Source organism: Dyella sedimenti, assembly GCF_022760995.1.
In the GTDB taxonomy this organism is placed as follows: domain Bacteria; phylum Pseudomonadota; class Gammaproteobacteria; order Xanthomonadales; family Rhodanobacteraceae; genus Dyella; species Dyella sedimenti.
In genome coordinates, this window is the sequence record NZ_JAKWJO010000011.1 from 55,883 (window position 1) to 100,789 (window position 44,907).

General features: G+C 68.0%; 35 protein-coding genes (1 of these 35 running past the window's edge). 22 read left to right on the plus strand and 13 right to left on the minus strand.

The genetic code is table 11. The annotated features are described in order from the left end of the window. Together MJ605_RS18165 and MJ605_RS18170 are read right to left on the minus strand one after the other, a co-directional pair. A protein-coding gene (locus MJ605_RS18165; RefSeq protein WP_243042992.1) for an NAD-dependent protein deacetylase crosses the window boundary here: on the minus strand, positions 1 to 175 show its beginning. The gene continues 668 nt to the left of window position 1, outside the view; only the first 175 of its 843 coding nucleotides appear in the window; the start codon lies at positions 173 to 175; the stop codon falls past the left edge of the window. Between the two features lie 22 nt (positions 176 to 197). Continuing rightward, entirely contained in the window at positions 198 to 914 is a 717-nt protein-coding gene (locus MJ605_RS18170; RefSeq protein ID WP_243042958.1) for an HAD family hydrolase, read from the minus strand. Between the two features lie 254 nt (positions 915 to 1,168). Between MJ605_RS18170 and MJ605_RS18175 the strand changes: the two genes are divergently transcribed. From MJ605_RS18175 to fdxA, 5 genes are all read left to right on the plus strand, one after another. Beyond that, on the plus strand, positions 1,169 to 2,200 hold the full coding sequence (locus MJ605_RS18175; protein ID WP_243042959.1) for a LacI family DNA-binding transcriptional regulator: 1,032 nt from the start codon (positions 1,169 to 1,171) through the stop codon (positions 2,198 to 2,200). Positions 2,201 to 2,383: 183 nt separating this feature from the next. After that, entirely contained in the window at positions 2,384 to 4,822 is a 2,439-nt protein-coding gene (locus MJ605_RS18180; protein WP_243042960.1) for a glycoside hydrolase family 3 protein, read from the plus strand. Positions 4,823 to 5,152: 330 nt separating this feature from the next. Beyond that, positions 5,153 to 7,585 carry a TonB-dependent receptor gene (locus tag MJ605_RS18185; protein WP_243042961.1) on the plus strand — a complete coding sequence of 811 codons (2,433 nt, stop codon included), beginning with the start codon at positions 5,153 to 5,155 and terminating at the stop codon, positions 7,583 to 7,585. Between the two features lie 183 nt (positions 7,586 to 7,768). Beyond that, complete coding sequence (locus tag MJ605_RS18190) at positions 7,769 to 9,358, plus strand: tryptophan halogenase family protein (RefSeq protein WP_243042962.1); 1,590 nt, start codon at positions 7,769 to 7,771, stop codon at positions 9,356 to 9,358. 450 nt (positions 9,359 to 9,808) lie between these two features. Then, positions 9,809 to 10,132 (plus strand): ferredoxin FdxA, encoded by a 324-nt coding sequence (fdxA, locus tag MJ605_RS18195; protein WP_243042963.1) that lies wholly within the window; start codon positions 9,809 to 9,811, stop codon positions 10,130 to 10,132. A 70-nt stretch (positions 10,133 to 10,202) separates the two neighbouring features. On the opposite strand, the gene MJ605_RS18200 is transcribed toward fdxA, so the two are convergent. Beyond that, on the minus strand, positions 10,203 to 10,622 hold the full coding sequence (locus MJ605_RS18200) for a group III truncated hemoglobin (RefSeq protein ID WP_243042964.1): 420 nt from the start codon (positions 10,620 to 10,622) through the stop codon (positions 10,203 to 10,205). 25 nt (positions 10,623 to 10,647) lie between these two features. Beyond that, on the minus strand, positions 10,648 to 11,880 hold the full coding sequence (locus MJ605_RS18205; RefSeq protein WP_243042965.1) for an NnrS family protein: 1,233 nt from the start codon (positions 11,878 to 11,880) through the stop codon (positions 10,648 to 10,650). A gap of 358 nt (positions 11,881 to 12,238) precedes the next feature. Between MJ605_RS18205 and MJ605_RS18210 the strand changes: the two genes are divergently transcribed. Next, on the plus strand, positions 12,239 to 13,033 hold the full coding sequence (locus MJ605_RS18210; protein WP_243042966.1) for a hypothetical protein: 795 nt from the start codon (positions 12,239 to 12,241) through the stop codon (positions 13,031 to 13,033). 74 nt (positions 13,034 to 13,107) lie between these two features. Here the strand turns inward: MJ605_RS18210 and MJ605_RS18215 are convergent, their stop codons facing one another. Continuing rightward, entirely contained in the window at positions 13,108 to 14,841 is a 1,734-nt protein-coding gene (locus tag MJ605_RS18215; RefSeq protein ID WP_243042967.1) for an amidohydrolase, read from the minus strand. Positions 14,842 to 15,126: 285 nt separating this feature from the next. Between MJ605_RS18215 and MJ605_RS18220 the strand changes: the two genes are divergently transcribed. Further along, positions 15,127 to 16,359, plus strand: a complete 1,233-nt coding sequence (locus tag MJ605_RS18220; protein ID WP_425601031.1) for an OprO/OprP family phosphate-selective porin — start codon at positions 15,127 to 15,129, stop codon at positions 16,357 to 16,359. 43 nt (positions 16,360 to 16,402) lie between these two features. Here MJ605_RS18220 and MJ605_RS18225 read toward each other — a convergent pair whose 3' ends face one another. The 4 genes from MJ605_RS18225 to MJ605_RS18240 form a co-directional block, all read right to left on the minus strand. After that, a complete protein-coding gene (locus MJ605_RS18225; RefSeq protein WP_243042969.1) occupies positions 16,403 to 17,833 on the minus strand; it encodes an amidohydrolase family protein in 1,431 nt (476 codons plus the stop codon). 124 nt (positions 17,834 to 17,957) lie between these two features. Next, a complete protein-coding gene (gene msrB, locus MJ605_RS18230) occupies positions 17,958 to 18,446 on the minus strand; it encodes a peptide-methionine (R)-S-oxide reductase MsrB (protein ID WP_243042970.1) in 489 nt (162 codons plus the stop codon). Positions 18,447 to 18,522: 76 nt separating this feature from the next. Then, on the minus strand, positions 18,523 to 18,903 hold the full coding sequence (locus tag MJ605_RS18235) for a TraR/DksA family transcriptional regulator (protein ID WP_243042971.1): 381 nt from the start codon (positions 18,901 to 18,903) through the stop codon (positions 18,523 to 18,525). Positions 18,904 to 18,999: 96 nt separating this feature from the next. Then, positions 19,000 to 21,435 carry a TonB-dependent receptor plug domain-containing protein gene (locus MJ605_RS18240; RefSeq protein ID WP_243042972.1) on the minus strand — a complete coding sequence of 812 codons (2,436 nt, stop codon included), beginning with the start codon at positions 21,433 to 21,435 and terminating at the stop codon, positions 19,000 to 19,002. Between the two features lie 343 nt (positions 21,436 to 21,778). On the opposite strand from MJ605_RS18240, the gene fusA reads away from it, so the two are divergent. Further along, on the plus strand, positions 21,779 to 23,908 hold the full coding sequence (gene fusA / locus MJ605_RS18245) for an elongation factor G (protein ID WP_243042973.1): 2,130 nt from the start codon (positions 21,779 to 21,781) through the stop codon (positions 23,906 to 23,908). A gap of 13 nt (positions 23,909 to 23,921) precedes the next feature. Here the strand turns inward: fusA and MJ605_RS18250 are convergent, their stop codons facing one another. Further along, positions 23,922 to 26,954: a sensor histidine kinase gene (locus tag MJ605_RS18250; protein ID WP_243042974.1), complete on the minus strand. Its 3,033-nt coding sequence runs from the start codon at positions 26,952 to 26,954 to the stop codon at positions 23,922 to 23,924. Between the two features lie 256 nt (positions 26,955 to 27,210). Here MJ605_RS18250 and MJ605_RS18255 point away from each other — a divergent pair, with 256 nt between their 5' ends. From MJ605_RS18255 to MJ605_RS18310, 12 genes are all read left to right on the plus strand, one after another. Further along, positions 27,211 to 27,816 (plus strand): response regulator transcription factor, encoded by a 606-nt coding sequence (locus tag MJ605_RS18255; RefSeq protein WP_345779548.1) that lies wholly within the window; start codon positions 27,211 to 27,213, stop codon positions 27,814 to 27,816. A 530-nt stretch (positions 27,817 to 28,346) separates the two neighbouring features. Beyond that, a complete protein-coding gene (locus MJ605_RS18260; protein WP_243042975.1) occupies positions 28,347 to 29,168 on the plus strand; it encodes an alpha/beta fold hydrolase in 822 nt (273 codons plus the stop codon). Between the two features lie 58 nt (positions 29,169 to 29,226). Continuing rightward, positions 29,227 to 29,880 carry a hydrolase gene (locus MJ605_RS18265; protein WP_243042976.1) on the plus strand — a complete coding sequence of 218 codons (654 nt, stop codon included), beginning with the start codon at positions 29,227 to 29,229 and terminating at the stop codon, positions 29,878 to 29,880. Positions 29,881 to 29,915: 35 nt separating this feature from the next. Continuing rightward, entirely contained in the window at positions 29,916 to 30,194 is a 279-nt protein-coding gene (locus MJ605_RS18270; protein ID WP_243042977.1) for a XapX domain-containing protein, read from the plus strand. Further along, positions 30,191 to 32,056 (plus strand): amidohydrolase, encoded by a 1,866-nt coding sequence (locus tag MJ605_RS18275; RefSeq protein WP_243042978.1) that lies wholly within the window; start codon positions 30,191 to 30,193, stop codon positions 32,054 to 32,056. Before MJ605_RS18270 ends, MJ605_RS18275 begins: the two co-directional genes overlap by 4 nt. Before the next feature lie 10 nt (positions 32,057 to 32,066). Beyond that, positions 32,067 to 32,492 (plus strand): DoxX family protein, encoded by a 426-nt coding sequence (locus MJ605_RS18280; protein WP_243042979.1) that lies wholly within the window; start codon positions 32,067 to 32,069, stop codon positions 32,490 to 32,492. 73 nt (positions 32,493 to 32,565) lie between these two features. Continuing rightward, positions 32,566 to 33,489 (plus strand): glyoxalase, encoded by a 924-nt coding sequence (locus MJ605_RS18285; protein ID WP_243042980.1) that lies wholly within the window; start codon positions 32,566 to 32,568, stop codon positions 33,487 to 33,489. Positions 33,490 to 33,492: 3 nt separating this feature from the next. Continuing rightward, a complete protein-coding gene (locus MJ605_RS18290; RefSeq protein ID WP_243042981.1) occupies positions 33,493 to 34,935 on the plus strand; it encodes an alginate export family protein in 1,443 nt (480 codons plus the stop codon). Positions 34,936 to 34,962: 27 nt separating this feature from the next. Beyond that, positions 34,963 to 35,655 carry a YoaK family protein gene (locus MJ605_RS18295; protein ID WP_243042982.1) on the plus strand — a complete coding sequence of 231 codons (693 nt, stop codon included), beginning with the start codon at positions 34,963 to 34,965 and terminating at the stop codon, positions 35,653 to 35,655. A 33-nt stretch (positions 35,656 to 35,688) separates the two neighbouring features. Beyond that, the gene (locus tag MJ605_RS18300) at positions 35,689 to 36,207 is read left to right on the plus strand and encodes a Dps family protein (RefSeq protein WP_243042983.1); all 519 of its coding nucleotides are present in this window, start codon (positions 35,689 to 35,691) and stop codon (positions 36,205 to 36,207) included. Between the two features lie 215 nt (positions 36,208 to 36,422). Then, a complete protein-coding gene (locus MJ605_RS18305) occupies positions 36,423 to 36,611 on the plus strand; it encodes a hypothetical protein (RefSeq protein ID WP_243042984.1) in 189 nt (62 codons plus the stop codon). A 51-nt stretch (positions 36,612 to 36,662) separates the two neighbouring features. Continuing rightward, positions 36,663 to 37,796: a mechanosensitive ion channel family protein gene (locus MJ605_RS18310; protein WP_243042985.1), complete on the plus strand. Its 1,134-nt coding sequence runs from the start codon at positions 36,663 to 36,665 to the stop codon at positions 37,794 to 37,796. On the opposite strand, the gene MJ605_RS18315 is transcribed toward MJ605_RS18310, so the two are convergent. Further along, a complete protein-coding gene (locus MJ605_RS18315) occupies positions 37,740 to 38,423 on the minus strand; it encodes an aspartyl/asparaginyl beta-hydroxylase domain-containing protein (protein WP_243042986.1) in 684 nt (227 codons plus the stop codon). The genes MJ605_RS18310 and MJ605_RS18315 overlap by 57 nt on opposite strands. Positions 38,424 to 38,677: 254 nt before the next feature. Here MJ605_RS18315 and MJ605_RS18320 point away from each other — a divergent pair, with 254 nt between their 5' ends. Together MJ605_RS18320 and MJ605_RS18325 are read left to right on the plus strand one after the other, a co-directional pair. Then, positions 38,678 to 38,932, plus strand: coding sequence for a hypothetical protein (locus MJ605_RS18320; protein ID WP_243042987.1), 255 nt, complete (start codon positions 38,678 to 38,680; stop codon positions 38,930 to 38,932). 226 nt (positions 38,933 to 39,158) lie between these two features. Then, the gene (locus tag MJ605_RS18325) at positions 39,159 to 40,577 is read left to right on the plus strand and encodes a hypothetical protein (RefSeq protein ID WP_243042988.1); all 1,419 of its coding nucleotides are present in this window, start codon (positions 39,159 to 39,161) and stop codon (positions 40,575 to 40,577) included. 54 nt (positions 40,578 to 40,631) lie between these two features. On the opposite strand, the gene MJ605_RS18330 is transcribed toward MJ605_RS18325, so the two are convergent. Continuing rightward, entirely contained in the window at positions 40,632 to 41,954 is a 1,323-nt protein-coding gene (locus MJ605_RS18330; RefSeq protein ID WP_243042989.1) for a thioredoxin family protein, read from the minus strand. A 115-nt stretch (positions 41,955 to 42,069) separates the two neighbouring features. Further along, the coding region (locus MJ605_RS18335) for an outer membrane beta-barrel protein (protein ID WP_243042990.1) at positions 42,070 to 44,907 on the minus strand (2,838 nt) is incomplete at its 5' end.

Below are 44,907 nucleotides of genomic sequence, written 5' to 3' on the forward strand. Positions count from 1 at the left end.
TGACCGGCTGCGGCCGCTTCCAGCCGCCCTTGCTGTCGCGGTAGTCGGGAATGCCCGAATCCGTGCTGCAGCCCGCGCCGGTGAGCACGAACAGCCGCCGATGGGCCTCGATGAAATCGCGCAGGCGCTGCTGGTCGTCGCGCAGCGCCGTTGCCACCGCGATGCCGGCCGTCATGCCGCCGTCGCGCATCTCGTCCTCACGCGGCAGCACGGGCCTGCAATGCCTCGATGGCGGCGGGGATGCCATGGGGATTCTTCACTTCGGCGACGCGCGCGGCGAGCCCGGCAAGATCGGAATCGGCCTCGTGCGCCCAGGTCACGTGGTAGGGCATGTACACGCCCCAGCCGCCCAGCTCCACCACCGGGGCAATGTCCGAACGCGGGGAGTTGCCGACCATGGCGAATTGCCCGGGCGCGAGGCCGAACTCGGACAGCACGCGCCGATAGGCGGCATGGTCCTTCTCGGAAACGATCTCGATGCGATGGAACAGGTCGGCGAGGCCGCTGTTGGCGACCTTCTGCTCCTGGTGGAACAGGTCGCCCTTGGTGATCAGCACCACGCGATGGCGCTCCGCCACGGCGGCCACGGCGTCACGGATGCCCGGCAGCAGTTCCACCGGATGCGCGAGCACCCGCTTGCCGATCTCGATGATGCGATGCAGGTCGGCGGCGCTGATGCGCGACTGGGTGATCTCGATGGCCGCTTCCAGCATCGACAGCGTCATGCCCTTGGCGCCGTAGCCGAACAGCCGGATGTTGCGCCGTTCCGTGGACAGCAGCCGGTCGCGCAGGCCGAGGTTGGCCAGGTCGACGTAGTGGCCGATGACCTGCTCGAAGGCATCGTGCGCCGTCTGGTAATAACCCTCGCTATGCCACAGCGTATCGTCGCCGTCGAAACCCACTAGCTCTATCACCTGGTCTGCCCGTGTCTGTGCTGGGATGCGCGGCCCGCTGGCCGCGAGATACGGCTATCTTCCCAGAAAACAAGGGTTCGCGTGGCATCCACACCACCTAGGTTCGCGCGCGTGCGCGTACGCGCGAGCACGACGCCATGCGTCTTCCGGGCGGTCGTGGTCTGCGGCTAGGATGGCCGCGCCCATCCCGCGCGGTTGCCGCGCGTCAACGGGACAGGCCAGGGTTTCCTCCATCGCAGTGACTGCAGGTGACTATGCGCGCACGCATCGAAGACGTGGCCCGGGTCGCGGGCGTTTCCCCCAAGACCGTCTCGCGGGTACTCAACGACGAACCCAATGTGAGCGAGGAAACCAGGCAACGCATCCTCGGCGCGATCAAGTCGCTCGGCTACCGGCCGCATCCCTCGGCGCGCAGCCTGGCGGCGAACCGCTCGTTCCTGGTGGCGCTGCTGTACGACAATCCTTCGCCCAGCTACATGATGGAAGTACAGGACGGCGTGCTCGAAGCCTGCGATGCGCAGCGCTACAGCATGATGCTGCAGCCGCTGGACGCTTCCAGCCCGCGCCTGCTGGAGCGGGTGGAGACGCTGATCCGCGAGCGCCTGCTGGATGGGCTGATCCTCACGCCGCCGATCAGCGACCATGCCGGCCTGCTGGCCCGGCTGCGTGCGATGGGCGTGCCGTTCTCCTGCGTGTCCCCGCGCGACCGCGATTGCGCCGGCGTGGTGCTGGACGAACGACTAGCCGCCTGCGAGATGGTGGTGCACCTGGCCTCGCTGGGACACCAGCGGATCGCCCACATCGTCGGGCATCCGGACCACGGCGCCTCCATCTGGCGCCGGGACGGCTACCGGGACGGGCTCGGGCAGTGCGGCCTGGATTACGACGACAGGCTGGTGGCGCAGGGGCGGTTCACGTTCGATTCGGGCGTGGTCGCCGCGCGAGTCCTGCTCGGCCTGCCGTCGCCGCCGACGGCGATCTTCGCCGCCAACGACGACATGGCCGCCGGCGTGATCTGGGCCGCCAGCGAAGCGGGGCTGTCGGTGCCGCGCGACCTGTCGGTATGCGGTTTCGACGACACGCCCCTGTCGCAGCAGATCTGGCCCTCGCTCACCACCATCCACCAGCCTTGCCGCGACATGGGGCGCATCGCCGCCAACGAGCTGCTCCGCACGGTGCGGGGCGGCGAGGGCGACATGGTGTTCGCGAAGTTCTCCATGCGCCTGCGCGGCTCGACCGGCCGCGCCCCGGACAGGCCGCGCCCGGCGCTGGCCGTGGCGCCCTAGCTCTGTCTTGTTGCATTGCAAATTGACAGCGCTGTCATTCCTGGCAGGCTGGCGCGACCATGGCCCCCGAGGGGAGCCGATCGCTTGCCAGGGGAGAATGCCGTGCCGTTGTCCAACCATCGCCTGCGTGGCGTACCCGTTGTCATGGCCGCTGCCGCGGTTGCCCTGTCCGGAGGGCATGCCATGGCCGCCGCGGATGCGACGGTGCATCCCGGGCAATGGCCCGGCGCCACCTGGCCGCTGCCGAGGGACGAGGCGCTGGAACAGCGCGTGGCCGCGCTGATGGCGAAGATGACGCTCGAGGAAAAAGTGGGCCAGCTGGTCCAGGCCGACATCCTCAGCGTAACGCCCGAGGATGTGCGCAAGTACCGGCTCGGTTCGATCCTGGCGGGCGGCAATTCCAAGCCCGGCGGCAAGCTGCTGGCCACCGCCGGGCAGTGGAAGGCGCTGGCCGATGCGTTCTACCGGGCCTCGATGGATACCAGCGGCGGCCACGTGGCGATTCCGCTGCTGTTCGGCATCGACGCGGTGCACGGCCACAACAACACCGTCGGGGCCACCCTGTTTCCGCAGAATTCGGCGCTCGGCAACGCGCACGATCCGGAGCTGATGCGCGAGATCGGCACGGCCACGGCGGAGGAAGTGCGCGCCACCGGCATCAACTGGACCTTCGCGCCCACCGTGGCGGTGCCGCAGGATGTGCGCTGGGGACGGTCGTACGAGGGCTATTCGCAGGATCCCGGGCTGGTGGCGCAGTACGCCGTGGCGATGGTCGAGGGCCTGCAGGGCAAGGTGGGTACGCCGCAGTTCCTGGACAGCTCGCACGCGGTGGCCACCGCCAAGCACTTCCTTGCCGATGGCGGTACCAAAAACGGCAAGGACCAAGGCGACGCCGAGATTGGCGAGGCGGAACTGCGCACCGTGCATGCGGCCGGCTATCCACCGGCGATCGATGCCGGCGTGCAGACGGTGATGGCCTCGTTCTCCAGCTGGAACGGCCAGAAGATGCATGGCAACAAGACGCTGCTGACCGACGTGCTCAAGCAGCGGATGGATTTCCAGGGCTTCGTGGTGGGCGACTGGAATGCCCATGGCCAGATTCCTGGCTGCACTAACGAGGATTGCCCGGCCTCGATCAACGCCGGCGTGGATATGCTGATGGCGCCCGACAGCTGGCGAGGCCTGTACGAGCACACGCTGGCCGAGGCGAAGTCGGGGGTGATCCCGATGAGCCGGGTGGACGATGCGGTGGCGCGCATCCTGCGCGTGAAGTTCCGTGCCGGACTGTTCGAGGCGGGTGCGCCATCGGCGCAGCCGCTGGCGGTCCGTTCGGCGGAAGTGCTCGGCAGTCCCGCGCATCGCGCGATCGCGCGGCGCGCCGTGCGCGAATCGCTGGTGCTGCTGAAGAACGATGGCGGACTGCTGCCGCTCGATCCGCGCAGGCATATCCTGGTAGCTGGCGATGGTGCGGACAGCATTTCCCGGCAGAGCGGCGGATGGACCCTGACCTGGCAGGGCGTCGGCCTGAAGAACGAGGACTTTCCCGGCGCCCAGTCGATCGGCGCGGGCATCGCCGAGCAGGTGAAGGCGGCAGGCGGTTCGGTCGAGATCGCTCCCGATGGCCGCTACGCCAGCAAGCCCGACGCGGCCGTGGTGGTGTTCGGCGAGGATCCCTATGCCGAATTCCAGGGCGATATTCCCAATTTGCTGTATCGGCCCGGTGACGACCACGACCTGCAGCTGATCCGACGCCTGCGCGGCGAGGGCGTGCCGGTGGCCGCGGTGTTCCTGAGCGGCCGTCCGCTGTGGGTCAATCGCGAGATCAATGCCGCCAATGCCTTCGTCGCGGCCTGGCTGCCCGGCAGCGAGGGCGGCGGCGTGGCCGATGTATTGCTGCGCACGCGTGACGGTCGCGTGGCCCACGACTTCCAGGGCAGGCTGGCCTTCGCCTGGCCGCGCAGCGCGGTGCAAGGGCAGGGCACGCCGCAGTTCCCGCTCGGCTATGGCCTGAGCTATGCCGGCCATGGAGACTTACCGGCGTTGCCGGAGGCGTCGGGCATCAGCGGCGAGCAGATCCCTGTCGGCAATTATTTCGAGCGGGGTAAGGCCGTGCACGGCTATGCCTTCGCCCTAGTGGGCGCCGATGGTGCCATCACGAACGGCGACGTGTCGCCGGCGCGGACCGGTGACGGCAGCCTCGGCATGGCCGCGCTGGACTACAAGGCGCAGGAGGATGCACGGCGTTTCACCTGGGAGCGCGGCGGTGCGCAACTGAGCATCAGTGCGCGCGCTCCCCTGGACCTGGATCGGGAGACCAACGGCGACGTGCTGCTGGTGACCACGCTGCGCGTGGATGCGCTGCCGGGGCGGGATGCCTCGGTGGCCATGGGTTGCGGCACGGGCTGCGCTGGGCGCGTCGCGCTTGGGTCGCAGCTGTCGCGGCTGGCGCCGGGGCAGTGGGTGCGCATCGGCGTGCCGCTGAAATGCTTCCGCGCCGCGGGCGCCGATATGCACCGCATCGAACAGCCTTTCGTATGGGATGCCGGAAAGGGCAGCCAGCTGGCGATATTCCGCGTGGCGCTGGGCACCGATGTGGACCACGTGATCGATTGCGCCAGGTGATGCGCGCGATCGCCATGGCGACGCCGTCTCGGGCCGGTGGAGACGGTGATCGGACTGGCGGACGTTAAGACGTCTATTTGCTTTGCATCATTCCGGGGTGGGGAAAATGCCTGCGGGATGGCGGCAAGGACGATGCGGCAAGGGTTTCGAGCGGTGATCGCGGCTTGTTGCTGTGCGACAAGCTTCTGCCGGGGAACCGGCATATGATCGCTTCATGACAGCGCTGTCATTAATTGACGACAGCGCTGTCAAAGGGGAAGCCATAAAACGGGTTGCCGCGAGTGCTCGAAAGCGGCCAACGATACTCAAGACAATCGAGAGGGGAAGCTAATGAAGCTGCGCTACACGGCGTTGTATGTCGCGATGGCATGGGTGCTCGCTCCGGGCACGCTGCTGGCGGCGGACCAGCAGGATGCATCACCGCAGAACCCGCCGTCCCAGAATCCCGCACAGGCCGGCAAGAAGGTCAAGGATCTCGATGCCGTGCAGGTGAGCGCCACCAAGCGTGAGACGCCCCTGCAGAAGACGCCGGTGGCGGTCAGTGCCATCACGCCCGATACGCTCGACAAGGAGCGCGTGATGACGGTGCAGGACCTCACCAAGCTGGTGCCGGGCCTGCAGGGTACCAGCGAGGGCGACCACGGCGTGGTGACGCTGACCTTGCGCGGCATCGGCAACGACAGCGCCAAGACCGAGTACGCCGATCCCGAGGTGGCCACCTTCGTCGACGGCGTGTACACGCCGCGCGCCGAAGCCGCGGCCGGCCTGCTGCTGGACATGGACGGCGTGGAAGTGCTGCGCGGCCCGCAGGGCACGCTGTGGGGCCGCAACTCCACGGCGGGCGCGATCAGCTTCCAGACCGCCAAGCCCGACCTCAATGCCGGCTTCTATGGCAACGCGCAGGTGGAGGCGGGCAACTACAACGAGGTGGGCGCGCGCGCCGCGTTCAACCTGCCGATCAGCAGCACGTTCGCGATGCGCGTGGCGGTAGTGCACCAGCAGCACGACGGCTACGTGGACTACCAGAACCCGGAAAGCGAGCTGCCCAGCGTGGCCCAGCAGCAGGCCACCTACCTGGCCTCGGGCGGCGATCCTGCGAAGTTCCAGCCGATCAATGCCGACCAGTTCATCCATGGCGGCCAGAAGTACAGTGCCCAGGACCAGTCGGCCGCCCGCGTGAGCGCGCTGTGGCAGCCCAGCGATGCGTTCAAGTGGAACATCTCCTACGAGTATTTCATCGATCGCGGCACGCCGAGCCTCAGCCTGATGCAGACGCCGCGCCAGGGGCAGGATTTCTGGTCCGCGCTGGTGGACGTGGCGCCGTACCTGGACCGCACCAGCAAGACGGTGCGCAGTCGCATGGACTGGAACATCAACGACGACATGCAGCTGAGCTACATCGCCGGCTACAACCGCTACTCCGGCAAGAGCGACTACGACCAGGACGTCGGCGTGGCCGTGCCGACCAGCTTCACCACCGGCGGCATCTACCAGGACGACCGCACCAACTATTCCAACTACGAAAGCTACAGCCAGGAAATCGACCTGAAGTCGCGCGGCCAGCAGGCCGTGGACTGGATCGTGGGCGCGTACTACGCGTACGAGGACAACAACATCCGTTTCGACATCCCGCAGATGAACGGTACCCAGAACGGCACCGTGGCATGGCAGGGTTCCTTCATCCAGCCGAAGGAGACGGTGGAGTCCGAGGCGATCTTCGGCCAGGCCACCTGGCACGTCTCCGACCATTGGCGCCTGACCGGTGGCGCGCGCTGGTCGCATGACGACAAGGAGAACGACGGTGGCATCAACTGGGGCTGGGACTACGATCCCACCGTGCCGCAGGTGCCGATCTCGCCGGGCACCATCCCCGGGCCGGCCAACGGCTTCACCGTGTCGACCTACAACAGCGCCAAGTACAGCAAGGGCAAGGTCACCTGGCTGGCCCGCGTGGATACCGACGTCAGCGACAACGGGCTGCTGTATGCCAGCGTATCCACCGGCTACAAGTCGGGCGGTACCCAGGACGGCGGCGCGCTGTACAAGCCCGAGTCGCTGACCAACTACGAGATCGGTACCAAGTTCACCTTCCTCGACGGTCACATGACCTGGAACTCGGACGTCTACTACGAGGACTTCAAGAACTTCCAGCTGTCCGCGCCCATCACCTATCCGAACGGCAACCTGGGCCTGGGCTTCTCCAACGTGGGCGGCAGCACCAAGGTGATCGGCATCGAGTCGGAGCTGGCCTACCAACAGAAGGACGACCGCTTCGACCTGATCTTCTCAGCCATCCCGAAGAAGAAGCTGGGCACGCTGGTCTACGCGGGAAGCAACGACTACCAGGGCCTGCCGGTCTGTCCGCCGCAGTCGGGCCTGGCCAACTGCACGGACGTCAGCGGCAACGACCTGCCGCACGCGCCGAACGTGTCGTTGACCGGCATCTACGAGCACGACTTCCACCTGGACAACGGCGGCCGCCTGACGCCACGCCTGAGCGCGCAGTACCAGAGCAGCCAGTGGTTGAGCTATTTCAACCTCGGCGAAGGCGACAAGCAGAAGGCTTACGTGCGCGGCGACCTGTCGCTGCGCTACACCGAGCCGGGCGACCGCTGGTGGGTCAACGCGTACGTGCAGAACGTGGCCAACGGCAAGGTGCGCACCAGCGCGGGTCGCTTCCTGATGGCGGACGGTTCGCTGCAGTACATCTCGCAGTACCTGGCGCCGCGCACGTACGGCGTCCAGCTCGGCGTTTGGTTCTAGCGCCATGGACGGGCGGCGCCCCACCTCGATGGCGCCGCCGATGGTTTGCCGTTCACCAGGCGACGTGCCGGGGCATGTCGCCGACCCTCCCCATGAATGGCACATTGGCCGGGCCCCGTGGGGCGGTCCGGCCTTTCTTTCATCGATGCCCGCGCACGGGCTGCCGGCTGGATGGGGGCGATCATGGCTCGCTTGAGGAAAGTGTTGGTAGTGGGCGGCGGCACGGCGGGATGGCTTGCCGCCTGTTATCTCGCCAAGGCGCTGAACGCGGCCGATCCACGCAGCGTGCAGGTGCACCTGGTGGAATCGCCCGACATCGGCCTGCTCGGCGTGGGCGAGGCGACCTTTCCCTCGATCCGCGGCACGCTCTCGGCCATCGGCCTGGACGAGCGCCGCTTCCTGGTGGGCGCCACGGCGACCTACAAGCAGGGCATCCACTATCGCCATTGGGTGCGGCCACCCGGCACGCCGGGCCGCGAGCATTTCTTCCATCCGTTCAGCCTGCCCAGCCAGCGCCCGGGCGGGCCCGAGCTGCTGCCTTACTGGCTGCTGGGCGCAGCGCCCGCGGGCATGCCGTTCGCGGAGGCGGTGACCATGCAGAGCGCGCTGGTCGAGCAGAACCGCGCGCCCAAGCGGCCGAGGGATCCCGATTACCAGGGGCCGCTGAACCATGCGTTCCATTTCGATGCCGCCTGCTTCGCCAAGGTGCTGGCCGAGCATGGCCAGCAGGCGCTGGGCGTGAAGCGCCACGAGGCGACGGTCGAGCGCGCGGAGCTGGACGCCGCCGGCGCCATCGCCCGCGTGGTCACGCGCGAGCTGGGCGAGCTGACCGCGGACCTGTACGTGGATTGCACCGGGCTGCGCGGGCGCCTGATCGGCGATGTCATGCAGTCGCCGTTCCGCAGCCAGCGCGACGTGCTGTTCGCCGACCGCGCGGTGGCGATGCAGGTGCCGTACGAGCGGCCGGACACGCCGATTCCCTCGTACACCATCTCCACCGCGCAGGAAGCCGGCTGGATCTGGGACATCGGCCTGCAGAAGCGGCGCGGGGTCGGCTACGTGTATTCCTCGCGCCATACCGGCGACGATCGCGCCGAGGCGGTGTTCCGGCGCTACCTGGGGACCGCCACCGATGGCCTGAAGGCCATGCACATCCAGTTCGAGACCGGCTACCGGCCCGAGCACTGGCGCAAGAACTGCGTGGCGGTGGGCCTGGCGGGCGGCTTCGTGGAGCCGCTGGAATCGACCGGCATCGCGCTGATCGAGCTGGCGACCTACCTGCTGACCCACCTGCTGCCGTCCGACACCGGGGACATGGAACGCGTGGCCCGTCACTACAACGAGATGATGGTGGCGCGCTACGACCGCATCATCGATTTCATCAAGATGCACTACTGCCTGAGCCAGCGGCGCGATTCGGCGTTCTGGACCGACAACACCGATCCGGCCAGCATCCCGCGGACGCTCCAGGACAAGCTGGCCCTGTGGCGGCATCGCCCGCCGCATCGGCTGGATTTCATCGGCGACCTGGAGATGTTCCTGGTGGCGAGCTGGCAGTACATCCTCTACGGCATGGAGTTCGCCACCGACCTGGAGCCCATGCGCAGCGCATATCCGCGGATCGAGGAAGCGAAGCGGGAATTCGCCATGATCCGGCAGGTGGCCGCGCATGCCGCCAGCGACTTGCCCGATCACCGCGCGCTGGTGGAACAGCTGTGCCGGGAATACGGGCAGCGCACGGACATGGCGGATCGGGCGGACGCGACGGCCTAGCCTGGACCATCGCACGGCACGCACCTGTACCCCGTCGCCGCCATGCTCATGCCCTTGTCGCTCGTGTCCAACGATACGTCCCTTTGCACGGATGCCCTGCCCGCGGGGCAGGGCATCTACTGCCATGCCTGCGTGAGCTGGCGGCGCAGGCCTGATCCGCTTCAGCGCTTGCGAGCGGCGTTGTCGCGTGGTGCGCATCCGCCTTCCGGCATCTCGTCCATCAGCGGCAGTTCGCCGGGGCTGTCGAGGTCGTCGACCTGCTGGTGCACTGATCAATTTCGCCGCGCCCCCTCTCCCGGACACGTGGCGTACTGTCGCGGCTTGAATGTCCCCGGCGTGGATGATGCGGCTTTCCTCTTCCGGCTGCCGTTGGGCGAACCGGAATGACCTGGATCAGGGTGGTGGGCAGCGGGTACCGCCATGCTGGGCTGTCAGCCCGGGGCCCACCGCATGACCCACGTCGTCACCGAGAACTGCATCAACTGCAAGCACACCGATTGCGTGGAGGTCTGTCCCGTGGATTGCTTCCACGAGGGGCCCAACTTCCTGGTAATCGCCCCCGACGAATGCATCGACTGTACGCTGTGCGTGGAGGAATGCCCGGTGGACGCCATCTTCGCCGAGGCAGACGTGCCGGCCGGGCAGGAGCCGTTCGTCGCGCTCAATGCCGAACTGGCCCGGCGGTGGCCGGTCATCGCGGCCCAAGTCCCGGCGCTGCCGGACGCGGCACGCTGGAACGGCGTGCCCGACAAGCGGCGGTTGCTGGAGCGTTGAGCCGCGCGGTGCCCGTGAGCGTACGCTTCGGACTCCACCCCCTGCGTGCAGGGGAGGTTGGGAGAAGGGTTCAGGACACGATATGCAGGGGACCGATCACCCGCGATGGGGTGTGCAGCGGTAGCCGCCCCATGCCAAGGCCCATGCTCAGGCCCTGGGCGACCCGCTCGGCGGTGCCGATGAACAGGTCGGCTACGGGAGGCTCGAACACCTCGCGCGCCGTTTCGCGCCACAACGCCAGCCAGCGATGGAACAGCGCCTGCGGGAAGGCCGGCAAGGTCCGGTGCACGCCCATGGGGTTGCCGCGGTAACGGCCCGTGCGCAGCACGGCCGAGGACCAGAAGTCGCGCAGCACCACCTTGTGCGCGCTCCAGTCCTCGATGGCCGCGTTGAACACCGGTCCAAGCTCGGCATCGCCACGTACCTTGTCGTAGAAGCGGTCGATCAGCGTGGCGATGCCCACCTCGTTGGCCTGGCCGAATAGCGCCATGAAACGCCGTCTCCCGTCCCGCGCTTCAGCCGGGCTTGCCGTCGCGGCGGGGCGTCAGGTAGATCCAGGCCGAGCGCGCGGCCCACGGCGCCAGCGCCAGCAACCAAAGCCCGGCCGCGGCCACGTAGAGCGGCCAGGGACGCGCGCTGGCATTGGCCAGCACGCGCACCACGGCGGCCAGCTGGATGCCGGCGAAGGCGAACCACGGCACCGGCCCCATGACCAGCGGCCGGCCGGAATGCCCATGGGTGACGCGCGTGACCATGGCCACCAGCATGGAAGCGAAGAAACCGATGGTCAGCGCGTGCAGCGGGGCACGGCCCCAGCCGCTGCCGCCGGTACGAAACAGGGCGAGGCTGTCGGCGGCGAGCATCGCGAAAGACAGCGGCAGCCAGGCCAGGGCGATGTACAGCACCGCGAGCAGGCCTGGCCGGCGTGCCTTCCAGGGTTGCCAGGCGAGCCATTGCCAGCCCAGCAACACAGCCATGGGCAGGTCCACCGTCCAGCGCCAGCGCTCCAGGCCGGCCAGGTCGCAGGCCAGGTGCGCCAGGCTCAGGGCCAGCGTGACGAGCAGCGACCAGGCCGGACGCACGACGCGATACCCGGGCACGGCGTTGTTGGAGAAGAACGGCACCATCCGGTGCGCCACCGTGAGGTAGACGGGAGCCAGCAGGCCATAGGTGCCGATGGTGTTGGCGGCGGGCATCAGCCAGGCCGGCGCGCCGCAGGCGTAGGCCAGGGCCAGGGTGAGGCCCAGCGCACCCAACACCAGCGCGGCGTAGGCCGCATTGGCCCACAGGTCGCGATAGCGGCTCTGGCGCAGGCGAATGCCCAGCGCGCCCAGGGCCCACAGCCAGCCAAGCAGCATCGCGGCCACGCCCACCGGCAGACATGCCGGCACGCCGCTTTGCGCGGCCAGCACCAGCGCTGCGCCGCCGGACATGCCGGCGAACACGCTGGCATAGAGGGGGCGCCGAATCCCGGCCAGGTTCAGCCAGCGCGGGAACACCGTCAGCAGGAAGCCCAGTACGAAGGGCGCCAGTGTGGCGTACTGCATCAGGAAGCCGTGGGCCCAGGCCACCGGCATGGCCTGGCGGGGAAAGGGCAGGCCTTGCCATGCTGCCACCAGCACCCAGGTCCACCAGCCCATGCTGCCGAGCAGGGCCAGCGCGCCGATCAGGAACATGGCGCGGTGCGGCGCCGCCAGCAGGATGGCGAAGGGCGCGCTCGGAGAGGGGGATGCGGTGGTGACGGCCATGGTCGAGATGAAAGAAAGCAGGCGGAGTCTGACAATGGCTGCCAGGACCACGCCCTGATCTGAGTCAGAATGCGCCGCGTTCCCTCACCGGTGGGCCCGATGGGACAACGTGTCGGTCCTCAACCGTGGATCCGTAACGCATCATGCGTGCCAGGCCTGCGCCATCCATGTGCGCAGAACGTCGAGAGCATGCGTAAGGCGCGATGAAGTAACTGAGTGTAGGCAGCTCCTCTATGCGCAATGGTCACGCCATGAGGACCGCTCGTCGACATTGGCGCTCCTACGGTGCGGCTTGCGCCCAGGGAGAACAATGATGATTCGATATGCCAAACCGCTACGTTTTGCTTGCTTACGCGCCGTGTTGCTCGGTGCCGCCTGTCTCGGCACCGCCAGTGCATGGGCCGATACCTCGCCAGCGCTCGATCGTGCCAGCCTGTGGGTCGGCGCGTTCTATTCGGACACGCAGACCCGTATCGGCGCCAGCGATCGCAGCGGCCAGTACAACGGCAGCTTCGGCCTGGAGGACGACCTGGGCTTCCGCCAGCACAAGACCGTGCCGCGCGCGCGGCTGGATTTCCTGATCGGCGACCACCAGGGTTTCTCGTTCGATTTCTACGGCCTCGACCGCACGCACAGCCGTTCGATCGGGCGCGACCTCAGTTTCGACGGCAACGACTACCCGGCGTCGGCACGGGTGGATGGCAAGCTCAACTTCAATTTCGGCAGCGCGGCCTACCGCTGGTGGTTCGGCACCGGCAGCGACGTGTTCGGGCTGGGGCTGGGTGCCGCCTACTACGGCGTGAAGGCGCGTATCGCCGGACAGGTGTCGCTGGACGACGAAACCGCGCAGGCTTCCGCCAGCACCCACGAAACCGCATGGGCGCCCGTGCTGCAACTGGGTTGGCGGCACGCGTTCAGCCACGACCTGCGCATCTATGCGGACGCCTACGGCGTGAAGAAGAACGGCGGCAACCTGGCGGGCCACATCTACAACGCGGCGGTGGGCCTGGAATGGTTTCCCATCGAGAACCTCGGCCTCGGTGGCGAATACGGCTACACCAGAATCCGCCTGGACCAGAACCACACCAATTACCGGGCCAACCTGGACATGCGGCTGAAGGGACCTTCGCTGTTCCTGCGCTTGCGCTTTTAGCGCCGATTCAAACAAGCCATCCCAGCGCTGTAGGAGCGCGCCCTGTGCGCGACCTGCTCGTCATCCCGGCGAATTTAGGCAGGTGCGGCCATGGCGTCGAGGCGCGGCGGCCGCCAGCAGCGGCTGCCGTGGTTGACCGGCGACCATTCGGGAAGGACGGGCGGCGGTGCGGGATCGTGCGCACGGAAGGCGCCGTCGGCATAGACGATGCGGCCGTCCACCACCGTCAGTTCGGATACGATCCCGCGGATGGCGTCGTCCGCCACCGCGAAGTAGTCCTGGGACAGGACAGCCAGGTCGGCCAGCTGGCCGACCTCGAGCTGGCCCTTGGTGTCCTGCTCGCCGGAAAACCAGCTATTGCCCCGGGTATGCAGCGCGAGCGCGGTGGCGCGGTCCAGGCGCTGGTCGGCGGCGCGCAGCGGCAGCCCGCCCACGGTCTTGCCGGTGACCAGCCAGTGCAGCGTGCTCCACGGATCGTAGCTGGCCATGCGCGTGGCATCGCTGCCCGCGCCGAGCGGTATGCCCATGGCCAGGATCTGCTTGAGCGGCGGCGCGTGCGCGGCGGCTTGCGCGCCGTAGCGTTCCACGAAGTATTCGCCCTGGTAGGCCATGCGCGGTTGCACGGCGATGCCGCCGCCGAGCCTGGCGATGCGTTCGAGGTTGCGTTCCGTCACCGTCTCGGCATGATCGAGGAACCAGGGACGCTCGCGCAGCGGCAGTTCGCGGTCGACCCGCTCGAACACGTCGAGCGCGCGGCCGATGGTTTCGTCGTAGGTGGCATGCATGCGCCATGGCCAGCGGCGGCTGGCGAGCACGCGGATGACCGCCTCGAGCTCGCCTTCCATGACAGGCGGCGGTTCCGGCCGCGGTTGGCGGAAATGGCTGAAATCCACGGCCGAGTACGCGAGCAGCTCGCCGGCGCCATTGAGCCGGTAGAAATCGTCGCCCTGGTTGGGCGAGAGGGCGGCGACCAGGGCCGAGAAATCGGCCTGCTCGCCATGGGGCGTATGCGCGCACAGGTGGTAGGCGATGCGCACCGTCAGCTGGCGATGCAACTGCAGTTCCTCGATGACCCGGTAGTCCTCCGGGTAGTGACGCGCGGAACTGCCGGCGTCGATCACGCTGGTGATGCCCAGACGGTTGAGTTCGCGCATGAAGTGGCGCGTGGCGTTGATCTGGTACTCGTAGGGCAGCTGGGGCGCGTGCGCCAGCGCCTGGTCCAGCAGGGACACGTTCGGCGAGGCCACCAGCAATCCGCTGGGCATGCCGTTGTCGTCCCGCGCGACGTGCGCTCCCGGCAGGTCGGGCGCATCGCGGGTATAGCCGCAGGCGCGCAGCGCGGCGGCATTGAGCAGCACGTGCTCGCCCAGGTGCTGGATGAGCACGGGCGTGTCGGGCGCCACCTGGTTGAGCTCGTCGAGCGTGGGCAGGCGGCGCTCGGCGAACTGGTGCTCGGAGAAGCCGCCATCGACGCGTACCCATTGCGGCGGCGGCGTGCGTTCGACCTGGGCCGCGAGCAGGCGCATCGCATCGGCAAGCGACGGCACGCCTTCCCAGCGCAGGTCGAGGTTGTAGTGGTGGCCCTGGCGGATCAGGTGCTGGTGCGAGTCGATCAGCCCGGGAATCACCCGCCGCCTGCCCGCATCGATGGACAGGGTGGCCGGCCCGGCCAGCGAGCGGATCTGCCCGTCGGTGCCCACGGCGGCGATGCGCCGGCCATTCACCGCCAGTGCCTGCACCTCCGGGCGCCGCGCCACGCCGGTGTGGATCCTGGCATTGTGGATGATGAGCGTGGGGTGTGCGGTCATGGATGCCGTCTCCCGGGCATGGTCCATCCGGGGCACAGGTGTACGTGCGGCCATGTCGAGCTTTCGTGACCGTGGCCCCGGCCAGGCATTGCTCGTGTGTCCGCGTTAAGCGCATGGGACAGGCCGGATCGGGTCGCGCGCCTCTATCGTGCCGCAGCGGGCCGTCCGGTGAATGGACGGCCAAATCCACGGCGAGGATTCATGTGCACATGCACAAATGTCATTTCCGGCCATGCGGTTTCCTGGCCAGGATGCCATGACTCGTTGGGAGGCGAGACCATGACCATGCCGCACGAGCGTCGCGCGAACCGTTCCGCCCTGCGCCTGAAACAGGGCGTATCCCTGCTGCTGGCGTGCTCGGGCTGTTGCTTCGCGGACGGCTACGATTTTTACGGCAACTGGCCCACGCACGTCACCGCCGGCGACGGCACCGATTTCGGCCTGGCGGTGCTGTACCAGTACGACCTCAACCAGTTCTCCAACGATGGCGGGCGGCTGGAGGACGCGCACACCAACCGGCGCCGCTACCTGGGCGTATACCTGCGCAAGCCCGGCGTGTACGACGCCATCGTGCAGTACGACTACCAGGCGCGGCAGTGGGCGGACGCGTTCGTGCGCTTCCGCAGCAGCGGCGTGGTGGGCGCGGACCTTGGCAACGTGCGCTTCGGCTACTCGAAGACGCCGGTGGGTTTCGAGGGCGTCACCAGTTCCTCGGCCACCACCTTCATCGAGACCGCCTTGCCGACCCAGGCGATCTGGGAAGGGCGCCGCGCCGGCGTCGACTGGGCGTGGATCCGTCCGCACTTCATCCTCAACATCGGCGACTATTTCTGGCGCAAGGACTTCGATGGCAACAACCCGGGCCGCACCTGGGCGGCGCGCGCGGCCTGGATGCCGCTCAACCGCCCGGGCCGGGTGCTGCACCTGGGCGTGTCCGCCTCGCGCGAAAAGCTCGACTGGGCCGACCAGGGCACCGTGCTGCCGGCCGCCCGGCTGCGCGCGCGGCCGGAGGATGGCCTGTCGCCCGTGCGGCTGGTCGATTCGGGCAATCTGCCATACAGCAAGCGGGTGGACCGGCAGGGCTTCGAGGCGCTGTGGATCGAGGGGCCCTGGTCGCTGCAGGGCGAATACCTCAAGGCCCAGGTCGACCGTTACGGCGGCAAGCCGGACTACGACAGCAGCGGCTACTACCTGTTCGCCACCTGGACGCTGACCGGCGAGTCACGCTACTACAGCGACGGCAACGTGGCCGACCGCCGCTACAGCGGACGCGACCTGCAGGTGATTCGCCCGACGCACGCCTGGGGCGCGCTGGAGGTGGCGGCGCGCTACAGCGAGCTGGACCTGGACGATGGCGCCGTCACCGGCGGCAAGGAGCACGATTGGACGGCCGGCCTGAACTGGTACATCGGCGAGCACCTGAAGGTACAGGCCAACTACGTCTGGGCCTTCAGCGACCGCGGCAATCTCACGGTGAATCCGCGCATCGTCGAGGTGCGCGCGCAGGTCTATTTCTAGCCATGCCGGTGGCGCCGCGGGACGGCGCCACCGGCATGCATTCTCAATGCAGGCCCACGCTGTCGTGCATGGCGTCGAAGATCTTCCGGGTGTCGTAGCCGACGCCGTTCTTGAACACCAGCGGCATGCGTTCCATGGCGGCGACGTCCTTCAGCGGGTCGCCGTCGATCACCACGACGTCGGCACGCTTGCCCACCGCCAGCGTGCCCACCTCGCCATCGCGCCCGAGGTAGCGGGCGCCGTTGAGCGTCGCCACTTGCACCGCCTGTTCGAAGCGGAAGCCGGCTTCCACCAGCAGCTCGATCTCACGCTTGGACGCAAAGCCCGGCACCACGCCGCCGTAGCCGGTGGGGTCGGTGCCGGCCAGCAACAGGCCGCCGGCATCGGCGTATTGCTTCTCCAGCCGGGCGAGCTTGGCGTAGGTTTCGGCGGAGTAGCCGCTCTTGCCGGCCTGGGCGCGGCTCCAACTGGCCTCGTACTGCGCGCGCACCTCCGGTAGCATCAGCGCCAGCGCGCCCGCCGGCGCCTTCGGGCGGCCAGCGACGAAGGTCTCGAACACGGTCAGCGTGGAGGTCAGCGCGACATGGCGCTGGACCATCAGCCGGATCAGCGAGGCCACCTCGGGCGAGGCGGGGTCCAGGTCGGCCAGCGACTGGCGCACGTCGGCGTTGGCCGGACACCGGTCCGGCTGCTTGTCCTTGACGAAGTCGGTGCTGACGAAGAAGCCGTGTTCCAGGTTGTCGATGCCCAGCTCCACCGCCTCGCGGTAGGTGACCGAGCACAGGTGCGCGGTGACCTTGGCCTTGCGCGCATGCGCCGTGTCGATCGCGCGCTTGAGCTCGTCGCGCGTGATCTGCATGTACGCCTTGTACGAGGTGACGCCCTCGTCGGACCAATAGTTGACGGTGCGTTCGGCATCGTCCGGGCCACCGAGCGCGTGCACTGCCGGAATCGGCAGGCCGGGGCCGTTGAGGTAGGGGCCAGTCACGTCCATGTCGGGGCCGATGACGGTTCCCCTGGCGATGGCGTCGCGCACGTTGAGGTCGGCGTACGGCATCATCGAGCCGGCCGTGCGCACGGTGGTGTCGCCACCGGCCAGGTACAGCCGCGGGAAGCTGTAGCTCATCTCGTTGTACTCGGCGCCGCCCGCCGGATAGAACATGTGCTCATGCACCATCACGAAGCCCGGCAGCAAGGTCTTGCCCTGCGCATCGATGACGGTGGCGCCCTCGGGCGGCTTGACCTTGCTGCTCTTGCCGAGCGCGGCGATGCGCCCATGGTCGATCACCAGCGTCTGGTCATGTGCCGCCTTGCCGCCGGTGCCGTCCACCACGGTAGCGTGGGTGAAGGCGATCACCGGCTGGGCGTAGGCGGTGAAGTCCTTGTCGGTGGCCGGTTTGCCGTCGGCCGCCAGGCCCAGGGCCGGCAGCAGCCCGGCCAGGGCCGCCGCCTGGAATCGTTGACGCCATGCCATGCTTTGTTCTCCCCTGTGAAGTGGGCAAGCATGCTAGCAGCCGGGGCGACGGATGGCTCGGCCGGGCGGGGCGGCGGCAGCGCGATGGCAGGCTTATGCGGTCGCCGCCGCTGGCGATGGACGATCAGGGCGTGGCGGATCGCAGCACGGTGCCCTCGGGGGCACCGCGTCCCAGCTTGTCGGGCAGGGGATCGCCGTCGGCCACGAACTGCAGTGCCACGGAGTTGATGCAATAGCGCTGGTAGGTGGGCGGCGGGCCGTCGTCGAACACGTGGCCCTGGTGGCTGCCGCAACGCGCGCAGCGGATCTCGGTGCGCACCATGCCGTAGCTGGTGTCGCGCACGTAGGTGAGGTGCCTTTCGTCGAACGGCGCGGTGAAGCTGGGCCAGCCGGTGCGGCTGTCGAACTTGGTCCCGGCGAGGAACAGCGGCAGGCCGCACAGCCGGCAGGCATACACGCCGGAGCGCTTCTCGGTGAGCAGCACGCCGCAGAACGGTGCCTCGGTGCCGTGCGCGAGCAGCACGTCGCGCTCGTCCTGGGTGAGGGTGGCGGCCAACTGATCGAACTGCAGCGGCGAAGGTGGCGAGAGATCGAACGGGGTGGCGTCACTCACGGCGACTTTCCTCGGGTCATCCACGGCGGGGCGTGTGCGCCGTTATGGTTGCTATGAATGCCTTTTCAAGCCGGACCTAGCGCCGCCGCTCCTGATCCTGTTCTTCCTCGAGGGTGAGGATGGCCTCGGGCATGGCTTCGAGGCGCGCGCGCGGAATGGGGGCGCCGCTCAGGTCGGAGTAGCCGTAGGTGCCTTCCTCGATCTTGCGCATGGCGCGCTCGATACGCCCGACGCGTGCTTGGTCCACGTCGCGTTGCGCCTGTCGCTCGTCCTCCTGCGCGGCGTCCTGGGCCCGGTCCTCGAACTCCGTAGGTTCGTCGCCATGCAGTTCCTCGAAGTCCCGGCGGCCGGCGTTGGCGGCCAGTTCGCCACCCAGTACCTGCCGGCGCAGTGCTTCAAGGCGCGTGCGCTGCTGCGCGATGAAGGCGGGCGTGAGGGTAGCCGGCTCAGCGGGCATGGGGCATCTCCGTGGCGTGGATGAGTCCCCTAGCTATGGCATAGCCCCCGTTTCAACGCGGTGAAGGCCCGCCGGCATGCGGCGGGCCTGGCGGGTTCACCAGCGGTAGGCCACCTTGCCGTACACGTAGGCGCCGTTGAAGCCGAACGGCGAGAATACCGAGTAGGGCATGGTGCCGCTGTTGTCGTTGGCGGGGATCACGCGGTCCGGATAGGTGTTGAGCACGTTGTCGCCGCCCAGGGTGAAGGTCCAGCGGTCCAGGCTGTAGTTGATGGCCAGGTCCAGGATCCACTTGGCGCCGAAGGTCTGGTCGAGGCTGGCGGTGGTGGAGTTATAGGAGACGAAGCTGCCGTAGCGGGTCAGCGTGCCGTCCAGGCTCCAGCGGCCCAGGTGGTAGATCTCGTCGATGATCAGCTTGCTGCGCGGCGTGGTGTCGGCCAGCAGGCCGTACTGGTCGCGGCGGTCGATGCGCTTGAGGTTGACGCCGAGCTGGTCGAGGATGGCCGGGTTCGGCTTGATGCCGATGACCTTGTTCTTGTTGTAGTTGTAGCTCAGCGTGCTCTGCAGGGAGCCGGCGTCGCCGAAGTCGCTGAGGTAGCTGCCCACCAGGTCGATGCCCTGGGTGCGGGTGTCCACCGCGTTGGTGAAGTAGGCGATGCCGCTGTAGTTGGTGTTGGCGATGCCGTGGGCGGCCAGGTAGGCCTGCACGGTGGGCGAGGTGGTGGCCAGGTTGCTCGACAGGGTGATGCGGTTGTCGATGGTGATCTGGTAGATGTCCAGGCTCAGGTTGAGCGCGTCGATCGGGTTCCACACCGCGCCCAGGGTGTAGTTGTGCGACTTCTCGGGCTTGAGCGGCTGCGCGCCCAGCAATTGGCCGATCGCGCTGTTCACCGGCACGTTGCCGGTGTTGTAGATGCCGGCCGGCAGGTGCAGCGAATTGCCCTCGCCGTAGTACAGCGATGAGGTATAGGAATAGTGCTGCTGCGCCAGCGAGGGCGCGCGGAAGCCGGTGGAGGCGCTGCCGCGCAGGGCGAAGCGGTCGGTGAAGTCGAAGCGGCCGGCAAGCGCGCCGGAGGTGGTGCTGCCGAAGTCGCTGTAGTCCTCGTGGCGCACCGACAGCGAGGTGCCGAAGCGGTCGGTGAGATTGGTTTCCAGGCTGAGGTACTCGGCCACGTCGTGCCGGCTGTAGGAACCCGAGTCGCTGGGCTGGAAGCCGCCGAAACCCTGCGCGCCACCGGCGACGCCCGAGGTGCCGGTATACCAGGAGGTCAAGTCGCCGGGCTCGATCTTGTAGGTCTGGCGCAGGTATTCGGCGCCGAAGGCCAGCGTCACCGGGTTGGGCAGCCAACTAGTGGACAGCTCCTTGGCGATGTCCACGTCGAAGGCCTGCTGCGACGCGTTGAGGATGCCGTCGTGGAACTCGGTGGGGCTGTAGCCGAAGTCATGGAGGAAGGCGCGGTTGACGCTGTTCTCGGTGGCGTAGGAGACGCGGTTGCCACCGTAGTTGCCGCTGACATCCCAGCGCCAGCCGCCCTCGGTCTTGCCGCGCAGGCCGAACACCAGCGAGCGGTCGGTGGAGGCGGCGTGCTCCAGCGGCAGGTAGCCGTTGGGATAGATCGACGGCACCGAGTTGCTGTTGGCCAGGTTGCGGAAGAACGCCGGCGACGTGGTGTCGCGGTCGCTGTAGTGGCCGAACGCGTAGAACTGCACGCCGGGCGTGATGTCGTACTGCGCGTTCAGGAACAGGTTGTGGTCTTTCACCGCCGGGTCGCCGTAGCGCTGGGTGGTGCCTTCCCACGGGCGCGTGCGGTTGGGTTCGGCGCGATTGGTGTAGTCCTGGTTGCCGTCTTGCAGGGTGAAGCGGATCCAGCCCTTGTCGGCCAGCGGGATGCCGACGTTGGCAGAGCCTTGCCACTGGCGGCCGTCGCCTGCCGAGTACTGGCCGCCGGTGACGTCCACCTCGCCGCCCTGGGCGCCTTTCTTGAGCACGACGTTGATGACGCCGGCGATGGCATCCGAGCCGTACTGGGCCGAGGCGCCGTCGCGCAGCACCTCGATATGGTCGATGGCGCCGATCGGTATGGTGTTGAGGTCCACCGCCTGCGAGCCGCGGCCCAGCACGCCGTTGGTGAGCAGGATGGCACCCGGATGCCAGCGCTTGCCGTCCACCAGCACCAGCACCTGGTCTGGCGACAGGCCGCGCAGCTGCGCGGGGCGCTGCGAATCGGCCGTGTCGGCCGCCGACGGGCGCGGGAAGGTCAGCGAGGGAATGATGCGGGCGAGCGCGGTGGACAGTTCGTTGGTGCCGGTCTGCTTGAGCACGTCGGCCGAGACTACGTCGATCGGCGTGAGCGAGCTGCTTTCGGTGCGGTTGTCGGCGCGCGTGCCGGTGACGATGACGGTGCCGAGCTTCTTGACGTTGTCGGCGGACGGCGCGCTGGCATCCTGCGCATGGGCATACGGGAGGGCGGCGAGGATCGAGAGGGCAAGGACGGTCTGCGCGGCCTTGAGGCCGTTATGGTTCTTCTGCATGGTGCGGTACTCCCCAGAGAAAAAGTGATGCGGTGCAGCAGTTGCAGGCTAGCCTTGCATGACACAAGGAGTCAACAGCGGTATAGACGTCCAAAGATGTCCAATGACGAATCGTTTGGGCGACATAACCGCGTTTCATGAGCGAGCCGGCGCGCCGGCATGGGGTAGGAGGCGGCGCCGGTCACGCCGGTATCGGGCGGCATCGATGAGCCTTCAGGATCGGGATGCGGCCTTCACATAGCATTGATGTCGGCCTGGATGACCCTATATGGCAAGCATCATCACGGCGCCGGCGCGCGGTTTCGCGGCCGGCGCCGCCACTCTGGCAACCTTGGACGGGCACATGGCACGCAAGAAGGCGCTTCAGCTGTACCGCAACATCGGCATCATTGCGCATATCGACGCCGGCAAGACCACCACGACGGAGCGCATCCTGTACTACACCGGGCGCAAGCACCAGATCGTGGACGTGCACGACACCAAGGACGGCAAGGGTTCCACCACCACCGACTACCTGGAGCAGGAGCGCAAGCGCGGCATCACCATCCAGTCGGCGGCGGTCTCGACCGAGTGGAAAGGCTACCAGATCAACCTGATCGATACGCCGGGCCACGTGGACTTCACCATCGAGGTGAACCGCAGCCTGCGCGTGCTCGACGGCGCCGTGGTGGTGTTCGACGGCGTGGCCGGCGTGGAGCCGCAGACCGAGACCAACTGGCGCCTGGCCGACCAGTACAACGTGCCGCGCCTGTGCTACGTGAACAAGATGGACCGCACCGGGGCGAACTTCGCCCATTGCGTGAAGGGCATCCGCGAGCGCCTGGGCGCCAACGCGCTGCTGTGCCAGGTGCCGCTGGGCAGCCACGACGAGTTCGTGGGCATGGCCGACCTGGTGGCCGGCGTGGGCTACCTGTGGAAGGGCGACGACAAGGACAGCCCGTGGGAGACCGTGCCGCTGGAGGAGATCCACAAGCACGTGTCGTTCTCCGCCGTGGGCGACCAGGCCTGGGTGCACGACCTGGCCAGGCTGCGCCAGGAGACCCTGGAATACGCGCTGGCCATGGACGACTCTGCCTTCGACCGCCTGATCGAGACCGGCGAGCACGACCTGGAGACGCTCAAGCGCTGCATCCGGCTGGGCTGCGTGTCGGGCAAGCTGGTGCCGGTGCTGTGCGGCTCGTCCTATCGCAACAAGGGCGTGCAGCAGTTGCTGGACGCGGTGGTGGACTACCTGCCGTATCCCGGCGAGAACGGCGGCATCGCGCTGGTGGACGAGGACGGCCACGCGGTGGGCGAGCAGGGAGTGGTCGACGATGCGCCGGCCCGCGCGCTGGCCTTCAAGGTGATCAACGACCAGTTCGGCACGCTCACCTTCTGCCGCGTGTATTCCGGCGTGATCCGCAAGGGCGACACCTTGCTCAACGTCACGCGCGGCAAGAAGGAGCGCGTCGGCCGCATCGTGGAGGTGCAGGCCAACGCCACCCACGAGATCGACGAGGTGCGCGCGGGCGACATCTGCGCGTTCGTGTCGATGAAGGAGACCGAGACCGGCGATTCGCTCTGCGACCCGGCGCATCCAGCGCTGCTGGAGCGCATGCGCTTTCCGGACCCGGTCATCAGCGTGTCGGTGGAGCCCAAGAACCGCAACGACGTGGACAAGCTGTCCGCCGCGCTCTACAAGATGGTGAAGGCCGACCCCTCGCTGCGGCTGGAGGTGGACAAGGAAACCGGGCAGACCGTGCTCAAGGGCATGGGCGAGCTGCACCTGGAAGTGACCATCGACCGCATGCGCACCGAGCTGGGCGTGGACGCCAGCATGGGCAAGCCCAAGGTGAGCTTCCGCGAGGCCTTCGGCCAGCCGGTGCAGCACACCTATACCCACAAGAAGCAGTCGGGCGGCTCGGGCCAGTTCGCCGAGGTCACCATGATCTTCGAGCCGCAGGCCTCGGGCAGCGGCGTCGTGTTCTCCGACGAGATCGTGGGCGGACGGATCCCGCGCGAATACATCCCCGCGGTGGAGCACGCGGTGACGGTGGAGGCGCGCGAGGGGCAGGTGGCCGGCTACGAGGTGGTGGACTTCAAGGCGCGCCTGGTCGACGGCAAGTTCCACGACGTGGATTCATCCGCGCTGGCCTTCGAGATCGCCACCCGCCAGTGTTTCCGCGAGGCCCAGCGCCTGAGCAGGCCCAAGCTGCTGGAGCCGGTGATGCGGCTGGAGGTGGTCACCGAGCCGGAGTACCTGGGCGACGTGATCGGCGACATCAACCGCCGCCGCGGCACCGTCAGCGACCAGGGGCAGCGCGGCGCGCAGGCGTTCGTGCAGGGCTTCGTACCGCTGGTGGAGATGTTCGGCTACATCAACTACCTGCGCTCGGCCACGCGCGGGCGCGGCACCTTCACCATGGAGTTCGACCACTACGAGGAAGTGCCCGCGAACCTGGTCGACAAGCTGATGGAGAAAGAGGCGAAGTGATCCTGCGGCGGGATCAGGACGCCTCTTCCCGGTAGGCCGCGCGGCAGGGCACGGCCAGCACCAGTTCCGTGCCGTGCGGTTCGCTTCGCCTGAGCAGGAACTGCGCGCCGAGGCGGGCGGCGCGCTCGCGCATGCCGACCACGCCCCAATGCCCGCGCGCGCCGGCATCGTGCAGGGCGGCTTCGTCGATGCCCTTGCCGTCGTCCGCGACCACCACGCGCAGCTGGCGCGTTTCATAGGCGACGTGGACGTCGATGCGGCTGGCCTGGGCATGCAGGAAAGCGTTGCGGATGCCTTCGCGCGCGATGTCGAGGATCTCGTCGAAGGCGCTCGGCAATATCGCGCGCGGTTCGCCCTGGGAGCTGACGCGGAAGTCGGCCGGGTGAAGCACGGCGAGGTTCTCGCCGACGGCCAGCAGCGACTGTTCCAGCCTGGTGTACCCCGCACTGTCGCCGCGAAGAGCGACGATCTTGTCGCGGCCTTCGATCACCATCTGGCGCGCCTGGACGATGGCGTCGTCCAGCGCCTGGGCATGGCGGTCGCCGGGCGCCATGCGCGAGAGCAGGGTCTGCAGGCGCAGCAGCAGGCCCTGGATGCCTTGCAGCAGCGTGTCGTGGATGTCGCGGGCGATGCGCTCGCGTTCGTCCATGCGCTCGCTGAGCTGCAGGTGCACCCGCTCGGCGGCCAGCCGCGTGCGCCAGGCGAACAGCGCCATCACCAGCGCGGTGACGGCCAGGGCGCAGAGGATGTCGAACCAGATGGTCTGGTAGAACCAGGGTGCGATGCTGAAATCCAGCGTCGCGCCCTGGGTGTTCCAGATGCCATCGTCGTTGGCGGCGATCACCCGGAAGCGGTAGCTGCCCGGCTTGAGGTTGGCGTAGAACGCCTCGCGGCGGTTGCCGGCGTCCTGCCAGCCGGCATCGACGCCTTCGAGCCGGTAGCGGAAGCGCACCCGTGAGGGTATCGCCAGGCTGGTGGCGGTATAGAGGAGCTGCACGTTGCCGGTGCCCTTGGGCAGGCGCCATCCGGAAGCTGCCTCGTGATGGGCGCCATCCGCGACCAGGCCGAGGATGCGCACCGCCGGGGGCAGCGGATTGGCGAACAGGCGGCCGGGCTGGATCCATGCGGGGCCCTGGTTGGTCATGAACCACAGGTCGTGCGCCGCATCGGCCAGCACCGAGGACGTCATGGCCGCCTGCAGCGCGATGCCGGGCAGACCATCGTCATAGTCGAACAGGCGATACGCCGGCCGGTAGCCGCGCCGGGAGAAGGCCATGTCGGCCTCGCCCGCGGACAGTCGCAGCACGCCTTTGCCGGTGTTGAGCCAGAGGTCGCCATCGGCCGTCCTGGCGATGCCGCTGATGTTGCCGAAGGCATCGTCCGCGACCGCCATCGATTGCACGCGCCCGGCACGCAGGCGTGCCAGTCCCAGTTCGCCGCCGACCAGCACATCGTCGCCCAGTGGCTCGATCACGGTGATGCGCCCCACGTGCAATCCATCGGCGCGCGCGTACAGGCGGGCATGCGTTCCATCGACGTCGGCGAGCAGGTCGTCCGGATAGCCCAGCCACAAGTGGTCGCCGGCGTCGATGGCCAGCGAGGTGGGCGTCAGCCCGGCCAGCGATGGCACGGGCGCCTCGGGCAGGAAGCGCCCGTCGTGCAGGCGGAAAAGGCCGCGTGCGGCGAAGGCGATCCACGGATCGCCGGCGCGGTCCACCGCGAAGGCGCTGACCGTGTTGGCGTCCTGCGGCAACGGCGTGTTGTCCAGGCGGCCGTCGCGCAACCGGTAGATGTCGTGGCGCCCGATCATCCACAGTGCGTCGTCGCGGTCGAACAAGGCGCTGTAGATATCGTGCAGGTCGGTGCGCACGCGCGTCGCCGTGGCGCCGTCGACGCGCCACAGCGTGCCGTCATTGAGGATCCAGGGCGTGCCCTGGCCGTCCATCGCCATGGCGTAGTGAGCGGCGTTGCCCAGCGGCACGTCGAGCGGCACGTTGACGTTGTTGCGGTGGAAGCTCACCAGGCCCATGTTGGTGCCGGCCCAGACGGTGCCTTCGGCATCCTCCAGCAGCGGCACCGCGCGGTCGGTGGGCAGGCCGCCGTGGCGGTCGAAGCGCTCGGTGAGGTCGGCCTGCCGCAGCGGCTGGCCTTGTTCGCGCGAGCCATAGCCGGCCATTCGCCAGACGCCGCCCTTGTCCACGCCGGTGCCCCACAGGTCGCCGTAGCGGTCGAACAGCAGGCGATGGCTCCAGCCCTCGTCGTCCATCGGCGCGGCGAGCGCGCCGATGCGCGGGTGGTCCGCATCCAGCCCCGGCAGGGCGCGCGTCCCGTGGTTGTGGTCGGAGAGCCACAGCGTGCCGTCCGGCGATTGTGCGAGCACGCTGTCGCGATACACCGCCTGGTCGGTGGCCTCGAAGCGATGGGTGCCGCGACGCAGGAACACCAGGCCTTCGCCGGTGGTGACCCACAGCGTGCCGTCGCGTCCGACGATCAGCCAGTCGGCATGCCGGGCGGGATAGCCCCAGTCGGCGCCCACGACTTGCCAGCGCCGGCCGTCGAAGCGCGCGAGCCCGCCTTCGGTGGCGGCCCACACGCCGCCATCCATGGTCTGCGCGAAGGTGAACACGGTACCGGCGGGAAAATCCCTGCCGGGCAGGTAGTGGCGCAGGTGGTCGCCGCGCTTGACGCTGGCGCCGCCGTAATAGAAGCCGATCCACATCGAATCGTCCGGCAGCATCGCCAGCGCCGTGATGTCGTTGGAGCGGAATGCCTCGCTGGCGGGCGGTTCGAAACGCTCGAAGCGCACGCCATCGAAGCGGTACAGGCCGTTGCCCGTGCCCAGCCACAGGTAGCCGTCCTTGCCCTGCGCGAGCGCCCAGATGTCGGCCGGTGCGCCGGCGTCGATGGCCCATTGCTTGCGATGGAACTCGATGGCGCGGGTGGCCGCGGAGGCTCCGGCGTGGATCAGGCAGGCGCCCAGCGCCAGCAGCGTGACCAGGGCGACGAGGCGGCGAGAACGTCGCCGCGCCTTGTGGTCCGCTGTCATGCACCCTGGCCGACGGTCGTGGAAAAGCCGGCCAGCCATCCTCTCTCCCCGTTGCGTGCGCCGCCCGGCGCCGCGCACAGAATATCCCCGCGGGACGGCGTCCGTAAGCGGGAGGAGATTCACCCGATTGGGCATTGCATGGAGGTAACCCGGCCGTGATAGTGGCGCCGTCTGACATGGGTTGCCGAGGCATGAAGCGCGGGTGTGTCCAACGTGGGGAGCAGGGCGCGTGACCGGCGGCGCGATCCCTATCCGGGTGCTTATCGCCGACGATCATCCGATCATGCGCGATGGCATCGCCGTGGCCCTGGAGAGCAGCGCCGACATGCAGGTGGTCGGGCAGGCGGCCGATGGCGCCGAAGCGATCGTCCGCTATCGCGAGCTGCGGCCGGACATCGCGCTGATTGACCTGCAGATGCCGGGCGTGGACGGCCTGCAGGCCATCCAGGCGATCCATGCCGAGTTTCCGCAGGCGCGCCTGATCGTGCTCACGTCCTATCCGGGCGATGCCCGCGTCAAGCGGGCGCTGAGCCTGGGCGCCTGTGCCTACCTGCTCAAGACCGCCACGCGCGACGAGATCCTGGCCGCGATCCGCTCGGTCATCAACGGCAAACGGGTGATGGCGTCGGAAGTGGCGGGCGAGATCGCCTCGCATGCCTGGTCGGAAATGCTCAACGACCGCGAACTGAGCGTGCTGCGCCTGGTCGCCACCGGCCATACCAACAAGCGCATCGCCGACATCCTGTGCGTATCGGAAGATACGGTGAAGGCGCGCCTGAAGAACATCATGACCAAGTTGGGCGCGCTGGACCGCACGCATGCGGTGACGCTTGCGCGCAACCGCGGGTTTCTCGACGCCTGAGGGCCAAGAGCACCCCTCCCCAACCCTCCCCTGCAAGCAGGGGAGGGAGTGAACGCGTGCCAGCTCTTGGCTCCTCCCCCTGCTGGCAGGGGAGGTTGGGAGGGGGTGGTTGGGGCACGCCAGGATATTGAACAGGCACCTTGCCCGCCGGCTGTTGCAACACTGCGACAGTGCCGTACGAGCCCTCGGCGCTTTTACCTGATCGGGTAACCGAGTTTTGCCGCGTTAGGGCTACGCCTCCGGACGCGACTGGACACAATGGGCGGCACGGCGCGGATGGATGCCGCGTCGGGTTCACCTTGCCACCACCGCCACGAAGGCATCGTTTTCCGGATGCATGGGGTCGGATGCGAATCGCCACGATACGCGTCCAACCGTGGGGAGTTATCCACGTCGATCCAGAATCGTGACAGCGGCGCCATGCCGCGGCCGTTTCCGCGACGCCGGCACCGCCGCCTGCTGGATGGGTGATGCCGTCGTCTTTGCCTGGCGCTCGCGCGCCTTCTCAAAACCCGTAGGGACATACTGCCATGAGCACGATCACCACGAGAGACGGGACGCAGATCTACTACAAGGATTGGGGGCAGGGCCAGCCTGTCGTGTTTTCGCACGGCTGGCCGCTGACGGCCGACGCCTGGGACGCGCAGATGCTTTTCCTGAGTTCGCGCGGCTATCGCACCATCGCGCACGACCGCCGTGGCCACGGCCGCTCCGGCCAGCCATGGAACGGCAACGACATGGACACCTATGCCGACGACCTGGCCGAGCTGATCGAGAAGCTCGACCTGAAGGACGCGGTGCTGGTGGGACACTCCACCGGCGGCGGCGAGGTGGCGCACTACATCGGACGCCACGGCAATGCGCGCGTGGCCAAGGCAGTGCTGATCGGCGCGGTGCCGCCAATCATGCTCAAGAGCGACAGCAATCCCGGCGGCACGCCGATCGAGGTGTTCGACGACCTGCGCGCCAAGACCCTGGCCGACCGTTCGCAGTTCTTCAAGGACCTGTCGGGGCCGTTCTATGGCGCCAACCGGCCCGGCTCCAAGGCGACCCAGGGCATGCGCGACTCGTTCTGGCTGCAGGGCATGCTGGGCGGCCTGAAGGGCCTGTACGACTGCATCAAGGAATTCTCCGAGGTCGACTATACGCCCGACCTGAAGAAGATCGAGGTGCCCACGCTGGTCATCCACGGCGACGACGATCAGATCGTGCCGATCGACGACGCCGGCCGCCTGTCCGCCAAGATCGTGAAGAACGCCACGCTGAAGGTCTATCCGGGCGCACCGCACGGCCTGACGTCCACGCACCAGGAGCAGGTCAACCAGGACCTGCTCGAGTTCATCCGTTCCTGACCCACGGCATGCCGGCCGCCGCTGCGCGGCCGGCATGTCCCACTCAATGGAGGCATCCATGGCCATCGCCGCAACCCCCACGCCCGGCAAGCAACTGCTCAGCCCCAAGGATCATGCGCTGATCCTCATCGACTTCCAGTCGCAGATGTCCTTCGCGACGCACTCCATCGACGCCATCACGCTGCGCAACAACGCCGCCCTGGTGGCGCACGCGGCCGCCAGCTTCAAGGTGCCGACCATCCTCACCACGGTGGCGGAGAAGAGCTTCTCCGGCCCGATGTTCAATGAGATCACCGATCCGTTCCCGGGCCAGGCGCTGCTCGATCGCACCTCCATGAACACCTGGGAGGATGCGGCGGTGATCAAGCGCGTCAACGAGATCGGCAAGGAGCGGCTGGTGTTCGCCGGCCTGTGGACCTCGGTATGCATCGTCGGCCCGACGCTGTCGGCGCTGGACCAGGGCTACGAGGTGTACGTGATCGCCGACGCCTGCGGCGACGTCTCGGCCGAGGCGCACGACCGCGCGATGGAACGCATGATGCAGGCCGGCGTGCGGCCGATGACCTCGCTGCAATACCTGCTGGAACTGCAGCGCGACTGGGCGCGCACGGACAGCTACGAAAGCACCACCGGCATCGCCAAGCGCTTCGGCGGCTCCTATGGCCTGGGGGTCATCTACGCCAAGAGCATGTTCGGCGCCCACGAGGGCTGATTCGCAGCGGCGCCGCCGGCGCGGGGAATGCATCGATGAAAACCTATGTGGTCTCGCTGGCCGTCGGCCTACTGGTCGGCATCATCTACGGCCTGATGAAAGTGCGCTCGCCGGCGCCGCCGATGGTGGCGCTGGTCGGCCTGCTGGGCATCCTGATCGGCGAACAGTTGCCGCCGCTGGTCAGGCAGGTATGGCAGCGGCAGGGCAGCGCGGTCGGCTGGATCGGCCAGCAGGTCAAGCCGCACGTGTTCGGCGAACTGCCGTGCGGCCCCGACGTCAAGCAGGCGCGCAGCGAGGAAGGAGAGCAGTCATGAGCACACCGGAGCTGATCCTGCACAACGGCCGCTTCGCCACGCTGGACCGCTCGCGTCCCGAGGCTCAGGCCGTCGCCATCGCGGACGGCAAGTTCGTGGCGGTGGGCGAGGCGGCGGAGGTCATGCCGCTGGCCGGCCCGCGCACGCGCGTGGTCGACCTCGAGGGCCGGCGCGTGCTGCCCGGCCTGATCGACAACCACCTGCACATCATCCGCGGCGGCCTCAACTACAACCTGGAGCTGCGCTGGGACGGCGTGCGCTCGCTGGCCGACGCCATGGCCATGCTCAAGGCGCAGGTGGCGATCACGCCCGCGCCGCAATGGGTGCGCGTGGTCGGCGGCTTCACCGAACACCAGTTCGCCGAGAAGCGCCTGCCCACCATCGACGAGCTCAACGCAGTAGCGCCGGAGACGCCGGTGTTCCTGCTGCACCTGTACGACCGCGCCATCCTCAACGGCGCCGCGTTGCGCGCGGTGGGCTACACCAAGGACACGCCCGAGCCGCCGGGCGGCCAGATCCTGCGCGACGGCAGCGGCAATCCCACCGGGCTGCTGCTGGCCAAGCCCAACGCCGGCATCCTCTACGCCACGCTGGCGAAGGGGCCGAAGCTGCCGTTCGACTACCAGCTCAATTCCACCCGCCATTTCATGCGCGAGTTGAACCGGCTGGGCGTGACCGGCGCCATCGACGCGGGCGGCGGCTTCCAGAACTATCCGGAAGACTACGCGGTGATCGAGCAGCTCGCCGCGGCCGGCCAGCTCACCATCCGCCTGGCCTACAACCTGTTCACCCAGAAGCCCAGGCAGGAGAGGGACGACTTCCTCAACTGGACGCGCACCTCCAAGTACAAGCAGGGCGACGACTATTTCCGCCACAACGGCGCGGGCGAGATGCTGGTGTTCTCCGCCGCGGACTTCGAGGATTTCCGCCAGCCGCGCCCCGACATGCCGGCTGAGATGGAAGGCGAGCTGGAAGCGGTGGTGCGCATCCTGGCCGAGAACCGCTGGCCGTGGCGCATGCATGCGACCTACGACGAGACCATCAGCCGCGCGCTGGACGTGTTCGAGAAGGTCAACCGCGACATCCCGCTGCAAGGGCTGAACTGGTTCTTCGATCACGCCGAGACCATCTCCGAGCATTCCATCGACCGCATCGCGGCACTGGGCGGCGGCATCGCCGTGCAGCACCGCATGGCCTATCAGGGCGAGTACTTCGTCGAGCGCTACGGTGCCGCCGCCGCGCAGGCCACGCCGCCGGTGGCGCGCATCCTGGAGAAGGGCGTGAAGACCTCGGCGGGCACCGATGCCACCCGCGTGGCCTCGTACAACCCCTGGGTGTCGCTGGCCTGGTTGGTCACCGGCAAGACCGTGGGCGGGCTGTCGATCTACCCGCGCCGCAACTGCCTGGACCGCGAGACGGCGCTGCGCATGTGGACCGAGTACGTCACCTGGTTCTCCAACGAGGAGGGCCGGAAGGGACGCATCGCGGTGGGCCAGCTGGCCGACCTTGTCGTGCCCGACCGCGACTACTTCGCCTGCGCCGAGGACGATATCGCCGACACCACCGCACTGCTCACCGTGGTGGGCGGGCGCGTGGTCTACGGTGCCGGCGACTTCGGCCCGCTGGACGAGGCGGGCGTGCCGCCGGCGATGCCGGACTGGTCGCCGGTGCGCACCTATGGCGGCTACGGCGCCTGGGCCCAGCAGCGTCAGGCGCTGCCGGCGCCGCGCGTGGCGTGCGGTTGCGCCCACGATTGCGGCGTGCATGGCCACGACCATGCCACGGCCTGGTCCAGCCGGTTGCCGGTGGGCGACCTCAAGTCGTTCTGGGGCGCGCTCGGTTGCTCGTGCTGGGCAGTATGAGGTGGGCGCGATGAGTGCGCATGGCGATAGTCCGCTGGCGCGGCGCTTCACCGTGCCGGCCGTGCGCTGGGTAGCCCTGTTGGGATTGTGCGCGGCCTATCTGCAGGGCGGCCTGCAGAAGCTGCTCGATGTGCCGGCGGCGATCGCCGAGACCGCCGGCTTCGGCCTGGCGCCGGCCGCGCCCATCACGGTCGCCACCCTCGTGTTGGAGCTGGGCGCCTCGGTGCTGATCCTGTCGGGACGCCTGCGCTGGCTCGGCGCCTTGCTGCTGGCCGTGTTCACCCTGATGGCGACAGGGCTGGCCAACCGTTTCTGGGATGCGGCCGGCACGCAGCGCTTCATGCTGGCCAATGCGTTCTTCGAGCACCTTGGGCTGGTGGGCGGTTTTCTGCTGGTGGCCTGGCAGGACCTGCGCGAGCGCCGCCGGGCTGGTTGATGTGACGCGACGACTATCGGCGCGCGAGCGCCGCGGTTTCCACCTTCAAGACAGGATTCACCAGGAGTTTCCCATGCGTATCGCTTCCCGTTGGTCCGCTTCCCTGTTCGGCCTGGCGCTCTCGGGCGCCGTGGCGTTGCTTCCGGCCGGCACGGCGCTGGCCCGTACCGGCACGCCGGCCACGCCGATGGTGGCGGTCGGCGCGCAATACGACACCACCCACGTCTACGTGGCGCCCGGGGATGTGGACCGCTTCGTGCAGAGCTTCCTCGCCACCTTCGGCGGACGGAGCACCAAGCAGGTGGTGGCCACGGTGACACCCACGCCGAGCAGCACCACCTCGCAGCTGCTGCAGACGCCGGTGGGCACGGTGTCGCTGTTCGGCTTCAAGACGCCGATCCCGTTCCCGTTCGGCGCCGAACGCACCGGCTACCTGGTGACCAACCTCGACACCGCCATCGCCGCCGCGCGCGCCTCGGGCGCCGACGTGCTGGTGTCGATCTTCCCCGACCCGATCGGCCGCGACGCGGTCATCCAGTGGCCGGGCGGCGTGAACATGCAGCTGTACTGGCACACCACGCCGCCGTCGTACGCGCCGTTCCAGACCATTCCCGAGAACCGCGTCTACGTGTCGCCCGACCGCGCCGATGCGTTCGTCAGGAGCTTCGTGACGTTCTCGCACGGCAAGGTGGTGTCGGACGTGGCCAAGGCGCCCGGCGTGGAGATCGGCCGGCCGAACGACACCTACCGCCGCATCCGCATCGAGTCGACCTTCGGCAAGATGACCGTGCACGTCACCGACGGCCACCTGCCGTATCCCTACGGCCATGAGTTGACCGGCTACGAAGTGGGCGACCTCGGCGCCACGCTCGACAAGGCCAAGGCGAACGGCGTGCAGGTGTTGGTGCCGAGCTTCCGCAGCGATGGCCGCGATTCGGCCATCGTGCAGTTCCCGGGTGGCTACGTCGCGGAGATCCACGCCAACGCGGGCCCCTGATCGATGCGGCGGGAGCGGGCAGCGGCGGCGAGCCTGCTGCTGGCCGGGGCGCTGGCGCCCTGGCCAGCATGGGCGCAAGCGCAGGATGCCGCCGCCGACTCCACCGAGGCCACCCCGGTGCAGGGTCCGGCGGTGCGTCCCGTCCCACGCAGCAACCGCTGGCAGGAGGACTGGTTGGTGCTGGCCGATCCGGCCTTGCGCACGCAACGGGGTGACGCGCTGAAGTACATCGCCCTGGACACGGACGATGCCAGGACCTATCTCTCGATGGGCGCCAACCTGCGTGAGCGGGTGGAGATGTCCGATGCGCCCAACCTCGGCGTAGGCGGGCAGCGCAACAACACCTACCTGCTGCAACGCCTGCAGATCCATGCCGACCTGCGCTTCGCCCAATACTGGCAGGCCTTCGTGCAGTTCGAGGACGCCCGCACCGCCAACAAGCAGGTGATCGGCGGCGCGGACCGCAACCCGTGGGACCTGCGGCTGGCCTTCCTGGCCTATGTCCACACGTTCGATGCGGGTACCTTCAAGGCGCGCGCGGGCCGGCAGGATTTTGCCTTCGACCTGCAGCGCTTCGTGTCGCTGCGCGACGGGCCGAATGTGCGCCAGTCCTTCGATGCGATCTGGGTGGACTGGGAGACCGGGCGGTGGCGTTTCATCGGGTTCCTCAGCCAGCCGGTGCAGTACAGGGACCTGCATCCTTTCGACGATACCTCCAACCGGCATTTCCGCTTCAACACCCTGCGCGTGGAACGGCTGGTGTCCGGGCACGACGAGCTGTCCGCGTACTATTCGCTCTACAGCCGCGATGCCGCGCGCTACCTCGACGCCATCGGCGACGAGCGGCGCGACGTCTACGACCTGCGCTTCGCCGGCGACGCGGCGGGCCTGGACTGGGACCTGGAAGGCATGGCGCAGCGCGGCCATGTGGGCGGCAAGGCCATCGACGCCTGGGGCGCGGGCATGCGCGCCGGCTTCACCTGGGCCGGTGCGGCCTGGCATCCCCGCCTGGGGTTGCAGGTCGACGCGGCCTCCGGCGACCGCCATCCCGGCGACAGCACGCTGGGTACCTTCAACCCGCTGTTTCCCAACGGCTATTACTTCACCCTGGCGGGCTTCACTGGCTACACCAACCTGCTGCACATCAAGCCGGGGATGACGGTCAAGCCATTGGCTGGCCTCGGCATCACAGGCGCGGTGGGCTTGCTGTGGCGGCAGACCACCCATGACGCGATCTACGTGCAGCCCAATATCCCGCTAGCCGGCACGGCCGGGCAGGGCGGACGCTGGACCGGCGCCTACGGGCAGCTGCGCGTGGACTACGCCTTCAACGCCAACTTCACCGGCGCGGTGGAAGCTGTGCACTATGACGCAGGCCGCGCCGTCCGCCTGGCGGGCGGGCGCGACGGCGATTATCTTGGCGTCGAACTGAAGTACATGTGGTAGGAACCATCCAGCAAAGGATGCGGGCGCATGGCTGACAAACCCCTCTTGCCGACGATACTCAGCGTGAACGCGGGGTACGTCGACACGGCCGGTTTCCTGGCGCTGCATGGCCTGTTCACCGCGCATGTCACCGGCAACTTCGTCACCATCGGCGCGGCCTTGGTGATGGGCACCTCCGGCATCGTGGCCAAGCTGCTGGCGCTGCCGGTGTTCTGCCTGGCGGTGATCGGCGCGCGCCTGCTGCGCTACCGGCTGCAGGCGCACGGGCGGCCGGTGGTGGCGACGCTGCTGCTGGTCAAGCTGGTGCTGTTCGTCGCCGCGGCGATCCTCGCGCTGCGCTACGGCCCGTTCGGCGCGGGCGACAGCTGGGGAGGCACGGTCACCGGCATGACCCTGGTGATCGCCATGGCCATCCAGAACGCGGTGCACCGGGTGCACCTGGGCAGCTCGCCGCCTTCCACCCTGATGACCGGCACCACCACCCAGATCATGCTGGACCTCGCCGACCGCATCCAGGGCGTGGCCCCGGAGCAGCGCGCACAGGCGGACCAGCGCCTCAGGCGCATGAGTTACGCCGTGCTGGCTTTTGCCGCAGGCTGTGCGGCGGGTGCGCTACTGTATGCGTTCGCCGGCATGTGGTGCTTCGCGGTACCGCCGCTGCTGGCGCTGGGTGCCTATCTACGCCATGAGGACGTTGCGCTCGCCGCGGCGCACCCATGACGCCCCATCCCCACCTCCATCAGGAGACTTGTGATGAGTGATGCAAGCAAGACCAAGACCCGCCGCAAGGCGGCCCTGAACACGCCGTCGGCGCTGGGCGCCGACGCCACGCGCGACATCTCGGGCGAGCTCAACGCGCTGCTGTCGGACATCCTTGCCCTGTACCTGAAGACCAAGAACTTCCACTGGCACATGTCCGGCCCGTACTTCCGCGACTACCACCTGCTGCTGGACGAGCAGTCGGACCAGATCTACGCCACGGTGGACCCGATCGCCGAGCGCGTGCGCAAGCTGGGCGGCACCACGTTGCGCTCGCTGGGCCACGCCACGCGCCTGCAGCGGCTGTCGGACAACGACGCCGACTTCGTCACGCCGGACGACATGCTGGCGGAGTTGCGCGAGGACAACATTCGCCTGGCCGGCTTCATGCGCGCCACCCACGAGCTGTGCGACGAGCATGGCGACGTGGCCACCGCCAGCCTGCTGGAGAACTGGATCGACGAGGCCGAGCGCCGCGTGTGGTTCCTGTTCGAGACCAGCCGGCACAACTGAAGGCTCTTGGGCGCTCCTCCCCCTGCGCGCAGGGGGAGGCTGGGCTGCCCGATAGGTGGCGTGATGCCCGGGTGAGCGAACGGTTGATGAACGTCGAGGCGTGGTCACGCCATCCAGCCGTGCCACTAACGCCTCCGGAGGGACCATCGCTGCTACTGAAGCGGGCCGTCCGGCGCCGGTATTCGGGGCACCGGGCGGCGATCGAGGGAGCCAGCATGTCCAGCCACGACCGCAAAGACATCGACCATCCCCACGAAAAGCGGCGGCACGATCCGGAGACGGCCGCCGAGCGCGAGGCGCGCAAGCGCAAGGAGAGCGAGATCCACGATCGCGCTCTCGAGGAAACCTTCCCGGCGAGCGATCCGGTGTCGCCGTTCGTACCGGCCAAGCACCCGAGCGAGTGACGCGCGTGTGCGGCGCGTGACGGAAGAGCGCGGGTCGGCGGAGCGGGGCGGGTGATCGGGGCCGTCGTCCGGCTGTGGTCGGGCAGCCCATGGGCGCGCCTGGGCCTGGCGCTGGGCGTCGCCCTGCTGGCCGCGCTGCTGCTGCGCGCGGTGGCCTATGCCTTGCTGCGCCGGCTGGCGCGGCGCCATCCCACGCTGGCGGACCTGCTGGGCCGGACCAGCGCGCCGATGGAGTGGCTGATTCCCTTGCTGATGCTGGTGGTGGCGCTGCGGGTGCTGCCTGAGATCGATACGCTGCCCGCCTTCGTGCTGATCCAGCACGTGCTGGCAGTGGCGCTGCTGCTCGCGGCCACGTGGCTGGCCCTGCGCTGCCTGGGCACCCTGGAGCTGGCGGCGATCCGTCGCTATCCGCTGGACGTGGCCGACAACCTGGCGGCCCGCCGCATGCTGACCCAGGTGCGGGTGCTGCGCCGCACTGCCGACATCGTGGTGCTGCTGATCGGCATAGGCACGGTATTGCTCACCATCCCGGGCGTGCGGCAGCTGGGCACCAGCCTGCTGGCCTCGGCGGGCGTGGCGGGTCTGGCCCTGGGCTTCGCCGCCAAGCCGGTGCTGGGCAACCTGATCGGCGGCCTGCAGATCGCCATCACGCAGCCCATCCGGCTCGACGACGTAGTGGTCATCCAGGGCGAATGGGGCCGTATCGAGGAGATCACCGGCAGCTACGTGATCGTGCACATCTGGGACGAGCGGCGGCTGGTGGTGCCGCTGAGCTGGTTCATGGAAAACACCTTCCAGAACTGGACGCGCACCAGCTCGAAACTGCTGGGCACCGTGTTCCTGTGGCTGGACTACCGCACGCCGATGGCGCCGCTGCGGGAGGAACTGCGACGCCTGTGCAAGGCGGCGCCCGAGTGGGATGGGCGGGTATGCGTGCTGCAGGTGACCGATGCCAACGACCGCACGATGCAATTGCGCGCGCTGGTCAGCTCCGCCGATTCCGGTCGCAGCTTCGACCTCTGCTGCAAGGTGCGCGAGGGCCTGATCGCCTACGTGCAATCTCGCCATCCCGGCGCCTTGCCGCGCTGGCGCGGCGAAGTGGACGCCTGGCCGTCGGAGGCAGGGTGCTCAGCCGAGGCCCCGCCAGCGGGCGACCATGCCCACGCCCGCGGTAATGGTGCGTGAGAGCAGGCGCAGGTCCAGGGGCATGGCCGGGCGGCGCACGTCCAGCAGCAGCGCGATGCGGGTCTGGTCACTGCGGTTCCATACCTCGTGCGGGTAGGTGTCGTCCCACAGCAGGCATTCGCCGTCGGCCAGCCGGTATTCCTGCCCGGCCAGCCATAGCACGGCACCGGGGCGTCCCTCCCCGTCGGCCGGGGCGAACAGGTTCAGCTGGAAACGCAGGATGCCGCGGAACGGACCGCTATGGCGGGGAATGTGCTTGTGGGGCGCCAGGAACGACAGGGTGGCCGACAACACCTCCGGCGACGCGTCGAGCAACCCGGCCAGCGTGGGGCAGGCCTGCAGGTGGTCGTGCACCTTCTGGCCATATACCTTGAGCAGGTACATCCGCCAGTCGCGGCCGTCGTTGGCGGAGATGTCCGCCTGCGCCGGCATGATCTCGTGGAAACAGGGCAGGGAGCCGAGGCGTTCCATGACAGTGAGCGCCTCCTGCCGGATCGCTCGCCAGGACGAGCGGAAGCGCCGCGCATTCGGGAAGTAAGCCTCCGCATCGAGCACGGGAGGCGTCTTGATGCGTGCGTCATAGACACGGCGGATGGCTCGCGACGACAGCTCATAGAGCGACTCCATCTTCGGCATTCCTTCAATGGCGTGGATGTTCGGCGCCGTCGCGGCCGCGCCCGGCGCGACCGGCCAGGGCCACCGTAATGACCGCGATCTCCTTGGCGCGTGAACGCGCCGGCGGCAGGCGAGGAGGACAGGAGGACAGGTCCTTCCTGTGAAAGTCCCGTAGGAATTTTTCCTTATGTCTTGTATTTCAGGAAGATTCTTCTTAATATTTTACGTGACGTCACATAAATATCGGCATTGACGGAGGACGCGATATGGTTGATCCACTCGATCCGGGCACCCTGGCCCTGCCTTTGGCGTTCAAGCGCGCCAGGGGGCGCCCGCGCAAGGCGGACGCACTGAGCGCGGCCGAGCGTGCACGCCGCTATCGCGCCCGGAAGAAGGCGCTGTCGCTGCACCTGGTGCCGGCGGAGCTGTATGCGCAGGTGTCGCGCGAGCGGGACGAAGCCCTGGCGCGGGTCGGGGAGCTGCGCGTCGAGATGGAGGCGCTGCTGCGCCAGCTGGGTTGAAGGAAGCTCCCCCGGGGCGATGGGCTTGCCGTTCCGCCACGGCAAATGGACGGCTATGCTTCCGCGCCGTGCCGCATTTGATGCCGCGGCGCATCATTGAGCCAGGCTATCCCACCCATCGAATCAAACGATTTCTCCATGCCTTGCGGCAGGTCTAGGCTCGTTGCGAGCTGCCTGCAGGGGGAGCGCAGCGTCACCCGGTGTCATCACACAGAGGGAGGCCTGTATGAAACCCGTCACCGCTATGCATGGCCGAGGGTTGGCCATGGCCATCGCCGCCGTCCTGGTCGTTTCCGCTTCCGTGAAGGGAAGCCCCGCCGACCCGCCCGGCAAGAGCCCGCCGCCGAGCAGCTATGCCCCGGTCAACGAGCCCGATTTCCAGACCACCTTGTCGCGCATGTCGTCGGCCAAGGCCGGCATCATGCAGCGCCAGAAAACCCTGTTGGAGCAGCGCTACGACCTGTCCGACCGTCCGCTGCAGGGCGTCACCATGGACCGCAAGAAACCCGTGCAGGGCGGCGTGCGCGTCAAGCTGAAGGCTGGGACCAGCTGGGACCAGTTGGCCTCGATGAGCCCGGCGGACATCCGCGCCAAGGACCTGTTCCCCGCGGGCTTCATGCCCCTGCCGCACCCGAACCATCCGGAAGGCGGCATGCTGTTCCCGCATTTCGAGATCGAACGGGTCAAGCAGCAGGACAATCGTGACCTCACGCGCTTCGACCTGGACTTCGACCTGCCGGACGCGTTCCTGCCGGAGTTTCCGCCGGCGATCTACCTGACCACGCGCACCGACCTGGGCGATGTGTCCAAGGGACAGCTGGTGACGCTGGACAACTACTACCAGCTGTTCAACGGCCTGCTCAATCCCAAGCAGCTCGATGGCCTGCGCCTGCTGCTGACGCCATTCCCGCAGCAGCAGTTCAACGCCACCGCCGACCGCCGCTCGCTGCGGCCCAGCCAGGGCGTGGCCTGCTTCGACTGCCATGCCAACGGCGGCACCAACGGCGCCACCCACCTGGTGGGCGACATCCGCCCGCAGGAGTTCCGCCATCGCATCGAGACGCCGGCCCTGCGCGGCGTGAACATCCAGCGCCTGTTCGGCTCGCAGCGCGCGCTAAAGACAGTGGAGGACTTCACCGAGTTCGAGCAGCGTGCCGCCTATTTCGACGGCGACCCGGTGATCGCCACCAAGAAGGGCATCAACATCCTCGACCGCGGCAGCCAGGTGCACGACATGGCGGAGTTCCAGGAACTGCTGGACTTCCCGCCGGCGCCGAAACTGGCCTGGGACGGCAAGCTCGACCCGGCCAAGGCGACGCAGGCGGAACTGCACGGACAGGAAATCTTCTTCGGCAAGGGCCAGTGCAGCACCTGCCATACGCCGCCGTTCTACACCGACAACCTGATGCACAACCTGCAGGCGGAGCGCTTCTTCAAGCCGCGCCTGATCAACGGCATGATGGCTGGCGGCGACGGGCCGATCAAAACCTTCCCGCTGCGCGGCATCAAGGACACGCCGCCGTACATGCACGACGGGCGCCTGCTCACGCTGGACGACACGGTGGAGTACTTCAACCTGGTGCTGGGCACCAGGCTGACCGCCGACGAGAAAAAGGACCTGGTGAGCTTCATGCTGACGCTGTGAGGCGGAGGGCGCGGCTGTCGCGGGATGGCCGCGCCCTCGCGGTCACACAGGATCTCAGGCGCTCAGCGCGGACTTCAATGCCGCCGCCTGCTTGGGGAACCACGGGCCGTTGGCGTCCAGCACGCCGGCCACCAGCTTCTTCGCCTCGTCCTCGCGGTGCAGTGCCTTCAGCGCCTTCACCTGCTGCAGCGCCACCGCCAGCCGGTTGGCGCCATAGGCCTTGTCCGCCGCCTGGGCGAGATAGGGCAGCGCATCGGCGGGCTTGCCGGCATCGAGCAGGCTGCGTCCATAGCGGTAGGCATAGACGTAGTCGTCGGGATAGGCGGCGATCAACTGATGCTGGTAGTCGTCAAGTTCCGTCGTGCGCTTGGCGCGGACCAGGTAGGCACGCAGGTTGTCGGCCAGGTTGCGGTCGCTGGCGAGGTTGCCGCCCAGGCGCTGGCGCGTGAGCCCGATGGCGCGGTCCAGCACCGTATTCGCCGCGGCCGTGTCACCCAGCAGTTCGTCCAGGTCGGCGCTGGCGAGCACCGCGCTGCGCTGATCGGCGCAGCTGGGCTTGGCGACTAGTACCTGGCTGTTCACGTAGGCGTCCAGCGGCTGGCGTTGCGGCGCCAACAAGGCTTTGCGCTGCGCGGCCGGCAGCTTGTCGCTGGCCTCGAGCAGGTCGTCCAGCACGTACGGGCGCAAGCAGCCGACGTCCTGCGCCAGCACTTTCTGCGCGCTGGCGATCACGGCGTGCGCGTCGTCCACGGCCTTGGCCTTGGCCAGCGCCAACTGGTCAAGCGCCAGCGAAACGGATGCCTCCTTGCGCGCGGCCTGCTGCTGCGCCGCGGGCAGGCTGGCGAACCAGGCCAGGCCGGCGTCGCCCTCGCCGCGGGCCTGGTAGGCCTGGAGCACGCCCGCCACCGCCTCGGTCGAGCCCTTGAGCGCCCTGGCCTTCAGGCCGTCGAGCGTATCGCCATGGGCCAGGATGGCGTTGACCTGCGGGTAGAACTTCTCGCGCGGCTGCTCGGCCGCGATGCGGCCCAGCTCGTTGCCGTGCTCGTCCAGCACCACGTAGCTGGGCAGGAACGACACCTTGAGTTTCTTCATCCAGGCCTGCCCATCGGGCGAATCGGCATCGGCCGCCACCACGATGGCCTTCCGGTTCACCGCCTCCCACGCGGGTCCGTTCAATACGTGGCTGGCCATGTAGTAGCAGGAGTAGCACCACACGGCCTGGAAATCGACCAGCACGGGACGATGCTGTTGTTCCGCCGCCTGCAGCGCATCGGCGATGGTGGCCGGCTCCCTGTCGTCGGCGGCATGCAGCAAGGCCGGGGACAACAGCGGAAGCAGCAGGGCCAGTGTCAGGGAACGTACCGGGTTTCGCATCATCGTCTGCCTTAGCGTGGGGAGTCTGGTGGAACATGCCAAAAAGATGGATGGATGGCCATACTCGGCCATCCATCCGGGGCCGGCAGCGAGGGAACTGCCGGCCCGAGGGGGCGGGTCAGTAGTCGTAGGTGGCGCTCAGCTGCACATAGCGCGGCTGCTGCCTGAGCACGGCCGAGCCGTAGAGCGGATCGGGCGTGCGCGGGGAGACCTGGTAGTACGGGTACGCATTGATGATCGCCTGCGAGTTGAACAGGTTGAACACGTTGAGCGAGAACCCGAGCTTGTGGTCGGCGAAGGCCGGCCGGTAGGTGGAACCCACGTCCACCTGCTTGTTCCACGGCAGGCGGTGCGTGCCCGGCGGCGACGGCTGGCCGCCGCACCAGTGGTAGTAGCTGCCGTAGTCATTGGGATCGGTCTGGTTGGGCCCGTAGTAGCCCAGGCAATTGCGCGGGTTGCCGGAGACCAGCGAGACATTGCCGGATACCAGCCATTCCGGGGTGAACTGGTAGTAGCCGAACAGCTTGATCTGGTGCGTATGGTCGTTGCTCTGCGCGCCGTTGCTGGAGGACATCAGCGCGGGGAAGTCCCAGTCGATGCTGGTGGAGGCGGCGGTCTGCTGGATGTCCGAGCGCAGCTGGCCCTCGGTATCGCCGTAGCTGCGCGAGAACACGTAGTCGATCTTGCCGTACCAGTGGCCGTCGAACGGATGCTCCAGGAAGGTCTCCAGCGCGTAGTACTTGCGCTTGAGTGGCGGGAAGCCCATTTCCGCGTTGCTCAGCGTCACGCTGCGGTAGGCGCCGCCGGCGTCCACCACGGTGAAGGTATTGGCGCGGCCGGGATTGATCAGGTAGCAGCTGTTGGTGGCGTCGACGACGTAGCCGAGCGAGGCGGCCTTGTTCTCGATGGTGGGCACGTCGCAGTAGTCGTCGATGCCGTTGCGCAGGATGCGCTGGGTCAGCTTGGCGCCATACACCCAACGCTCGCCGAGGGACTTGCTGAAGCCCAGGATGAATTCGTCCTGGTATTCGGGCTTGATGTTCTGCGCCGTCACCGTCTTCGGGTCGGGCAGTACGCCATAGGTATTGTTCGGCGATACCGGGTTGGAGAACGGCACCACGCCGGTGGGCGTGCCGTCGGTGGCGATGCCGCTGTAGGTGAAGTACTGCTGGGTGGAGACGTAGGCGCCGGCGGCATTCAGCGCCGGGTTGAGCGGCAGGCCCAGGTAGTAGCGGCCGGCATTGCCATAGACCTTGAAGCTGGCATCGCCGTTGACGTCCCAGGCGAAGCCCAGGCGCGGCGCCCACTGCGCGCTGCGCTGGCGGATATAGGCCTGCCCGTCGGCGTTGTAGTCGGTGAACTGGTCGTTGCGCAGGCCCAGCGACAGCAGCCAGCGGTCGGTGAGCTGCCACTTGTCCTCGATGTACTGCGCGCGCTGCGCCGAGCGCGCGCTGGCGATCGAGCTGTCCACGTTCTGGATGGCGTAGTAGCCGGAGGCGCCGTTGGGATAATTGGCCGGGGCACCCACGCCCAGGTTGGGGGCCAGGGCCACGCCGGGCGTGGTGGTATAGGCGTATTGCCAGTAGTAGCCCGGGCCGGAGGTCTCGCTGCCCTGGTCGATGGCGCGCGAGTTCTGGTTGTCGATGCCCGCCGAGATCGTATGCGAACCCAGCTGGTAGGTCAGGTCGATGCGCAGGTTGTTGCTGGTGTCGTGGCGGTTGGGGCTGTACAGCGATTGGGTGACCTGGTTGTTGCCGATCGGGTTGCCGCCGTTGAACGCCGGGTTCTGGTACTGGGTGCCGGTGAGATAGGCGAGGCCGCCGTCGTAGTTGCCCGGCACGTCGTAGTTCATCGTCTTCATCTTGCCGTACAGCGCCGAGAAGGTGAGGCTGTCGGTGAGATAGCTGGTGAACTTGGCGGTATAGAGGTCGCCGCCGGTCTTGGTGTTGTCGTCATAGTTGACGAAGTTGCCGCGGCCGAGCGTGCTGTAGTCGTAGTTGTAGATGGTGCCGGAGGTCTCGCGCTTGCTGGAGGCGCCGGTCACCTCCAGGATGTTGCTGTCGGTGATGTTCCAGTCCAGCTTGGCGTACCACTTGGGCAGCGAGTAGTGGTAGTTCACGTACGGCTTGGCGTCGGAGACGTTGTTGACGGTGTTGCCTTCCTGCCGTTCCGCCTCGGCGGCCAGGAACAGGAACAGCTTGTCCTTGATCAGCGGGCCGCCCAGGTAGGCGTCGTAGGTGGTGGTCCACTGCCGGTTCCTGCTGTTGGGGTCGTACAGGCCGCCGGCCACCGGCGAAGGCGGCAGGCCATTGGTGTAGTAGGTGTCGGCCGCATCCGACTGCGCGAAGGCCGGCTGCCACAGCACCTGGCCGCCGAAGTGCCACTCGTTGGTGCCGCGCTTGCCCACCATGTTGATCACGCCGCCGTCGGAGCGGCCGTACTGGGCGCTGTAGCCGCCGGTATAGATCTCCTGCTGCTCGATGGCGCCGTAGGGCAGGGTGAGCCCGCCCATGCCGCGCTGCGGATCGGTGGAGTTGAAGCCGTTGATGTAGTACGCGTTCTCGCTTGCCGCCGAGCCGCCGAAGCTGACCAGCGATTGCCCGGTGGGACCGGTGTAGCCGCCGCTGTTGTTGGCGACGCCAGGCGCGAGCAGGGCGATGGCCTCGGCCGAGCGGGCCAGCGGCAGGCGCGCCAGCTCCTGCGCGGTGATCACCGTGCGCGAATCCGTGGTGGTGACGTCGATCGGCGGGATCGTGTTGGCGGTCACGCTCACGGCGCCCAGGTTCTTCGCTGCCGCGCCCTCGAACGACACCTCGATGCCGGCGCCCACGCGCAGGCTGACGTCGTTGCGCGTATCCACCACCTGGCCGTCGTGCAGCAGCGAGACCGAATAAGAGCCGCTAACAAAACCGGGTTGAAGGCTGGTTCGCGGGTGGCAAAATTGCAGCATGGCCCG

Bases quoted from the DNA above. Each gene is read 5' to 3' on its own strand.
- MJ605_RS18240 (WP_243042972.1), bottom strand. From the start codon at position 21,435: ATGCAGAAGAACCATAACGGCCTCAAGGCCGCGCAGACCGTCCTTGCC.
- MJ605_RS18315 (WP_243042986.1), bottom strand. From the start codon at position 38,423: ATGGAGTCGCTCTATGAGCTGTCGTCGCGAGCCATCCGCCGTGTCTAT.
- MJ605_RS18305 (WP_243042984.1), top strand. From the start codon at position 36,423: ATGTCCAGCCACGACCGCAAAGACATCGACCATCCCCACGAAAAGCGG.
- MJ605_RS18260 (WP_243042975.1), top strand. From the start codon at position 28,347: ATGAGCACGATCACCACGAGAGACGGGACGCAGATCTACTACAAGGAT.
- MJ605_RS18175 (WP_243042959.1), top strand. From the start codon at position 1,169: ATGCGCGCACGCATCGAAGACGTGGCCCGGGTCGCGGGCGTTTCCCCC.
- MJ605_RS18225 (WP_243042969.1), bottom strand. From the start codon at position 17,833: ATGGCATGGCGTCAACGATTCCAGGCGGCGGCCCTGGCCGGGCTGCTG.
- MJ605_RS18330 (WP_243042989.1), bottom strand. From the start codon at position 41,954: ATGATGCGAAACCCGGTACGTTCCCTGACACTGGCCCTGCTGCTTCCG.
- MJ605_RS18265 (WP_243042976.1), top strand. From the start codon at position 29,227: ATGGCCATCGCCGCAACCCCCACGCCCGGCAAGCAACTGCTCAGCCCC.
- MJ605_RS18250 (WP_243042974.1), bottom strand. From the start codon at position 26,954: ATGACAGCGGACCACAAGGCGCGGCGACGTTCTCGCCGCCTCGTCGCC.
- MJ605_RS18235 (WP_243042971.1), bottom strand. From the start codon at position 18,903: ATGCCCGCTGAGCCGGCTACCCTCACGCCCGCCTTCATCGCGCAGCAG.
- MJ605_RS18320 (WP_243042987.1), top strand. From the start codon at position 38,678: ATGGTTGATCCACTCGATCCGGGCACCCTGGCCCTGCCTTTGGCGTTC.
- MJ605_RS18185 (WP_243042961.1), top strand. From the start codon at position 5,153: ATGAAGCTGCGCTACACGGCGTTGTATGTCGCGATGGCATGGGTGCTC.
- MJ605_RS18285 (WP_243042980.1), top strand. From the start codon at position 32,566: ATGCGTATCGCTTCCCGTTGGTCCGCTTCCCTGTTCGGCCTGGCGCTC.
- MJ605_RS18205 (WP_243042965.1), bottom strand. From the start codon at position 11,880: ATGGCCGTCACCACCGCATCCCCCTCTCCGAGCGCGCCCTTCGCCATC.
- fusA (WP_243042973.1), top strand. From the start codon at position 21,779: ATGGCACGCAAGAAGGCGCTTCAGCTGTACCGCAACATCGGCATCATT.
- MJ605_RS18270 (WP_243042977.1), top strand. From the start codon at position 29,916: ATGAAAACCTATGTGGTCTCGCTGGCCGTCGGCCTACTGGTCGGCATC.
- fdxA (WP_243042963.1), top strand. From the start codon at position 9,809: ATGACCCACGTCGTCACCGAGAACTGCATCAACTGCAAGCACACCGAT.
- MJ605_RS18200 (WP_243042964.1), bottom strand. From the start codon at position 10,622: ATGGCGCTATTCGGCCAGGCCAACGAGGTGGGCATCGCCACGCTGATC.
- MJ605_RS18300 (WP_243042983.1), top strand. From the start codon at position 35,689: ATGAGTGATGCAAGCAAGACCAAGACCCGCCGCAAGGCGGCCCTGAAC.
- MJ605_RS18275 (WP_243042978.1), top strand. From the start codon at position 30,191: ATGAGCACACCGGAGCTGATCCTGCACAACGGCCGCTTCGCCACGCTG.
- MJ605_RS18215 (WP_243042967.1), bottom strand. From the start codon at position 14,841: ATGACCGCACACCCCACGCTCATCATCCACAATGCCAGGATCCACACC.
- MJ605_RS18295 (WP_243042982.1), top strand. From the start codon at position 34,963: ATGGCTGACAAACCCCTCTTGCCGACGATACTCAGCGTGAACGCGGGG.
- MJ605_RS18220 (WP_425601031.1), top strand. From the start codon at position 15,127: ATGCCGCACGAGCGTCGCGCGAACCGTTCCGCCCTGCGCCTGAAACAG.
- MJ605_RS18190 (WP_243042962.1), top strand. From the start codon at position 7,769: ATGGCTCGCTTGAGGAAAGTGTTGGTAGTGGGCGGCGGCACGGCGGGA.
- MJ605_RS18280 (WP_243042979.1), top strand. From the start codon at position 32,067: ATGAGTGCGCATGGCGATAGTCCGCTGGCGCGGCGCTTCACCGTGCCG.
- MJ605_RS18290 (WP_243042981.1), top strand. From the start codon at position 33,493: ATGCGGCGGGAGCGGGCAGCGGCGGCGAGCCTGCTGCTGGCCGGGGCG.
- MJ605_RS18325 (WP_243042988.1), top strand. From the start codon at position 39,159: ATGAAACCCGTCACCGCTATGCATGGCCGAGGGTTGGCCATGGCCATC.
- MJ605_RS18180 (WP_243042960.1), top strand. From the start codon at position 2,384: ATGGCCGCCGCGGATGCGACGGTGCATCCCGGGCAATGGCCCGGCGCC.